The sequence below is a fragment of the Pleomorphomonas sp. NRK KF1 genome (assembly GCF_023721755.1).
GTDB lineage: Bacteria > Pseudomonadota > Alphaproteobacteria > Rhizobiales > Pleomorphomonadaceae > Pleomorphomonas.
The window spans coordinates 107713-163474 of sequence record NZ_JAMDLH010000008.1; the positions used below are offsets into that span (position 1 = coordinate 107713).

At 64.7% G+C, this 55762-nt stretch carries 56 protein-coding genes (2 of these 56 running past the window's edge); 31 read left to right on the forward strand and 25 right to left on the reverse strand.

Features of this window, described 5'->3' with window-relative positions:
- Positions 1-435, reverse strand: partial view of an SDR family oxidoreductase gene (locus tag M4J39_RS18980; protein ID WP_251730055.1) — the 5' portion only. Its footprint begins 318 nt before the window's first position; 435 of the gene's 753 nt are visible here — the first part of the coding sequence; its start codon is at positions 433-435; the stop codon falls past the left edge of the window.
- 194 nt (positions 436-629) lie between these two features.
- Here M4J39_RS18980 and M4J39_RS18985 point away from each other — a divergent pair, with 194 nt between their 5' ends.
- The 4 genes from M4J39_RS18985 to M4J39_RS19000 all read left to right on the forward strand — a co-directional run bounded on the left by M4J39_RS18985 (position 630) and on the right by M4J39_RS19000 (position 4548).
- Complete coding sequence (locus M4J39_RS18985) at positions 630-1523, forward strand: LysR family transcriptional regulator (RefSeq protein WP_251730056.1); 894 nt, start codon at positions 630-632, stop codon at positions 1521-1523.
- A gap of 184 nt (positions 1524-1707) precedes the next feature.
- Entirely contained in the window at positions 1708-2436 is a 729-nt protein-coding gene (locus tag M4J39_RS18990) for an autoinducer binding domain-containing protein (RefSeq protein ID WP_251730057.1), read from the forward strand.
- Between the two features lie 382 nt (positions 2437-2818).
- Complete coding sequence (locus M4J39_RS18995; protein ID WP_251730058.1) at positions 2819-3241, forward strand: hypothetical protein; 423 nt, start codon at positions 2819-2821, stop codon at positions 3239-3241.
- Positions 3232-4548: a hypothetical protein gene (locus tag M4J39_RS19000; protein ID WP_251730059.1), complete on the forward strand. Its 1317-nt coding sequence runs from the start codon at positions 3232-3234 to the stop codon at positions 4546-4548. The genes M4J39_RS18995 and M4J39_RS19000 overlap by 10 nt, the downstream gene beginning before the upstream one ends.
- 63 nt (positions 4549-4611) lie before the next feature.
- Here the strand turns inward: M4J39_RS19000 and M4J39_RS19005 are convergent, their stop codons facing one another.
- Positions 4612-5502: a LysR family transcriptional regulator ArgP gene (locus M4J39_RS19005; RefSeq protein WP_251730060.1), complete on the reverse strand. Its 891-nt coding sequence runs from the start codon at positions 5500-5502 to the stop codon at positions 4612-4614.
- Between the two features lie 78 nt (positions 5503-5580).
- Complete coding sequence (locus M4J39_RS19010) at positions 5581-6207, reverse strand: TetR family transcriptional regulator (protein WP_251730061.1); 627 nt, start codon at positions 6205-6207, stop codon at positions 5581-5583.
- 66 nt (positions 6208-6273) lie between these two features.
- On the opposite strand from M4J39_RS19010, the gene M4J39_RS19015 reads away from it, so the two are divergent.
- Together M4J39_RS19015 and M4J39_RS19020 are read left to right on the forward strand one after the other, a co-directional pair.
- A complete protein-coding gene (locus M4J39_RS19015; RefSeq protein WP_251730062.1) occupies positions 6274-7449 on the forward strand; it encodes a serine hydrolase in 1176 nt (391 codons plus the stop codon).
- A gap of 119 nt (positions 7450-7568) precedes the next feature.
- Entirely contained in the window at positions 7569-8147 is a 579-nt protein-coding gene (locus M4J39_RS19020; protein WP_251730158.1) for a LysE/ArgO family amino acid transporter, read from the forward strand.
- Between the two features lie 6 nt (positions 8148-8153).
- Here M4J39_RS19020 and M4J39_RS19025 read toward each other — a convergent pair whose 3' ends face one another.
- Positions 8154-8984 (reverse strand): helix-turn-helix domain-containing protein, encoded by an 831-nt coding sequence (locus tag M4J39_RS19025; RefSeq protein ID WP_251730063.1) that lies wholly within the window; start codon positions 8982-8984, stop codon positions 8154-8156.
- A 452-nt stretch (positions 8985-9436) separates the two neighbouring features.
- Here M4J39_RS19025 and M4J39_RS19030 point away from each other — a divergent pair, with 452 nt between their 5' ends.
- The 6 genes from M4J39_RS19030 to M4J39_RS19055 all read left to right on the forward strand — a co-directional run bounded on the left by M4J39_RS19030 (position 9437) and on the right by M4J39_RS19055 (position 15742).
- On the forward strand, positions 9437-12244 hold the full coding sequence (locus M4J39_RS19030; RefSeq protein ID WP_251730064.1) for an autotransporter domain-containing protein: 2808 nt from the start codon (positions 9437-9439) through the stop codon (positions 12242-12244).
- Between the two features lie 2 nt (positions 12245-12246).
- Positions 12247-12846, forward strand: a complete 600-nt coding sequence (locus M4J39_RS19035; protein WP_251730065.1) for an invasion associated locus B family protein — start codon at positions 12247-12249, stop codon at positions 12844-12846.
- A gap of 160 nt (positions 12847-13006) precedes the next feature.
- Positions 13007-13459, forward strand: coding sequence for a hypothetical protein (locus M4J39_RS19040; RefSeq protein WP_251730066.1), 453 nt, complete (start codon positions 13007-13009; stop codon positions 13457-13459).
- A 120-nt stretch (positions 13460-13579) separates the two neighbouring features.
- On the forward strand, positions 13580-13810 hold the full coding sequence (locus tag M4J39_RS19045) for a tautomerase family protein (RefSeq protein ID WP_251730067.1): 231 nt from the start codon (positions 13580-13582) through the stop codon (positions 13808-13810).
- Between the two features lie 44 nt (positions 13811-13854).
- A complete protein-coding gene (locus M4J39_RS19050; RefSeq protein WP_256469821.1) occupies positions 13855-14670 on the forward strand; it encodes an APH(3')-I family aminoglycoside O-phosphotransferase in 816 nt (271 codons plus the stop codon).
- 406 nt (positions 14671-15076) lie between these two features.
- On the forward strand, positions 15077-15742 hold the full coding sequence (locus tag M4J39_RS19055) for a spermidine synthase (protein ID WP_251730068.1): 666 nt from the start codon (positions 15077-15079) through the stop codon (positions 15740-15742).
- Positions 15743-15748: 6 nt separating this feature from the next.
- Here the strand turns inward: M4J39_RS19055 and M4J39_RS19060 are convergent, their stop codons facing one another.
- Positions 15749-15976, reverse strand: coding sequence for a hypothetical protein (locus M4J39_RS19060; protein ID WP_251730069.1), 228 nt, complete (start codon positions 15974-15976; stop codon positions 15749-15751).
- A gap of 130 nt (positions 15977-16106) precedes the next feature.
- Between M4J39_RS19060 and M4J39_RS19065 the strand changes: the two genes are divergently transcribed.
- From M4J39_RS19065 to M4J39_RS19095, 7 genes are all read left to right on the forward strand, one after another.
- Positions 16107-16322, forward strand: a complete 216-nt coding sequence (locus M4J39_RS19065; RefSeq protein WP_251730070.1) for a hypothetical protein — start codon at positions 16107-16109, stop codon at positions 16320-16322.
- 11 nt (positions 16323-16333) lie between these two features.
- Positions 16334-16498, forward strand: a complete 165-nt coding sequence (locus M4J39_RS19070) for a hypothetical protein (protein WP_251730071.1) — start codon at positions 16334-16336, stop codon at positions 16496-16498.
- 150 nt (positions 16499-16648) lie between these two features.
- Positions 16649-16981, forward strand: coding sequence for a hypothetical protein (locus M4J39_RS19075; RefSeq protein WP_251730072.1), 333 nt, complete (start codon positions 16649-16651; stop codon positions 16979-16981).
- Positions 16982-17095: 114 nt separating this feature from the next.
- Positions 17096-17665 (forward strand): effector binding domain-containing protein, encoded by a 570-nt coding sequence (locus M4J39_RS19080; RefSeq protein WP_251730073.1) that lies wholly within the window; start codon positions 17096-17098, stop codon positions 17663-17665.
- Positions 17666-17768: 103 nt separating this feature from the next.
- Positions 17769-18782: an ATP-binding cassette domain-containing protein gene (locus M4J39_RS19085; RefSeq protein ID WP_251730074.1), complete on the forward strand. Its 1014-nt coding sequence runs from the start codon at positions 17769-17771 to the stop codon at positions 18780-18782.
- 2 nt (positions 18783-18784) lie between these two features.
- On the forward strand, positions 18785-19573 hold the full coding sequence (locus M4J39_RS19090; protein ID WP_251730075.1) for an ABC-2 family transporter protein: 789 nt from the start codon (positions 18785-18787) through the stop codon (positions 19571-19573).
- Between the two features lie 3 nt (positions 19574-19576).
- On the forward strand, positions 19577-20374 hold the full coding sequence (locus tag M4J39_RS19095) for an ABC transporter permease (RefSeq protein ID WP_251730076.1): 798 nt from the start codon (positions 19577-19579) through the stop codon (positions 20372-20374).
- A gap of 15 nt (positions 20375-20389) precedes the next feature.
- Here the strand turns inward: M4J39_RS19095 and M4J39_RS19100 are convergent, their stop codons facing one another.
- The 4 genes from M4J39_RS19100 to M4J39_RS19115 form a co-directional block, all read right to left on the reverse strand.
- A complete protein-coding gene (locus M4J39_RS19100; protein WP_251730077.1) occupies positions 20390-21223 on the reverse strand; it encodes an aminoglycoside phosphotransferase family protein in 834 nt (277 codons plus the stop codon).
- A 7-nt stretch (positions 21224-21230) separates the two neighbouring features.
- Complete coding sequence (locus tag M4J39_RS19105) at positions 21231-22454, reverse strand: type II toxin-antitoxin system HipA family toxin (RefSeq protein WP_251730078.1); 1224 nt, start codon at positions 22452-22454, stop codon at positions 21231-21233.
- Complete coding sequence (locus M4J39_RS19110; protein WP_251730079.1) at positions 22447-22749, reverse strand: helix-turn-helix domain-containing protein; 303 nt, start codon at positions 22747-22749, stop codon at positions 22447-22449. Before M4J39_RS19110 ends, M4J39_RS19105 begins: the two co-directional genes overlap by 8 nt.
- A 72-nt stretch (positions 22750-22821) precedes the next feature.
- The gene (locus M4J39_RS19115; RefSeq protein WP_251730080.1) at positions 22822-23739 is read right to left on the reverse strand and encodes a LysR family transcriptional regulator; all 918 of its coding nucleotides are present in this window, start codon (positions 23737-23739) and stop codon (positions 22822-22824) included.
- Between the two features lie 131 nt (positions 23740-23870).
- Between M4J39_RS19115 and M4J39_RS19120 the strand changes: the two genes are divergently transcribed.
- Both M4J39_RS19120 and M4J39_RS19125 read left to right on the forward strand, forming a co-directional pair.
- Positions 23871-24500, forward strand: coding sequence for an NADPH-dependent F420 reductase (locus M4J39_RS19120; RefSeq protein WP_251730081.1), 630 nt, complete (start codon positions 23871-23873; stop codon positions 24498-24500).
- Between the two features lie 41 nt (positions 24501-24541).
- A complete protein-coding gene (locus tag M4J39_RS19125; RefSeq protein WP_251730082.1) occupies positions 24542-25108 on the forward strand; it encodes an ester cyclase in 567 nt (188 codons plus the stop codon).
- A 550-nt stretch (positions 25109-25658) separates the two neighbouring features.
- Here the strand turns inward: M4J39_RS19125 and M4J39_RS19130 are convergent.
- The 5 genes from M4J39_RS19130 to M4J39_RS19150 form a co-directional block, all read right to left on the reverse strand.
- Positions 25659-26186, reverse strand: coding sequence for a GNAT family N-acetyltransferase (locus M4J39_RS19130; RefSeq protein WP_251730083.1), 528 nt, complete (start codon positions 26184-26186; stop codon positions 25659-25661).
- An 86-nt stretch (positions 26187-26272) separates the two neighbouring features.
- The gene (locus tag M4J39_RS19135) at positions 26273-27943 is read right to left on the reverse strand and encodes a methyl-accepting chemotaxis protein (protein ID WP_251730084.1); all 1671 of its coding nucleotides are present in this window, start codon (positions 27941-27943) and stop codon (positions 26273-26275) included.
- Between the two features lie 542 nt (positions 27944-28485).
- Entirely contained in the window at positions 28486-28650 is a 165-nt protein-coding gene (locus tag M4J39_RS19140) for a hypothetical protein (RefSeq protein WP_251730085.1), read from the reverse strand.
- A gap of 9 nt (positions 28651-28659) precedes the next feature.
- Positions 28660-29400 carry an SDR family oxidoreductase gene (locus tag M4J39_RS19145; RefSeq protein ID WP_251730086.1) on the reverse strand — a complete coding sequence of 247 codons (741 nt, stop codon included), beginning with the start codon at positions 29398-29400 and terminating at the stop codon, positions 28660-28662.
- A 30-nt stretch (positions 29401-29430) separates the two neighbouring features.
- Positions 29431-29646 carry a 4-oxalocrotonate tautomerase family protein gene (locus M4J39_RS19150; protein ID WP_251730087.1) on the reverse strand — a complete coding sequence of 72 codons (216 nt, stop codon included), beginning with the start codon at positions 29644-29646 and terminating at the stop codon, positions 29431-29433.
- Positions 29647-29773: 127 nt separating this feature from the next.
- Between M4J39_RS19150 and M4J39_RS19155 the strand changes: the two genes are divergently transcribed.
- The gene (locus M4J39_RS19155) at positions 29774-30706 is read left to right on the forward strand and encodes a LysR family transcriptional regulator (RefSeq protein WP_251730088.1); all 933 of its coding nucleotides are present in this window, start codon (positions 29774-29776) and stop codon (positions 30704-30706) included.
- 690 nt (positions 30707-31396) lie between these two features.
- On the opposite strand, the gene M4J39_RS19160 is transcribed toward M4J39_RS19155, so the two are convergent.
- Positions 31397-32422 (reverse strand): LacI family DNA-binding transcriptional regulator, encoded by a 1026-nt coding sequence (locus tag M4J39_RS19160; protein ID WP_251730089.1) that lies wholly within the window; start codon positions 32420-32422, stop codon positions 31397-31399.
- Positions 32423-33073: 651 nt separating this feature from the next.
- Positions 33074-34486 (reverse strand): L-fucose/L-arabinose isomerase family protein, encoded by a 1413-nt coding sequence (locus M4J39_RS19165; protein WP_251730090.1) that lies wholly within the window; start codon positions 34484-34486, stop codon positions 33074-33076.
- A 271-nt stretch (positions 34487-34757) separates the two neighbouring features.
- Here M4J39_RS19165 and M4J39_RS19170 point away from each other — a divergent pair, with 271 nt between their 5' ends.
- Both M4J39_RS19170 and M4J39_RS19175 read left to right on the forward strand, forming a co-directional pair.
- Positions 34758-35948 (forward strand): XRE family transcriptional regulator, encoded by a 1191-nt coding sequence (locus M4J39_RS19170; RefSeq protein WP_251730091.1) that lies wholly within the window; start codon positions 34758-34760, stop codon positions 35946-35948.
- 3 nt (positions 35949-35951) lie between these two features.
- Entirely contained in the window at positions 35952-36434 is a 483-nt protein-coding gene (locus M4J39_RS19175) for a DUF4411 family protein (protein ID WP_251730092.1), read from the forward strand.
- 316 nt (positions 36435-36750) lie between these two features.
- Here the strand turns inward: M4J39_RS19175 and M4J39_RS19180 are convergent, their stop codons facing one another.
- A complete protein-coding gene (locus M4J39_RS19180; protein ID WP_371875484.1) occupies positions 36751-36999 on the reverse strand; it encodes a type II toxin-antitoxin system RelE/ParE family toxin in 249 nt (82 codons plus the stop codon).
- Positions 37000-37060: 61 nt separating this feature from the next.
- Positions 37061-37372, reverse strand: a complete 312-nt coding sequence (locus M4J39_RS19185; RefSeq protein ID WP_371875483.1) for a type II toxin-antitoxin system ParD family antitoxin — start codon at positions 37370-37372, stop codon at positions 37061-37063.
- Between the two features lie 233 nt (positions 37373-37605).
- Between M4J39_RS19185 and poxB the strand changes: the two genes are divergently transcribed.
- From poxB to M4J39_RS19200, 3 genes are all read left to right on the forward strand, one after another.
- Entirely contained in the window at positions 37606-39327 is a 1722-nt protein-coding gene (gene poxB, locus M4J39_RS19190) for a ubiquinone-dependent pyruvate dehydrogenase (protein ID WP_251730094.1), read from the forward strand.
- 208 nt (positions 39328-39535) lie between these two features.
- Positions 39536-40705, forward strand: a complete 1170-nt coding sequence (locus M4J39_RS19195) for a type II toxin-antitoxin system HipA family toxin (protein WP_251730095.1) — start codon at positions 39536-39538, stop codon at positions 40703-40705.
- Entirely contained in the window at positions 40684-41691 is a 1008-nt protein-coding gene (locus tag M4J39_RS19200) for a helix-turn-helix domain-containing protein (RefSeq protein ID WP_251730096.1), read from the forward strand. The genes M4J39_RS19195 and M4J39_RS19200 overlap by 22 nt, the downstream gene beginning before the upstream one ends.
- Positions 41692-42188: 497 nt before the next feature.
- Here the strand turns inward: M4J39_RS19200 and M4J39_RS19205 are convergent, their stop codons facing one another.
- Positions 42189-42938, reverse strand: coding sequence for an SDR family oxidoreductase (locus M4J39_RS19205; RefSeq protein WP_251730097.1), 750 nt, complete (start codon positions 42936-42938; stop codon positions 42189-42191).
- Positions 42939-43190: 252 nt separating this feature from the next.
- Here M4J39_RS19205 and M4J39_RS19210 point away from each other — a divergent pair, with 252 nt between their 5' ends.
- Complete coding sequence (locus tag M4J39_RS19210; protein ID WP_251730098.1) at positions 43191-44786, forward strand: xylulokinase; 1596 nt, start codon at positions 43191-43193, stop codon at positions 44784-44786.
- Between the two features lie 316 nt (positions 44787-45102).
- Here the strand turns inward: M4J39_RS19210 and M4J39_RS19215 are convergent, their stop codons facing one another.
- The 4 genes from M4J39_RS19215 to M4J39_RS19230 form a co-directional block, all read right to left on the reverse strand.
- Positions 45103-45543, reverse strand: a complete 441-nt coding sequence (locus tag M4J39_RS19215) for a GNAT family N-acetyltransferase (protein WP_251730099.1) — start codon at positions 45541-45543, stop codon at positions 45103-45105.
- Positions 45544-45887: 344 nt separating this feature from the next.
- Positions 45888-47144 (reverse strand): sodium:proton antiporter, encoded by a 1257-nt coding sequence (locus tag M4J39_RS19220; RefSeq protein WP_251730100.1) that lies wholly within the window; start codon positions 47142-47144, stop codon positions 45888-45890.
- 68 nt (positions 47145-47212) lie between these two features.
- Entirely contained in the window at positions 47213-47899 is a 687-nt protein-coding gene (locus M4J39_RS19225; RefSeq protein ID WP_251730101.1) for a YbhB/YbcL family Raf kinase inhibitor-like protein, read from the reverse strand.
- 615 nt (positions 47900-48514) lie between these two features.
- The gene (locus M4J39_RS19230; RefSeq protein WP_251730102.1) at positions 48515-49531 is read right to left on the reverse strand and encodes an aldo/keto reductase; all 1017 of its coding nucleotides are present in this window, start codon (positions 49529-49531) and stop codon (positions 48515-48517) included.
- 217 nt (positions 49532-49748) lie between these two features.
- Here M4J39_RS19230 and M4J39_RS19235 point away from each other — a divergent pair, with 217 nt between their 5' ends.
- Entirely contained in the window at positions 49749-53099 is a 3351-nt protein-coding gene (locus tag M4J39_RS19235) for an NACHT domain-containing NTPase (RefSeq protein ID WP_251730103.1), read from the forward strand.
- A 261-nt stretch (positions 53100-53360) separates the two neighbouring features.
- Positions 53361-54092, forward strand: a complete 732-nt coding sequence (locus M4J39_RS19240) for a hypothetical protein (protein WP_251730104.1) — start codon at positions 53361-53363, stop codon at positions 54090-54092.
- A gap of 10 nt (positions 54093-54102) precedes the next feature.
- Here the strand turns inward: M4J39_RS19240 and M4J39_RS19245 are convergent, their stop codons facing one another.
- Entirely contained in the window at positions 54103-54834 is a 732-nt protein-coding gene (locus M4J39_RS19245) for an EAL domain-containing protein (RefSeq protein WP_251730105.1), read from the reverse strand.
- Positions 54835-55090: 256 nt separating this feature from the next.
- Here M4J39_RS19245 and M4J39_RS19250 point away from each other — a divergent pair, with 256 nt between their 5' ends.
- Positions 55091-55474, forward strand: coding sequence for a DUF2147 domain-containing protein (locus M4J39_RS19250; RefSeq protein WP_251730106.1), 384 nt, complete (start codon positions 55091-55093; stop codon positions 55472-55474).
- A gap of 42 nt (positions 55475-55516) precedes the next feature.
- Here M4J39_RS19250 and M4J39_RS19255 read toward each other — a convergent pair whose 3' ends face one another.
- Positions 55517-55762 carry the end of an ABC transporter ATP-binding protein gene (locus tag M4J39_RS19255; RefSeq protein ID WP_251730107.1) on the reverse strand. It continues 861 nt past the right edge of the window, so only the last 246 of its 1107 coding nucleotides appear in the window; its start codon lies beyond the right edge, outside the window; the stop codon is at positions 55517-55519.

A 55762-nucleotide genomic window follows, 5' to 3' on the forward strand; every position in this document is an offset into this window, starting at 1 on the left:
GGCGACCGACGACACCGCCAGGATGTGGCCGGACTTCTGCGCCGTGAAGGTCGGCAGCACGGCGGCGACGCCGTTGAGCACGCCCTTGATGTTGACGTCGACCATCTGGTGCCATTCCTCGGTCTTCATGGCCGACAGCGGCGACACCGGCATGATGCCGGCGTTCAACAGGATGGCGTCGACCTTGCCGAAGCGATCCTTGGCCAGCTTGACGATGGCGTCGTTGTCGGCCTGGCTGATGACGTCCAACACCCGGTAGGCCGCCTCGCCGCCGGCCTTGGCGATGTCCCCGGCGATGGCCTTCAGCCTGTCCTCGCGGCGGGCGCCGAGCACCACCTTGGCGCCCTTTTCGGCTAGAAGCTTGGCGGTCGCCTCGCCGATGCCCGACGACGCGCCGGTGATGATGACGACCTTGTCCTTGATGTTGCCGTTCATGGTCTTCTCCTGATGGGGCTTCGGCCGCTATCCGGCATCGGGACCGGGCGGCTTGTCGGTCAGGAATCTAGGGGTGGCCCCATGGTGCGACAATCGGCCGGCAGGCCATTGCAAGTATGAATGATATTCATTCATCGGGCGTGACGCCTGCGGCGTTTCGGGCTAATCTCGCGTGGTTGAACGGAGGTCCATGAATGAAGCGCGAGGAACTGAGCGATCTGGCCGTGTTCCAGGTGGTGGCGGAAGATCGCAACTTCACCCGCGCGGCGGCGCGGCTGGGCATTTCGCAATCGGCGGTCAGCCACACCATCCGCCGGCTGGAGGCGTCCATCGGCCTGAAGCTTCTCAACCGCACCTCTCGCCACGTGACGACCACCGATGCCGGCGAGAAGCTCTTGGCGGCGGTGCGGCCGGGCTTCGGACAGATCGATGCGCGGATCGAGGAACTACGGCAGCTGGGCGATACGCCGCGCGGGCTGGTGCGGCTGACGGCGAGCCGCACGGCGGCGCGTGGCCTTCTCTGGCCGGTGCTGTCGCAGATCGTGTGCGACTATCCGGAAGTGCGGATCGAGCTCAGCGTCGAGAGCCGCCTGACCGACCTCGCCGAGGACCGCTTCGACGCCGGCGTGCGCCTTGGCGAATATGTCGGGCCCGACATGGTGTCGGTGCGGATCGGGCCGCCGGTGCGCATGGCGGCGGTGGCCGCGCCGGCCTATTTCCGGGGGCGACCCTTGCCCGGCCATCCGTGCGATCTCGACGATCACGACTGCCTGGCGCTTCGCTTCAGCCCGCACGCGCCGCCCTATGAATGGGAGTTCGAGAAGGACGGCGAGGCGATCGTCCGCAAGGTGGCGGGGCCGTTCATCTTCAACGACAGCGACCTCTGCCTCGACGCCGCGCGGGCCGGGCACGGCATCGCCTTCGTGCTGGAAACCGAGGTGACCGCCGACATCGCCGCGGGTACGTTGCGCCGTGTGCTCGACGACTGGTGCCCGCCCTTCGACGGCTTCCACCTGTTCTACTCCGGCCGGCGGCAGGTCAGCTCGGCGCTGCGCCTGGTGATCGACCGCCTGCGCTGGAGGGCTTGACGTCGCTCGGTGGGGTCATTCCCCTTCGCAACTATAAACGTGTGAATAGGTGCATTTACGGCTGTATTTTTAGCAATGGACTGTACCCTGGGCTTCAGTCAGCCGATGCCCTTGCCATGATCGCCGCGTCCTTTTGCAAGATGGTTGTTTTCGCCCCCTTCCGGTCGCTGGAGCGGTAGCCGGCATGCTCGTCCAGTCCCGCTACCAGACGCTGCAGGCGTTCATCGAGACGTCCAACAGGTGCCGGAACCAGGGGGAGCTGAGCGCCGTGTTCGGCGATCACCTCGCACGCCTCGGCATCGACATGTTCGCCTTCAGCTACGTTCATCACCAGAACGACATCGCCGGCCATGGCATGCTGTCGACCTACCCCCAGGACTGGCTCGACCACTACACCAGCAACAACTACATGGCCTTCGACCCCGTCTATCGGGTCGGCTGGGAGAAGAGCGGCGTGTTCGACTGGGCGTCGATGGGCAAGTCGCAGCCGCTGTCCAGGGACGAGGCGCGGCTGATGAACGAGGCCGCCGACGCCGGCCTGAAATCGGGCGCCGCCGCCTCCATCCATCTCGGCTACGGCAATCTCATCGGCTTCGGTTTCGCCAGCTCCTGCCGGCATGCCTTCGGCCGCGACCATCTCAGCCAGCTCTACGCCATGGCCGGGCAGTTCCAGTTGGTCTACACCGCGCTCGTTCACAAACCGGAGCGCCCCGAGGTGAAGCTGTCGGCCCGGCAGAAGGAGGTTCTGCGCTGGACGGCGACGGGCAAGACGCGCGCCGACATCGCCGAGATCATGGGCATCAGCGAGGACACCGTCGACGACCATCTCAGGCAGATCTTCCGCAAGCTGCGCTGCAACGACAAGGTGGTCGCCGTGCTGAGGGCGGTGCAGATCGGCGCTATTTCGATTTAAATCGTCGGCAATCCGGATGCGTCCCTTTGCGCGCAATTCTCGCCAAATAACTGATTTCATGCGATTTGCGAGAACTCGCATCAAAGTTGCACCACGGATTCCCGTGGTATCCACGAGCGATTCCGCCGCTATTGTCGACACCGCAGGGCGAGGGGAGAGAACGCGTTCCCGCGTTATTTTAGTACTAGGGCGTCAGCCGAAGGTCATAGTTTCGCTAACAATACTCAAGGCGGCCGCTTCCGGACCACGGAGGCGGCTGTTCTTGTTCGGGCCTCACCTGATCAACCTGATGCCGGAACCTTCGCGCAGTAATGGAAGTCGCATTTCTGTCAATGACTTTTTGCCCTGCCCATGCGATTGTCGGGTATGGACAGGTGGGCGCATGGCACGACAAGGAAACAATCCGAAACGGCGGGTTGAGGAGCCGGAAAGGGTTTCTGACGAGCAGGTCGAGTCCCTGATCGCCCAGGCCCGTTATGTGGGTAGCGGACATCATAAGCGCTATCCGCTCGACTACGGCTTCGAGCGGACCAACCCGGTTCCGACCAAGTCCTTGTGTGATGTGTTGCGGCCGGTCCGCCTCAGTGAGGCGCAGGAACTGCTTGAACAGGGGATTCGTGCCAGGATGGTCAGCCGAGTTGAGAACGGCTTTCCCAAGTACGTATGGACAGTGGCGGCCGACGGCGTGGTGTACGAAGCCAAGTGTGATCCCGATGCGCCCGGTCGGTACCATGGCTACCCCTTGGAGCACGAACAGGCTGTCCGAGACTACATAGCCACCGAGTGGAAGCGGCGATGCCGGTAAGTTGGCGTATCGAGATCGATTGGGAGGCCTTGCAGGGCGCGCCGGCGGAGGAGCGGGCGTGCTTCGGCGCCATCGGCCTCCGGATCAACGAGCGCTGGATGACCGAAGGGCAGGACTATCTCGCCAATCGTTTGAGAACCAAGCCTTATCTGTCCGGTTACCACCTTGCCGAATGGTTGGCCTGGAACTGGTGGCGGCTCCGCTGGGAACCGCGCTCGTCGTCGCGGGAGTGGGCGCAAAGCCACTGCATGGCCACCATCGGCCAAGGCTACATCTGGCCTAATATCTCCTTTTTCTCCGATGGTGAGCGCACCGCGCTCGTTTCCCGCCCAACCTCCGAGCGTCCCGATACGCCGCTGCGATACATTTCGGATTACGCCGCCGTGCTGCCTGCCGGACAGTTCGAGGCCGGCCTTGACGAGTTTTTCGCCCAGGTCATCGATCGGCTCGACGCTCAGCGCACCCTTTGCACCAACTTCCACGCCATATTCGAGAGCTTGAGCGAGGAGAGACGGACACCCGATCTTGCCGCCAGACGAAAGCTGGAGGCTTTGCTGGGCGAGGATCCGGATGAAGCCGATCCGGCCATCGTCGAGCGGCTGCTTTCCGATGGTCGCGAGGCGGGGATCGATGCGATCCAGGAGATTGCTGCCGCTCGTGCCCAAACCGGAGACGCTCCGGCACTCGCCGAACTCAGACGCCTTGCGAGGGACAGCGGGTTCGAGGCGTCGCCTCGAGACGCCGTGCGCCTTCGTGTGCGCGATGGACTTGCGCCATCGGAGGACCGGCCGGCCTGGCTTGTGGGGGCGCTGGCGGCGCGAGCCCTACGCGAGCAGGAAAGATTGGACGGACAACCGATTTCCAATAGGCGCTTGGCGGATATGGCTGGCGTGCCGGCTGCCGCGCTGGAGTCTCGGCAAGATCGGCAGGCCAACCTGTCCTTCATCATCAACGATGAAAGAGATGCCGGCCATTTGATCCTGCGGTCCAAATGGCATGAAGGTCGACGCTTTGAACTTGCCCGCTTGCTCGGCGATCGTCTGCTTGCGTCCCCTGCGAACCGACTGTTTCCCGCAACGCGCGCCAGTACTTACCGGCAGAAAATGCAGCGAGCCTTCGCAGCCGAGTTCCTGAGCCCGTTCGATGAGGTCGAGGCCGTTCTGGGGGGCGATTACTCGTCCGAGGGGCAGCGCGACGCTGCGGAGCATTTCGACGTATCCCCGCTCACGATCCGAACTCTGCTGGTCAATCACCATCGCCTCCCGCTTGAGGAGTTGGGTGAGGATTTTGACGTCAACGCGGCCTGACTGGCCTCGGGCGGCTGTCTTGTCGCCCTCCACACGGCTATCGAGTGGCGGTCGCGGCTCTCCTCATTCCAGCGCGTTCTTCGCCGCCTCCAGCACGGATTGCGTCAGCTCGGGGAACTGGCCGGAGACGAGGCGGCTCACTTGCCAGTAGAGGGTGACGTCGAGGCTGGCACCGGGCACCAGCTCGACGAGGCGGCCGGCGGCGAGGTGGCCCTCGACCAGCGCCGTGGGGTTGAGGCCCCAGCCCATGCCGAGCAGGGCGGCGTCGACGAAGCCCTGCGTCGAGGGCAGCCAGTGGGTGGGGCCGGGGTCGGCGGCGCCCAGCGTCTGGCGCGCCCAGTCCTGCTGCAGCCCGTCCTTCTGGTTGAAGGTGAGGGCCGGGGCGCGGGCCAGCGCTTCGGCGGTGACACCGTCCGGGAAGTGGAGGGCCATGAAGGCGGGGCTGGCGGTGGCGTGGTAGCGCAGGCGGCCGAGCGGGCTGGTCTTGCAGCCGGCCACCGGCTTTGACAGCGAGGTGACGGCGGCCACTACCCGGCCGCGCCTCAGCCAGTCGGCCGTGTGGTCCTGATCGTCGACGGCGATCCTGAGCAGCGTGTTGGACCGCTCGGCAAAGGCGGCGGCGGCCGGCATGAACCAGGTGCCCAGGCTGTCGGCATTGACGGCGATATCGAGCGTGACGGGGCCGGACAGGGGATCGCCGAGGCCCGGCAGGCGCTCCATCAGGTCGCTTTCCAGCATGCCCACCAGCTCGACGTGGCGGCAGAGCCAGGCGCCCTTCTCGGTGGCGGTGCAGGGCGTGCCGCGCTCGACCAGCACGGCGCCAAGCCGCTCCTCCAGCTGCCGCACACGCTGCGAGATAGCCGACGGCGTGACCGACAGCTGCCGCGCCGCCTTCTCGAAACTACCGGTGCGGACGATGGCGGCGACGGCGAGGGCGGCGGAATAGTCGATCATCGGATTAGCCCTGCTGAACCGAGCGAAAGCGGATCAGTTCATCTAATCCCTGCCGGTCGCCGGACGCAACGGATGTGGTCAGGCGCGGTGGCGCCCGATCTCGGCGACGGCGTGGCCGACGATGGCGCTGAGGGCGGCCTCCGACGCGCCGTCCTGCGCCTGCACCGACATGCCCTGGATCATGGCGCCGATGAAGCGGGCAAGCGCCTGGGAATCGGTGGTCGGCTTCAGCTGGCCCTCAGCGATGCCGCGCTCGATGCGCGCCCTGAGCCTGTCGATGGAGGCACCGCGCAGACCCTGGACGTGGCGGGCGATCGGCTCGTTCTCCAGGGCGCAGGTCAGCACCGAGGTGGAGACCATGCAGCCGCGCGGCCGGCCGGGGCGGGTGAAGGCATGCGCCGAGCCGGCGAGCAGGGCGGCCATCTCAGCCACTACGTCGCCCGCCTCGCCGAGGTCGGCGCCGAGGCTGCCGACGTGGGCCTGATACCAGGCGAGCGCCTCGCGGTAGAGGTCGGCCTTCGAGCTGAAAGCGGCATAGAGGCTCTGCGCCGTGATGCCCATGGCCTCGGTGAGGTCGGCGATGGACGTGCCCTCGTAGCCGTGCCGCCAGAAGGTTTCCACGGCCTTTTCCAGCGCCGCGTCGCGATCGAAGGCGCGCGGTCGGCCGCGCCGCGTGGCTTGCCCTTCATTTTTCACAATGGTCACTCTAGAAATACCGTCGCGCCTGGGTTATTCGGGAATGGTCATTGTGATTATAGGAGATTGCCCGCCATGAGTCTCTCCCCAATTTCCCCCGTCCGCATCGATGCGGCCATCGACAGGGCGCTGGCCGAGAAGCGCATCGTCGGCGCCGTCGTGCTCGTCGCAAAGGGCGGCGAGATCGTCCACCGCCGCGCCGCCGGCCATCTCGACCGCGAGGCGGGGGTGCCGATGCGCGAGGACGCCATCTTTCGCATCGCCTCGATCACCAAGCCTCTGGTAACGGCGGCGGCCATGCGGCTCGTCGAGGACGGGCGGCTCGACCTCGGCGCGCCGGTGACACGCTGGCTGCCGGACTTTCGCCCCGCCTTGCCGGACGGAACGGTGCCGGTGATCACCATCCACCAGCTCCTGACGCACACCGCCGGCCTCAGCTATGGGTTCCTGGAGCCGGCGGACAGCGCCTATCATCGGCTGAACATCTCGGACGGCCTCGACCAGCCCGGCCTGTCGCTCCGGGACAACCTCGCGCGCCTCGCGGCGGCGCCGCTCTCTTTTACGCCCGGTGCGGGCTGGCGCTACTCGCTCGGCCTCGACGTGCTCGGGGGCGTGCTGGAAGTGCTGGAGGGGCGGGGCCTTGCGGAGATCGTCCGCGACCGGGTGACGGCGCCGCTCGGGCTCGCCGACACCGACTTTGGCGTCCGGGACGTCGGGCGTCTCGCCAAGGCCTACGCCGACGGCACGCCCGAGCCTGTGACGATGACCGAGGGCATGCGGGTGCCGGTCTACGACACGCTTGCCAGCTTCGCGCCGTCGCGCATTCTCGACGCCGCGTCCTACCCGTCGGGCGGCGCCGGCATGGCGGGCACGGCCGGCGACGTGCTCACGTTTCTTGAGGCGATCCGCACGGGCGGCGCGCCCATTCTCAGCGCCGAAACGGTGGAACGGATGGCGAGCGATCAGGTCGGCGCGGAGGCCGAGACGCAGGGGCCGGGCTGGGGCTTCGGCTATGGCTGGGCCGTGCTGGTCGACCCGGCGCCGACCGGCACGCCGCAGGCGGCGGGCACGCTGCAATGGGGCGGCGCCTATGGTCACAGCTGGTTCGTCGACCGCGCCAACGCGCTGACCGTGGTGGCGCTGACCAACACCGCCTTCGAGGGCATGGCCGGCGCGGGCGCCTTTCCGGTCGAGATCCGCGACGCCGTCTACGGGCGGGGCCGGCAGGTCGAGGCGGATCAGTCTGGCTAACTCAAGCTAAGCATCTTTAATTTGTCTAATCCGTTTGGTGCGGATAGTGGAAACGCACCGAACGGGGGCGACACGTGGATTTCTCGGCTTATCTTTCACCCTATCTTGCCGGGCTCGGCATGGGCCTCAGCCTGATCGTTGCCATCGGCGCGCAGAATGCCTTCGTGCTCCGGCAGGGGCTGAAGGGCGGGCACGTCTTCGCCGTGTGCCTCACCTGCGCGCTGTCCGACGTGGCGCTGATCGTGCTGGGCGTCAGCAGCTTCTCGCGCATTGCCGCCGGGCTGCCCTGGCTCGACCCGGTGATGCGCTTCGGCGGCGCCGCCTTCCTGGGCTTCTATGGTCTCAGAAACCTGATGTCGGCGCTGAAATCGCACGGCGCGCTGGATGTCGCCGGCGACAACGGGGCGACGCCTCTGATGCCGACGCTCATCGCCTGCCTCGCCATCACCTGGCTCAACCCGCATGTCTATCTCGACACGGTGGTGCTGCTCGGCACCATCTCCACCCAGTATCCCGGCGGCGAGGCGGCGTTCGCGCTCGGCGCCATGACTTCGTCCTTCGCCTTTTTCTTCTCGCTCGGCTACGGCGCGGCCAGGCTCCGCCCGATCTTCGCCCAGCCAACCGCCTGGCGGCTCCTCGAAGGCGCCATCGCCGCGATCATGTGGGCGATCGCGGGGAGTCTGGTATTGGGCGGTTGACCCTCTTCAGCGCTGGACGCGGATGAGGCGGGGAGGGTGGCCGAAATAGTGGCGGAAGCGGGTCGAGAAGCTCGACGCGTGCTCGTAGCCCAGTTCGAGGGCGATCGCCGACACCGACATGTCGGTATCCCGCAGCAGGACGCGCGCACGCTCCATCCGTTGTTTCTCGGCGAACTGCATGACCGACATGCCGTAGAGGTCGCGGAAGCCGTATTGCAGCTTGGTGCGGTTGATGCCCACCCGCCGGCTGAGCGCCTGGATGTTCGGCGGGGCGGCGAGGTTGCTGAGAAGGATGTCGCGCGCCTGCTCTATGGCAACGATGTCACCCGGCGACAGCCGCGCCGGCCGCTGCCGGTGGTCGTCGGCTAGACATTCAAGCGAGAGAAGCAGCGCCTTCTGCGCCAGCGTGACGATGCGGGCGCCACCCAATCCGCTCACCGGCTGGGCGGCGATCGTATTGATCACCTTCCGGATCGGTTGGGTGAAGGCCAGCTCCTGGTACAGGAACGGGGCGTCGCCCCGATCCTGGCGTTCGACATGGTCTTCCAGGCGGAAGTTGAAGAAGTCCGACAGCCAACGCGGGTCGCAGGCGATGGTGACGAAGCTCTGCCGCCGCTCCCTGGGGATGTGATCGGCCATCATCCGGTCTGGCTGCATCATCAGGATGCCAGCACTATGGTTGACGATCTCCGCCACCGTCGTGTCGTCGGCGCGGCTGTCGATCGAGACGTCGAAGTTGAAGTGGAAGCGAACGAGGCCGTCGTCGCTCACTTCGTAGTGCCGATCCTGGTGGAAGGCGCAGTCGGCTATCAGGATGGCGCAATCGGGCGTTCGCACGAAGCTTAGTGTGCCCTCGCCCTCACTCTCCGATAACGTTTTGGAAGCAAACTCGTATCGGCCGCTATGCTTTCGGATGATCTGGGACTCGTTGACAATACTTGCGCTTATAAGTTGAATAAAATTGTCCCATTGGAAAATATTGTCCACGAAAACAGTCCCTTATTTCCCTTTTATCATACTCAAGTTTTGGTCGCCAAAGCGACAGGACCATCGCTTTTCCCGAGCCTTTCTGCGATTGGCAAAGGTTTTTGTGCGTTTGGCGAAAGACTGCCGGCTCGGCAGCATGCCCTAATCAACGATAAGCGGATTCGTCTCCCCAACATTCGGCGCCTTTGCGTTTGGGTGGGCGCCGCCATGGGCTGTTTTCGGGGGTTATGATGGGTCGCGGCGTTATCGACGGTCGTAGGACGGGTTCTTCTGTTGGCAGGTTTGGTCTTTCCCGCGCACTGATGGCGTCGACGGCGCTGGTGCTGGTGACGACGCCGGCCGCCTTGGCCGAGACCAACTGGACGGGCAACCTCAACAATGAGTTCAACGTCTACGAGAACTGGGACAGCAACTTCAACGGTGGCGACCTCGTGATCGACGGGGCACATAACGTGACGACGTCGTCGGCGACGATCGCCACCGATATCAACTCGGTCAACGCCCCTGGCTACGGACCGCGCTCGCTGGTGATCTCGGGCGGCGCCACGCTGACCAGCACGATCACGGGATACGCGGCCATCGCCGTCGGCTGGACATCGGGCGTCACCTCCACCATGACCGTGACCGGGGCGGGCTCCAAGCTGGTGGTCGAAGGTACCGACGGCAGCTGGACCAACGTCGGCTTCAAGGATGGCGCGACCGGCATCCTCACCGTCTCCAACGGCGGCACCTTCGAGACCAACTACCACGTCGCCGTGGGGCAGGGCGCCGGCTCGACCGGCACGATTGAGGTCGACAACGGCACCCTCAACGTCCTGAACTCCGGCCAGCTCATCATCGGAAACGGCGACAACAGCACCGGCACCGTCAACATCGCCAATGGGTCGACCGCGAACCTCACCGGCCACGTCTTCGTCGGTAACGCCGATGGCGTCACGGCCAACCTCAACATCACCTCCGGCTCGAATGTGACGGTGGGCGGGCAGATCGTCGCGGGCGCCTACGCTGCCACCGGCGATATCACCGTCTCCGGTGGCTCGTCCCTCACCGTCGAGGATGCCGTGGTGCTTGCCTATGCCGGAGGTTCCTCCAGCACCCTCACCGTGACCGGCAGCGGCACCACGGCGACGCTCAAGAACGGCCTCTATGTCGGTTACGGCAACCTTGGAAAGACCGTGGTCTCGGAGGGGGCGAGCGTCACCGTCTCGGGCGAACTGGTGGTGGCCTATGATACCGGCTCGGCCGGCGAGCTGATCGTCACCGGCGCGGGCTCGACGCTCAAGGCCAACGGCACGGTCTACGTCGGCAACATGGGACCCGGCAGCCTCACGGTGTCCAACGGTGGCGCCTTGAACGCCGGAACGGTCGAGGTCGCCGCCGTCTCGGGGGCGACCGGCACGGTCGTCGTCGGTGCCGCCGAGGGCCAGACGGCGACGTCGGCCGGCAAGCTGAACATTGACACACTGGCGTTCGGGGCGGGAACCGGCAAGCTGGTGTTCAACCACACCGACAGCGCCTACACCTTCAGTTCCGCCGTTACCGGTGCAGGCACGATCAAGTCGCTGTCGGGCGTCACCAGCCTGACGGGCGACTACAGCGCCTACACCGGCGCGGTGACGGTCGACGGCGGCCTGTTGTCGGTCGATACGTCGAGCTTCACGCAGAACGCCTTTACCGTCAACGACGGCGGCGCGCTGCGAGTGACGGGCGCGGTGTCGAACGCAACCGATACGGTGACGCTGAACGGCGGCTCGCTGATCAACACCGGCTCCATCGACGGCAACCGGTTTGGCATCGAGCTTTCCAGCGGGTACACGAGCGCGATCACGACCTCAGGCTCGATCGACGGCGACCTGGCGGCGATCCACTACTCCGCCGGCGGCAACCGCCTGACCATTCTGTCCGGCGCCAGCTTCGGCAATGTGGTCGACTACAGCCTCACCACCGGCAACACGACCAGCTTCGGCGACGGCAGCTTCTCCATCCCGGTGGCCTACTACCTCGAGGGCGGCAACACGGTCACGCTTAGCAACACACGCCAGACGGTGCTCTATTCCAACGCCGCCGGCAGTTCGGGCAAGATCAACGTGGTCGATACGGGCACCACGGCCTCGCAGTTCACCAGCGTGCAGACGATCACCTCGTCCGTCGCCACGGTGACGGCCGACGTGCTGTCGGTTGACGTCGATCGCAGCATCTCGTCGCGCATCGCCCTGGCCTATGACGACGTCGAGCAAAAGAGCGAGAGCCAGAAGGCCATTTCGACCATGGTCGGCGACGGTCTGGCGGTCGATCCGCGCGGCAACCTGTTCTGGATGCGCGCCTTCGGCGGCGTCAGCCACGACGATTATTCCGACACGTCGGCGCACAACTTCGGCGTGGCCTTCGGCGTCGACCACATGTTCGACAAGACTCGCGTCGGCGTAATGGGCGGCCTCGGCAAGCTCACGAACCACAGTGGCGACAACACGGCGACGACCAGTGGCGATACGGTTTTCGCCGGTGTCTATCTGCGCCAGCCGCTGTCGAGCTTCACGCTCGACGCCTCGGTGATCGCCGGTGGCATGTTCGCCGACACGACGCGCGAGGTCAACTCGGGCACGGAAACGGCCCGCGGCAGTTACGACGGCTGGTTCGTTTCGCCGGAGATCGCCCTGTCGCGTGCCTATGCCCTGTCGGGCGGCTGGACGCTGACGCCGCGCGGCTCGGTGCGCTACACCTATGGCTCGTTCCAGGGCTACACCGAAACCGGCTCGACGATGAACCTTTCCTATGACGACCGTTCGACCCAGGCCGTCGAGGGCGCCTTCGAACTGAAGATCAGCAAGGCGCACCGGCTGGAGAGCGGCAAGGTGGCCACGCTGTCGGTCACCGCCGCAGCGCTCGACACCTACAATCTCGGCGACGCCGACCTCAACGCGTCGCTGTCGGGCACCGATCTCACGGTTTCCACCATGGGCGACCGCAATCAGTTCGGCGGTCGAGTGGGTCTCGGTGCCGAGCTGAAGCTGGATGCGAACGCCACGCTGTTCGGTGGCGTGTCGGCCACCGGCTACACCGACGACAGCTGGTCCGTGACGGGCAATGCCGGGCTGAAGGTCCAGTTCTGATCATGGGGAGCGGGAGGCGCACTTCGGGGCGGCTGACGCTGGCCCTGGCGGTGGCGGTCGGGCTGGCGCCCGGCGACCTGCGGGCGGAGACGCAGCCGCAGGAGAGCACGGCGACCTATGGCGACTGGGTGCTGCATTGCACCCGCTCTGGCCTGGCGGCCTCCGCCGACGCTGACGCCAAGGCCGACGCCGCGCCGACGACGAGCTGTGAGATCGTCCAGACCATCGTCGCCGATGGGGGGGCGGCGCCGGTGGCCAGACTGGCTTTCGGCTATCAAACGCTGGCGGCGGACCAGATGATGGTCACCGCCGTGCTGCCGGTGAACGTGTCGCTGCCCGGCCGCGTCGGCGTTTTCGGCACCGCCAAGACCGGCGCCGATGCTGGGCCGGGGCTGGCGTTGTCGTTCAGGCGCTGCGTGCCCGGCGGCTGTTTCGCCCAGGCCGATGCCGAGGCATCCCTGGTCGCGGCGGCCAAGAAGGAAAAGACCGGCGCCTTGCGCTTCATCGACGCGCAGGGACGGACGGTGGCCATCACCCTGTCATGGACGGGCTTCGCGGCAGCGCTTGCCGCGCTCGAAGGCCAGAAGGCGGACAAGCCTTAGTCGTCGCTCGGATTTTCCTTTGATATCAATATCATGCGAGGCCTGTGGAACGCGCGGGGCGCCACCGGTCTTGTCGTATCCTGTGGCATGAGGCGTCCAAACGGGGCAGTATGCCGGCGCATGCGCGCCGTGTCCGCACCCCCACAGCGATGGAGCCCCGATGTCCGACAGCATTCTGCGTTACGTTCCGAAGGATCCTTTCTGGCAGCCGTCTTCCGAGAATGCCGAGAAGGCGGTTGCGCTGTTGCGCGCCATGGCGCCGAAGGCAGAGAGCGTCGAAGCCAACTTCGAGGACGAGGTGCGCTTTTACGATCCCGGCGAGAGCTGGTCGGGCGTGGCGTGCAACGCCTGCGGAGCCGACGCTTGGCCCTGGTGGAATGGGGCCATGGAGGCGTCGTTTGCCAGCGGGTTCACCGAGCTCGACCTTGTGGCGCCCTGCTGCGGCGCCCATGTTTCGCTCAACGAGCTGCGCTATGGATGGCCCGCCGCCTTCGGTCGCTTCGCCCTTGAAGCCCTCAATCCCCTTCTCATGGAAGATACGACGGAGGACCAGGACAGGCGGATCGGCGATTGCCTCGGAAAGCCGGTGCGAAAGATCTGGGTGAGGCTTTAAGATCTGTCGGTCAGCCTGAGTCGCCGGAAAACCTCTGTGATCGCGGGAGGAGGGCCGGCCAGCGCTTCGATTTTCGCTTCGCCTCGCCGCTTTCGGGGGAGGTTTGCCAAGGAGACAGTCATGCCGCATGTCGTCATCAAGATGATCGAGGGACGGGGCGAAGAGCAGAAGCAGCGGCTGACCGAGCTGGTGACCAAGGCCATCATGGATGGCGCCGGCTGCAAGGAAAGCTCCGTTTCCGTCGCCATCGAGGACGTGCCGGCCGCTGACTGGACCGCCGCCGTCTATCGCACCGAGATCGAGCCGCAGATGGACCGGCTCTACAAGAGACCGGGCTACAAGCCGGACTGAGGGGCGCCCAGCCCGCCGGCCTCCGGACCTCAACTGGAATCGAGATGATCGACAGCGATCGGGAAGAACCTTGCGCGGCGGTGGCCGTTCCCGCCGGCATGGCGCCTGACGTGGCGGGCCATGCCTGGGCGCGCGACAGCATCGGTGAGGCCGGCGCCGCCGTCTATCGCCTTTCGGGCAAGCCCGGCGCGCCCGACCTCTACCTCAAGCATGGCCGCGACGCGGTGGCCGACGCCATCGCCGAGGAGATGGCGCGGCTGCGCTGGCTCGCCGGCCGCCTGCCGGTGCCGCGTCTCGTCCGGTTCGATTGCACGGCCGACGAGGCCTGGCTCTTGACGACGGCCATTCCCGGCCGCACGGCCTATCAGGTGCTGGCCTCCGACCCCGCCGGCCGTCCGGCCGTGGTCGACGCGCTCGCCGCCTTCCTTCGCCGCCTGCACGCCATCCCGGTGGAGGACTGCCCCTTCACCGGCGACCACGCCCACCGCCTCGCCATCGCCCGCGCCCGCATCGACGCCGGCCGCGTCGACGCCGACGACTTCGACGAGGAACGGACCGGCTGGACGGCCGAGGCGGTGTGGGAGGGGCTGCAAGGCCTTCTGCCGTTCGCCCCCGATCCGGTGGTGGCGCACGGCGATTGCTCGCTCGACAACCTGATCGTCGACGGGCACGCCGTGGTCGGCTGCATCGACGTCGGCCGGGCCGGCATCGCCGACCGCTACCAGGACCTCGCCATCCTCTGGAACTGCCTCGACGAATTCGGCCCCGCCATGCAGCGGCGGTTGTTTCGCGCCTACGGCATCGCCGAGCCGAACCGGCGCAAGCTGCAGTTCCACCTGATGCTGGACGAGCTGTTCTAGGGTCGCTTTGGGCGGTCGGCGAGCGGCTGATGGGAGACCGATATCGGCGGCTCGCTCCATCCTGCCTGAGGTCCACCTTGCATTCGCGCGCGAATGCAAGCGGCCTTCGCCAGGATGACAACTTGATAGAAAGGGCAAATAGCTGGAGTGCGCGCCATACAGCTTGATGCCGCATGAGCGGCAAGCGTTGCGGATGACAGCGCGATGAGAGGAGAACTCCATCTAACCGATTGTTATATCTATATATAATGCTGTCATCCTGGCGAAGGCCAGGACCTCAGGCAGGATGGGGCGCACCATCCATATAGGGCGCCGCTTTCCATCGGCATCACCCGGATTTCCAGCCCTGTCCGTCCGCCGCTCCCTCGTGTAGGGTGCCGGCTTCTTTCAACAGCGGGTGTTTCTCATGCTTCCCTGGGTAAAGCTTGGCTCCGTTGCCACCGAAGACGGGGTCGAGTTGCGGCTGATGCGGCGCGGCAGCGAGTTTTCCATCATGCTCGGCACCAACGAGCTGATGAACTCGCGGCTCTCCGGTTCGGAGGAGGCGCTGGCGACGCTGGCGACGGCCGAACTCGGCGGCCGGCCGGAGCCGCGCGTCCTCATCGGCGGCCTCGGCATGGGCTTCACCTTGCGCGCGGCGCTCCGCACGCTCGGCCCTGACGCCCGCGTTACGGTGGCCGAGCTGATGCCGGAGGTGGTCGACTGGGCCAGGGGACCGATGGCCGAGGTGTTCGAGGGCAGCCTTGACGACCCGCGCGTCATCGTCCGGCAGGAGGATGTGGGCGTGGTGATCCGCGCCGCCGCCCGCACCTGGGACGCCATCCTGCTCGACGTCGACAACGGGCCGGAGGGACTGACGCGGCAGGGCAACGACGCGCTCTATTCCACCGCCGGCCTTACCGCGACCTTGCAGGCGCTGAAGCCCGGCGGCGTCTTCACCATGTGGTCGTCGGCGCCCGACCCCGCCTTCACCCGCCGCCTCAAGAAGGTGGGCTTCACGGTGACCGAGGTACCGACGCGCGCCGGCAAGAAGCGCGGCGCGCGGCACATGATCTGGGTGGCGATCAAGTAGGGAAGGTCAGTCCTCCGGCGGCAGGCGGTTGGCGGCGTGGTCCTGCTCCTGCTGGGTCTTGATGGCGTTGCCGTCCTGGCCGCGCGCCTTGGTGTGCCGCTGCTTGTCGCGGTTGGAGAGGATGTCGTTCTCGCCCACCAGATCCTTGTCGAGCTCGGTCATGGCGCCCGAACCGTCGCCCTTGCCCTGCGTTCCCTTGCCGAAATGCTTGTTGTCGCCCTTGCCGCTGACCATTGCGCGTCTCCTTGGGTTCGAAGGGTTGGGAAGGTTGGAAAACGTCAACCCCGGCCGGCGGCATTTGTTCCGGAACATTGGCGGACGCGGCGGGTTCTCAAGGTGAAGACACCAAAGAGAGGAGGCGAAAATGGCCGACCAGCACTTCAAGACCAAGCGCCCCACCGACAAGGACCTCAAGGAGAACCCCGGCATCGGCAGCTCGAAGGGCACCACCGATGGCGGCGAACTCCTGGAGGACAACGGCGGCCTCGACGGCGACAACACCTTCGAGGGCGATGTCGAAAACGACGTTACCCCGCAGGGCGGCGTCAATCCGAACCAGACCGGACGCACCAACAAGTGAGGGAGACCGACATGGCCGGCCCAAAGACCCACAAGCAGCAGATCCGCATCATCGAGGAACGCGTCAACACCAGGAACGCCGGAGACGACTTCCAAACCGAAGCCGACCTGAAGCGCGCCGAGCTGGACGAGGAGAAGCGGGAGAGGCTGGAGGAGAAAGGCGAGGACGAGAGGTAGGGCGGCGAGATCGACCGAGATATGGTCGCTGACAGCCCGAGCGCGGCGCGGCCTGCCTTTGCGCGGCCGCCGCCGCCTTCATCTTGATGAGATCCGTTCGGACAAGCTAAGGTCTTTCAGACAATCCTCCAGGCGCGGATATAGTCCAAGGTGAAACGTGTAGCCCTGCTTGTTCTCGGGATGATGATCGTTCTGACGCTGACGACCAAGCTTCCGCAGAACGCATGGGGCCTGCTTGAAGGACACGGGAGCTATTTCATCCCGGAAGAAAGCAGCATCTGGACCTTCCAGGTCGACGTTGACAACGCAGGCTCGGGGAGTTTCTGGCTCCGAGGGAGCGATCGTACCCGCTACTACGCGCTTTCCGAAACGACGTGGGAATATTTCCATATTGAGAAGGAGAACGCGTGCGAGCGCTTTGATCCGGTCGATATCGCCACCTGGTGCGAACTGCGAGCAACGCCAATTCCGCTTCCACACTGAACTGCATGGCACTCCATTGGTCCCGCATCTCACTGCTGACATAACCGTGGGTAGCGCGTGGTAATGGCAATTCACGCAGGCGCTAATCCGGTGCTGACGTCAGGGGAGGCTTGGATGGGGGAGTTGAAAGCAGCGAGCGAGAGCTTCGGCAGGCTCGAGGACCGGGATGTGCGGATCGTCTGGCTGCCGCCGATGACGGTGGCCGCCGCCTATGCGTCGGGCGAGGGCTGCGAGGGCAGGGCGCTCGATGCGATCACGCGCTTCGTCACCGACAGCCGGCTGCTGGAGATCAAGCCCGACGCGCGGAGCTTCGGCTTCGACTGTTCCAAGGGCGAGGCGAAGGTGGGCGAGCCGTCGCGCGTCTACGAGGTCTGGGTGTCGATTCCCGAGGGCATGGCGGTGCCGGCGCCGCTGATCCGGCGGACCTTTCATGGCGGGCTCTATGCCGCGCATGTGCTGCGCTCGTGGGACTTCCAGGACTGGAGCCTGATCAAGGACTGGGTCGACGCCAGCGACAGATATGCCAATGACTGGGACGCGCCGCGCTGGGTGTCGCCGGAAACGGCGGCCGGGCAGGGCTTCGAGGAGACGCTGAACTTCTACACCTTCGTCCGCAAGGGCGGCCGGATGGAAGACTTGCAGCTCGATCTGCTGTTTCCGATCAGGGAGAAGTTGGCGAGCTAACGGTCGCCGCTGGACCCGAAGCGGAGATCATTTGTCGGCTGTCGTAAAAGCGGCATACTGATACGTGTATGTGCTGAGATCCCGATTTTCCGGATTCGTCGACATGCCCCCCATCATCGAGACCGAGGGCGCGACCAAGTGGTTTGCGCAGAAGGTGCCGCAGTCCGGCTTCACGGGCCGGCTTCGCAACTTCCTCAAGCCCGTCACCCGCGACGTGAAGGCGGTGGACGGCATCTCCTTTGCCATCGAGGCGGGCGAGGCCGTCGGCTATCTCGGGCCGAACGGCGCCGGCAAGTCGACGATGATCAAGATGCTGACCGGCGTGCTGGTGCCGACGGCCGGCTCCGTCCGTGTGCTCGGCCGCGTGCCGCACGAGGAGCGCATCGTCAACGCGCGCGACATCGGCGTGGTGTTCGGCCAGCGCAGCCAGCTGTGGTGGGACCTGCCGCTGTTCGAGAGCTTCGAGCTGCACCGGCGCATCTACCGGATCGAGAAGGGGCGGTTCGACCGGGCGCGGGCGGAGCTCGTGGACATGCTGCAGATCGCGCCGTTTCTTGAACGGCCGGTGCGCCAGCTCAGCCTCGGCCAGCGGATGCGCGGCGAAATCGCCATGACGCTGCTGCATGACCCGAAGATCCTGTTTCTCGACGAGCCGACCATCGGCCTTGATGTCGTCGCCAAGGACGTGGTGCGCAAGCTCATTTCGAGGGTCAACCGCGAGCGCGGCACCACCATCATGCTCACCACCCACGACCTCAGGGACATCGAGGAGATCTGTCCACGGCTGATCATGGTCGACGACGGCAAACTGCTGTTCGACGGCCCGCTCACCAACCTCAATGCCTCCTTCGGTGCGCGCAGGAAGCTGACGCTGGAGTTCGCCAGCGAACCTGCGACGGTGATGCTGGCCGGCGCCGAACCCGCCGGCGGCGAGGGCGTGATCCGCACGTTCCTGATGAGCGACGACAGGCGCTCGCTGGTCGACATCATCGCGGCGCTGAAGTCCGACGCCGAACTGGTCGACGTGCACCTGCACGAGCCGGATATCGAGGAGGTGATCCGCACCTATTACCAGTCGCGCCAGCGGCAGGCAGCGCCCTCGAAACGGACGGGGTAGCCATGTATCTCGCGCTCGCCGTCGCCGGTTTCCGCACCGAAGCCAGCTTTCGCGCCCAGTTCTGGTTCCTGCTGCTCAGCGGCGTGCTGAACGTCGTCGCCCGCGTCTCGATCTGGCAGTCGGTGTTCCAGCACGGCACGGGGTCGGCCGACATCAGCCTGCCGCAGATGGTGACCTATGCGATCCTCGGCGCCACGGTGTTCTCCACCTGGGAAGCGAGCCAGCTGGTGCGCGAGATGGGGGCGGATATCCGCAGCGGCAACGTCGTCAGCCACCTGATGCGGCCGGCGAGCTATCCGGTTTCGCTGATGGCCCGGCTGATCGGTGGACGCGCCCATGAAACGCTGCTGATCGGACTGCCGGTCGCCGTCGTCATGGGCGCCGTCTACGGCTTTCAGCCGCCGGCCAGCCTCGGCCATGCGCTGCTGTTCGCCCTGTCGGTGGCGCTGTCGCTGTTCCTTCTCTTCACCCTCGCCACCGCCGTGGCGACGATCGGTTTCTGGGTGATGGACACGCTGGCGCTGGACTGGTTCCTGCGCGGCACGCTGGCGCTGTTCTCGGGCGGGCTGGTTCCCCTGTGGTTCTACCCGGACGGGGTGGCGAACGCCGTTCATCATCTTCCCTTCGCCTGGATCGCCTTCTACCCGCTGGCGATCTATCTCGGCCAGCTCGATCTCATGGAGAGCGTCGTCACGCTTCTCTACGGGCTCGGCTGGGCGGTGGCCTCGGCCGGGCTATTGGCGCTGCTCTGGCGCGCCGCCTGTCGGCGCATGGTCGTGCAGGGAGGCTGAGCGATGCAGACCCTGTCGCTCTACCTCTATCTCGTCCGCCTGCAGCTGAGGACGCGTCTTCAGTATCGCGCCAATCTTCTCATCGGCTGGGTGGCGCAGGCCTTCGGCTACGCCAGCGTCTACGGCACCATCTGGATCATCGCCAGCCGGTTCGAGCGGCTGGGTGGCTGGGTGTGGCCGGAGATCGCGCTGATGCTCGGCTTCCACGTTCTGGGCTACGCGCTCGGCGCGCTTTTCACCTTCGTGCAGCTGCGCGGCATGGAGGAGCTGGTGCGGCTCGGCACCTATGACACGCTCATGGTGCGGCCGGTCAGCCCGTGGGCCTTCCTGGCCTTTTCGGGCATCAACATCGAGTACGGCGGCCACATCGCGCTCGGCGTGGGCATGATCGCCTGGGCGCTGCCGCAGCTCGGCATCGACTGGTCGGTGCTGACGGTGGCGCAGCTTGTGGCCAGCCTGATCAGCGCCGCGCTGCTGACCGGCGCCACGCTGACCATCATCGCCGCCATGGCGCTGGTGCTCACCCGCTCGCGCTACCTGTTCGGCATCTATTTCGACTTCTGGGAGCTGTCGCGCTACCCGCTCACCATCTTCGCCCTGCCGCTGCAACTTACGCTTCTGTCCATCGTGCCGCTCGGCTACATGGCCTACGTGCCGGTGGCCGCCCTCCTCGGCAAGCCGGTGCCGCTGATCGGCGCCGCCGCGCCCTTCGCCGCCATTCTCGCCGGCCCGGTCATGGTGGTCGTCGCCATGCTGGTCTGGCAGGCATGCCAACGGCGCTATCAGGGCGCGGGTGGGTGAAGGTGACCGCCTGTCTCACCCCGCTTCGTACTCCGCCAGCAACAGCGCCAGCATGGTCGCCTGATGGGTGAAGGGCGCGCCATCCTCGATGTTCCAGGCGCCGCTCAGGGCGGTGTGGGCGACGGCCCAGGCGAGGAGGTGGCGGCGGGGGAGGGCGGTGCGTTCGGAGAGCGCCGTGGCATGGCGGGCGACGCGGGCCGCGTCGAGCACCAGCGCTTCGGCCCGCTCGGGGTTCTGGAAGCTGTTGGCATAGTCGTAGGCCGGATCGCCGATCAGGCCCTTGGGGTCGATCGCCAGCCAGCGGTCGCCCGAGCGCAGGATGTTGTCGTGGTGGATGTCGCCGTGCAGCGGGGTGGCCGGCGCGTCGGCGTCGAGAAGGTCGGCGGCGATGGCGGTGGCCCGCGCGACCAGCGGGCGGGCGTCGTCCGGCCAGCGCTGGGGATCGGTGCGGAACAGCGAAGCGAAGCGGCGACGGAGCGGCGTCAGCTCCGGCGGCGGCGCGTCGCGTCGGGCATGCAGCCGCTCGACCACATCGGCGAGGATGAGGGTGGCCCTGTCGTCGCGGCCGGCGCGGGCAACGTCGCCCATCGTTTCCCCGTCGAGCCATTCCATCAGCACCGCGTCCGGCGCAAGGTCGAACACCCGCGCCGCACCGTGCCCGCCGAACCACGCCAGCATCGCGCCGCCCTTCGCCTCGTCGTCTCCGGCGCCGGGTTTCAGGAGCTTCAGCGCGGCCGGGCCGTGGGCGGCGTGCCCGACACGGTAGATGACGCTGGTGGCGGTTTCCGTGACGAAGGCCGGGGAGGTCAGCGCCCAGCGGGCGATGGCGTCGGCGAGGGCAGGCGTCATGGTGGGCTCAACTCCGTGCGATCGGCAAGGTGGACAGAAGGTCGTCGATGGCGTCGCGGACGTTGGCGAACATCGGCAGGTGGTGCTTCTCCCGGCTCCAGACGCCCAGGAAGTCGGCGGCCGTCTCGCGGGCGGTGTCGATCACGGTCTTTGCGGGCAGGCTGGCCTTGACCGAGAGGTGGGACAGTTCGTCCTCGTCGAAAGCCGCGAAATCCTTCGACCGGCTGTAGTTGAGGGCGAAGCGGTCGCCGGGGATATAGGCGACGGTGGAGACGAAATCGTAGGCGGGGGCGAGCGAGGCGGTACGACCATCGCGATAGATGAGCGACCAGTTCTTGAGATGCATGTCGCCGTTGCCGATCAGCGTGTTGAAGGTCAGGCGGCGGACGAACTCCCGAATGTCGGCATCCGTGCCCTCGGCGGCGATGACGCGGGCGACCGAACGCATGCCGGCCTTCCGGTACTTGTCGTCGGGGTAGACGCCGAAGACCTGAGCGAAGTCCTCGATATGGGCGCGCCCGCCGCCCGGCAGGCGGTCGAAGCGCTCGATGACGAAGGCCTTGCCGCCGAAGCGCCCCGCGCCATCGGGCAGGCCGTCGATGGCGTCGATGTCCACGAGGTCGACCCTTGGAACGTCCATGCCGATGAGGTCGGCGAGGCGCATCATGGAGTATTCGTTTTCGGGAACGCCTGCGAAATCGGACGAGGGCAGCTTGACGATGGCGTCGCCGCCGACACCGGAAGCCGGCACCGTCAGCCCGCCGCGCGCGCCCGCCACGGCGGAGAACTTGAGCTGAACGCCGGCCAGCGAGAAGCGGAGCATGTTGCTCTGGGGCGGATGCCTTTCGCCGTGCGGCGCCATCGCCTCGGGTGGCCACGCCTCGCCGTCGGCGGGGGTGACGGTGACGGCGCCGGGCAGGTCGCGCCCCAGCGCCCAGAGCAGGAAGAACTCGCGCTCGGAATGAACGCCCGCCGCGTCGGCGAGGTAGCGGCGCAGCGGCCCTTCCGGCAGCAGGTTGGAGAAGAAGGGCGGCAGCTTGGTCTGGACGGGCGGGAAGTCGGTGCGCAAGGCTCCGGCCTGGTCCTTGAAGAACAGCCCCAGCGTCGGGCGTTCGGGATCGGCGATATAAGCCTCGTTGAAGGCGAAGAGAACGCGGTCGCCGGCTACCCGCGTCAGCGTGCCGATGGTCCGGCCGTGGAGATCGACGTTGAGAATGGAGACATCAGGCATCGTCATCCTCGTCGTCGAGGCTGTAGGCGGGGCGGCTGGCTTCGGGCGCCGTCAGGCCACGGGCGATGGAGCGCGCGGCGGGCACGGCCTTGAGCGGGATAAGCATCAGTTCGAGGCCGAGGGCGTGGGCGAGGGTGACGAGGCTGGACGCCCTGAGGTCGACGGCATTCGCCTCGATCTTCGATATGTGTGACTGCGGCACGCCGGACAGCCGCGCCAGCTCGCGCTGGCTGAGCCCCTTGGCTTCGCGAGCCTGCTTCAGTTCGGCGGCTATGCGTTCGGTCTCGTAGGTCACGGCGTGATCTGTCTTTACATATCATGATGCAATGATTGATCTATAAATACATATCATGAAAGCCTGCCTGCCTCAAGTTTGGTCGGCGTCGGACGGGCGGCGCTCCCGTCCCAGCGCTTCCACGAGATAGTCGATGAACACCCTGGCTTTGGCCGACAGGTGCCGGCGGCTGAGGTAGACGGCGTAGAGGGCGAAGGTGCCGAGCGACCACTCCGGCAGAACCTGGACGAGGCGGCCGGCGACGAGGTCGTCCTCGACGATGAAGCCTGGCTGGACGATGACGCCGCCGCCCTCGACGGCGAGGCGGCGCAACAGGTCGCCATTGGTGGCGTGGACGCTGGGGCGGACGCGCACGGCGGCGGTGTCGCCGGCCGCGGTACGGAAGGTCCAGGTGTCGCCACTTGAGAGGTAGGAGTAGCTCAGCGTTTCGTGGGCGGCGAGGTCGGCCGGGTGGGCGGGGTGGCCGCGCGCCGCCAGATAGGCCGGCGCGGCGCAGGTGACGATGGGAATGGAGGCGATGCGCCGGGCGATCAGGTTGGGGCTCGGCGCCTGGGCGATGCGGATCGCCACGTCGATGCCGTCATGGGCGAGGTCGACGACGCGGTCGCTGAGGTCGATGTCGAGCCGGAGGTCGGGGAAGCGGCGGCGGAACTCGGGCAGCAGCGCGGCGAGCACCGAGATGCCGAAGGAGAGCGGGGCGCTGACGCGCAGCAGGCCTGCCGGCGTCACCGCCTCGCGGCCGACGGCCGCCTCCGCCTCGGCGAGATCGGCGAGGATCTGCTCGGCCCGTTCCAGGAATTGCGCGCCGGCCTCGGTGAGCGACAGGCGCCGCGTCGTCCGGTGGACCAGACGCGCGCCGAGATGCGCCTCCAGCGCCGCGATCTGCCGCGACACCGCCGCCGTCGAGGTGCCCAGCTTGTCGGCCACCGCCACGAAGCTGCCGGCGCCGGCCAGCGCGGTGAAGGCCTCCATGCCCCTGATGATGTCCATGATCGACCCATTATTGCGATAGTCGCAACAATCTCTTTCATTCAGGGCGATTTTTCAAGGGGACCGGATGCCGTAGGTATCAATCAACGCCGTTACGGCGACGCGGACATCAAACCCAACAGGAGTTCATCATGAAAGTATCCGTCATCGGCACCGGCAACATGGGTCGCGGCTTCGCCGCCCGTCTGGTCAAGGCCGGCCACAGCGTCGGCGTCCATGGGCGCGACGCCGCCAAGGCCGCCGACGTGGCGCAGGCGATCGGCGCCAAGGCGGTGAGCGCCGCCGAGGCCGGCAAGGCCGACATCATCGTGCTGGCCGTGCCCTTCGATGCCGCCGTCGACGCGCTGAAGGCGCTGGGCGATATCGCGGGCCGCGTGGTGATCGACATCACCAACCCGCTGACGGCCGACTACATGGGCCTGACCATCGGCCACACCACCTCGGCCGCCGAGGAAATCGCCAGGGCGGTGCCGGGCGTTGCGCTGGTGAAGGGCTTCAACACCGTGTTCGCCCAGGTGCTGGCCGGCGACGGCAAGGTGGCCGGCGGCCACGACGTGCCGGCCTACCTCGCCTCCGACAGCGCCGAGGCCAAGGCCGTCGCCGCCGAGCTGGCCCGGTCGATCGGCTTCGGCGTGGTCGATGCTGGCGGCCTGAAGAACGCCCGCTATCTCGAGGCGCTGGCCGGCCTCAACATCTACCTTGGCTACGGCGCCGGGCTCGGGACCGCCGTCACCCCGATCTGGCTGCCGGTCGCCGGCTGAAACTCTCTCTCCTCTCACGCACTCTTTCAGGACGCACCATCATGACCAAGCTGATCGCCATCGCCGTTTCCGCCCTCGCCATCGCCGCCGGCGCCTCGGCCGCCGTCGCCGCCGAAGTTGCCAAGCCGGTGCCGGCGCTCCTTGAGGAGCTGTCGAAGTACCAGCAGGACGAGGCCACCGTCGCCAAGAACCTCGACACCTTCGACACGCTGGATTTCGACGTCTACACCCACCAGAAGTGGGACCGCCTCGGCGAGAGCCACGCCACGGATATCCTGGTGCACTACCCGGACGGCACGACCACCAAGGGCCTGCACGACCACATCGAGGCGCTGAAGCCGATGTTCGTCTTCGCCCCCGACACGCGGATCGAGCAGCACCCGGTGAAGTTCGGCAAGGGCGAGTGGACCGGCGTCATCGGCCAGCTGGAAGGCACGTTCACCGAGCCGATGCCCATCGGTGGCGGCAAGACCATTCCGCCCACCGGCAAGCCGTTCAAGCTGTCCATGGCGACGATCGGCCACTGGACCAAGGCCGGCGTGATGGACGAGGAATACCTGTTCTGGGACAATCAGGACTTCATGAAGCAGATCGGCCTCGGACAGTGATCGAGGCGCGGCGCTGAAGCAGAGCGGGGCGAGCGATCGCCCCGCTTTTGCCGTGGGGGGGCGGAGCGCGTCGGCGACACCATCTATGCGGGGGAGGGCATCCTACGCGGTACGGGACGATCTGCTCGTCACCGGCCAGAACCCGCAATCGTCGGCGGAAACCGCGCGCCTGTTGATGGAGACGCTGAAGTAGGGGCGCGTATCGCCGCCGGGGGAGGTTCTCGACTTTGTCGCGTCTTCCCGACGCTGCCGGATGAATCTCCCATTCCCATCAGGCCGTCATCCTGGCGAAGGCCAGGACCTCGGGCAGGATGAAACGAGCGGGTGCTATCGGGCTCCTGATGGTTCATGGAAATTGATAGGGGCCGGGGAGATTTCTCGTCCTGAGGTCCTGGCCTGCGCCAGGATGACGGGTGATTGATATGTGACGATAAATATCGGCTCGCGTTCTGGATTGGCCTGCGTGCGTAACGCTGCTGGGTGAGGTTCCCGCTCCTATCGCGCCTTCCCGACGCTGCCAGATGAATCTCCCGCTCCTATCCCCCTCCCGTCACCCCTCCGGCGTCTCCCTGTCATCCAGCGTCAGTTGCAGGAAGGCGAGGTCGAGCCAGTGGCCGAACTTCATGCCGACTTGCGGCAGAAGGCCGACCTCGACGAAGCCGAGCTTCTTGTGCAGGGAGAGCGAGGCGGGGTTGCCGGCGTCGATGGCGGCGATCATCACGTGCTTGCCGAGCGCCCTGGCGCGGGCGATCAGCGCCTCCATCAGGGCCTTGCCGATGCCGCGACCGCGCGCGTCGTGGTGGATGTAGATCGAGTGTTCCACCGTGTGGCTGTAGCCGTCGAAGGGGCGCCAGTCGCCGAAGGCGGCGTAGCCGAGCACGGCGCCGGCCGCGTCGACGGCGACCAGAACCGGGTAGCCCTGGCGCTGGCGATCGGCCAGCCAGGCGGCGCGGTTGGCGACGTCGACCGTGGCCTCGATCCAGATGGCGGTGGTGTGGAGGACGGCGTGATTGTAGATGGCGGCGATGCCCTCGGCGTCGGCCGCCCGCGCGTCGCGGATGTCGAATGAAGCGGTCATGCGGCGAGATTAGGCCGCGCCGCGCGGCGGAGGCAAGCCGGATGCGGGGCCTCCCCCGGAGCGGTGCCCCGGGGGAGTGAGGCGCTTCACGCCGCCGCGAACTTGGTGACGAAGGTTTCCACCACTGTTTGCAGGCCTTTGGCCTTCGAGGACAGGCCGGTGGAGAGGTTCATCAGCTGGGTGGAGGCGGCGCCGGTCATTTCCGCCGCCTGGCCGACGCCGGTGATGTTTTCGGTGACTTCGGCGGTGCCCGCGGCGGCTTGCTGGCAGTTGCTGGCGATCTCGGTGGTTGCCGCGCCCTGTTCCTCCACCGCGCCGGCGATGGCCGAGGCGACCTCCTTGATGTTGGTGATCGTCTTGACGATGGAGGTGATGGAGTGGACGGTGTTGCCGGTCGAATCCTGGATTTCCGCCACCTTGGTCTCGATGTCGCCGGTGGCCTTGGACGTCTGGTCGGCCAGCTGCTTTACCTCCGCCGCGACGACGGCGAAGCCCTTGCCCGCTTCACCGGCGCGCGCCGCCTCGATGGTGGCGTTGAGCGCCAGGAGGTTGGTCTGCTCGGCGATGCCGCGGATGATGTTGACCACGTCGCCGATGGCGGCGGCCGAGGCGGCGAGGGTGGAGATGCGGGCGTTGGAGGCCTGGGCCTCGCCATAGGCCAGCTCGGCCACTTCGGCCGAATGGTCGACCTGCGAGCTGATCTCGTGGACGGAGGCGGCCATTTCCTCGGACGAGGCGGCGACGGTCTGCACGTTGCTGGCCGCCTGTTCGGCCGCCGCGGCCACGGCTTGGGCCTGACGGGCGGTTTCCTCGGCGGTGGCGGACAGGCTGCGGGCGCTGTCGGCGATCTCCTCGGACGACTCGGCGAAGTTGGCGGCGAGGTCGCGCATTTCGGCGACGAACTGGTCGGCCAGGCTCTGGCGGCGGTTCAGCTGCTCGCGTTCGGCGCGCTCGCGGGCTTCGCGCTCGACGCGGGCCTCATCGTCGGCGATCATGCTCTGCCGGCACTGCTCCAGCACGCCGCCGAGAACGCCGAAATCGTCGCGCCGGCCGAGGATGGTCACCACCACGTCCTTTTCGCCGCGCCCCAGCGCCAGCACGTAGTTGATGGCGACGCCGAGCGGCCGCGTCACCGACAGGGCGCTGATGGCAGCGATGATCACGGCCAGCAGCGCGGCGACGGCGCTGATGGCGATCTCGATGGCGATGCCGCGCTGGACGGCGGCGGCGCTGTCCTGGCCGATCTGGACGCCGCGCTTGCCGTAGGCGTCGGACAGCTCGGTGCCGAGCTTGTCGATGACGGGATAGGTGGCGGCCAACTTCGAGCGCAGGTCGGAGTTGACGGCGGCCTTGTCGCCGCTCTGGATCTGGCCGGCCAGCGCCATGACGCCGGCGTGGTAGTCCTTCAGCGTCTGTTCCAGCTCGGCGGTCTTGGCCTTGCGGCCGGGATCGCGGGTGGACTTGCTGACCTCCTCGAGCTTGGCGACGGCGGACGCGAAGGCCTGGTCCATCTGGGCGAACAGCTCGGCTTGCCGGGCCGGCTGGTTTGCCGCCTCGTAGAAGCCGGCGCGGCCCTTGGCGATGAACTTGAGTGCGGTTTCGATGTTGCCGGTCTGGGACAGCACGCGGACCGACTCCCGCGTGTAGTTGGCGGCGTCGGTCAGGTAGACGTAGCCCACCACGCTGACGGCGATCAGCATCAGCGTGATGAGCGCAAAGCCGGCGTAGAGCCGGTGGGCGATCTTCAGGCGGTCCATGGTACACCCTTCTGGTGGTCCGAGACGCTCGCCAAAACGAAACCGGGGCGGGCAGCTAGCTTGACCTCCAAGCCCATGGCTCGGGAGCACATCGCTATCTGCCGCACCCCAGGTATGACGGTCGCGGTGGTCCGATATCCAGTAGACCATGACGTTAGAGTGGTTAACGATGTTTATAGTTTCGTCGAGTTTCTATAAAAGTTGACGCCCATGCGGAATAGAACGTAGGTGGCGCCGATTTGCAGATAGATTTATCGAGAATCGACGCTCGTTAGAATATTATCGACTTTAAAACGCTTCATTTTGTCGTGCCTGGAGCGGGTCATACGTTGTACGGAACTATTTTATCTGAATTTTATTCTTTGTCATCTTGGTTACCGGTCCGGACACCTGACAGGAAAGCCGGCGATTTCCTAATGAGTGCGGCTTTGACCTGACTCAACTTGGAGTCACTTCTCCGGTCGGAGCGCAATCGAATGGGCGCGGGCCTTTTCCGGCGGCCCGGCGCGGCTCATCCATTGGTAGGGGATGGCTCGATCGCCTCAGCCCGCCTGATGATCCCTCGGCTTCAGGAGGTCGGCGAAACCGATGCGGTGCAGGAACTCCGCGCGCACCCGGTCGATGACGGCGTAGGACATCGCCAGGGCGTTGGCCATCAGGCGGCCGAAGCCGCTCGATGCGCCGGTGACGAGAATGACCTCATTCATCGTAGCCCCTCAGACCACGCCGCCGTTGGCGCGGACGATCTGGCCGTTGATCCAGCCGGCGTTCGGGCCGACCAGCAGCGAGACGACGCTGGCGATGTCGCCCACGTCGCCGAGGCGGCCGAGCGGGTTCATCTGCCGGATACGGTCGAGCGTCGCCTCATCCTTGCCCTCGAAGAACAGCTCGGTGGCGACGGGGCCGGGGGCGACGGCGTTGACGGTGACGCCGCGCGCGCCCAGTTCCTTGGCGAGGATGTGGGTCAGCGCCTCGACGGCGGCCTTGCTGGCCGCGTAGACGCCATAGCCCGGCTGATAGAGCCCGATGACGCTGGTCGAGAGGTTGACGATGCGCCCGCCGTCGCGCAGGCGGTTCGCCGCCTCGCGGAGGCCGTTGAACGTGCCCTTGAGGTTGATGGCGATCGTCTGGTCGAAGGCCGCGTCGTCGACTTGCGCCAGCGGCGCCAGCTTCATGATGCCGGCGTTGTTCACCAGCACGTCGACGCCGCCATAGGCTGCCTCGGCGGCATCGAACAGGCGCGTCACGGCCTCGGGGTCACTGACGTCGGCCTGGAAGGTCATGGCCCGGCCGCCGGCCTTTTCGATGTCGGCCACCAGGTCGGCCGCGGCCCCGGCGCTGCCGGCGTAGTTGACGACGACCGAGAGGCCGTCGCTCGCCAGCCGGCGGGCGATGGCGGCGCCGATGCCGCGCGAGGCGCCGGTGACGATGGCAACCTTGTTTGTCGAAGGGGTCATTGTGGCTGTTCCTTTGTCGTTTGTCGTGGCTCAGGCGTCGGGGGCGCGGTAGGCGTCGGGGATGGTGAAAACCTCGTCGGCGCGGGCATAGCCGCCGTCCTTGACCTCCTCGATCAGCACCATGGTGTGCGGGCGGGCGGCCTCGGTGAAGTATTCGACGAGCATCGCCGTGGTGCGATGCACGATCTCTTCCTTCTGGGCGCGGCTAAGGGCGGCTTCGGGAACCTTGAAGTTGGCGAAGGGCATGTCTTCACTCCTGTTGGGCGATCCAGCGACCGGCTGACGAGGAGGAAGGTAGTTGTTTTGAAATCTTGCACTAGAAAGCGTATTTCAACATCACTATTCCGGATATCATAACAATCGGAGTGGGGTGATGGATCGCATCGACGTCATGCGGCTGTTCGTCAGGATCGTCGAGCGCGGCAGTTTCGCGCAGGCGGCGCGCGATCTCCAGGTTCCCCGCCCCAGCGCCACGCACGCCATCCAGCGCCTGGAGGCGGACCTCGGGGTGCGCCTCCTCGAGCGGACGACGCGCAACGTGCGGGCGACGCTCGACGGCGCGCTCTATCACGAGCGCTGCGTTCGCCTGCTCGCCGACCTCGACGAGGTGGAAAGCGTGTTCCACGCCGCCGAGCCCAAGGGCCCGCTGCGCGTCGACATGCAGGGCACCATCGCGCGGCATTTCGTGCTGCCGGCCTTGCCCGGCTTCATCGCCCGCTATCCGGGGGTCGCGCTCAACCTCAGCGAGGGCGACCGGATGGTCGACCTGATCACCGAGGGCGTCGACTGCGTTCTGCGGGCCGGCGACCTCACGGACTCCACGCTGATTGGCCGCCGCATCACCACGTTCGAGCAACTGACGCTGGCAAGCCCCGCCTATCTGGCGCGCCACGGGGTTCCAATGACGCCGGACGACCTCGCCGGGCACCGGATGGTCGCCTATGCCGCCTCGGCGACGGGCCAGCCCTATCCGCTGGAGTTCCAGACCGACGACGGCGTGCAGGAGCGGGCGCTGGCCTACGATGTCGTCGTGCGGGGCGCGGAAATCTACACGGCTTCAGGTGTGGCGGGGCTGGGGTTGATCCAGGTGCCCCGCTATCGCGTGGCCCAGCAGATCGCCGAGGGGGTGCTGGTTCCCGTCCTCGAAGCCTTTCCGCCGCCCCCGGTGCCCGTGTCGGTGCTCTATCCGCACAGCCGGCATCTGTCGTCACGGCTCCGGGTGTTCATCGATTGGCTGGCCGAAGTGTTCCGCAGTGCCGAAACGGGGGACGCCTCTATCAGTCTGTCCTCCTCTCTCGAAGGCTGAGGATCTCGAGACGAGAGGGTGACGAGGGTGCTATCGGGCTCCCGCCGTTCTGGAGATTGATAGGGGCGAAGGAGACTTCTCGTCCTGAGGTCCACCTTGCATTCGCATGCGAATGCAAGTGGCCTGCGCCAGGATGACGGGAAAGTGATATAAAACAAGGAGATGCGTCGTGGTTCCGACGTGTGTTCGGTGACCGGACGGGGCTCCCGTTTCTATCAGGCCGTCATCCTGGCGCAGGCCAGGACCTCAGGCCGGACGGGGCGAGGGGGTGATATCGGGCTCCCGCCGTTCTGGAGATTGATAGGGGCGAAGGAGACTTCTCGTCCTGAGGTCCACCTTGCATTCGCATGCGAATGCAAGTGGCCTTCGCCAGGATGACGGGAAAGTGATATAAAACAAGGAGATGCGTCGTGGTTCCGACGTGTGTTCGGTGACCGGACGGGGCTTCCGTTTCTATCAGGCCGTCATCCTGCGCGAAGGCGCAGGACCTCGGGACGAGAAGGTGGTGAGGGATCTATCAGGCGGCCTAACGGTTTTGGAGCGCGATATCGGCCGGGAGCTCTATTCTGCCTGAGGTCCTGCGCCTGCGCGCAGGATGACGGTTCATTGATATAAAACAGGTGGTTAGCGTTGGCGGGAAGCTTATGCCGGCGGCGGAAAGGGGGCGCGTGGCGCCATGCCCTTGCCCCCTTACGGCAAATTGTCCCTGAGGTAGATTTCGATGCGGATGGTTTCCTGGCTGGCGCTGAGCGGCGTGCCGTCGATCAGCGAGCGCAGCACGCGGATGGCGCTGCGGATCTCGTGGCCGGCGTCCTGGTTGATGACGGCGTGGAAGAGGCCGTTTTGCAGGGCGGCGCGCGTCACGTCGTAGAGCTCGTGCGCCACGACGACGGGGCGGGCCTCGGGCGGCAGGTCGGCCAGCACGTCGAGAATGCCCTGGTGGCCGCCGCCGATGTTGTAGAGGCCGACGATGTCGCCCTCGCGCTTCAGGCAGTCGCGCAGCGCCTCGCGCGTCGCCTCGCGCTCGTCGCGGCCTTCCAGCATGACCGGCGACTGGAGGTGCGGGAACTCGGCGCTGATCACCTGGTCGAAGCCCATGCGGCGCTCGACGTGGTCGCGCACCAGCATGGAGCCGGCGACGACGACGATCTTGCCCTCGCGGCCGCCGAGAAACTGGCCGAGAAGGCTGGCGGCGGTGCGGCCGGCGGCGACGTTGTCGATGCCGACATAGCGGTGGCGAGGGAAGCGCGGCGCGTCGGACACCAGGGTGACCACCGGCACGCCGGCGGCGTTGAGGCGGCAGAGCTCGGCCCGGACGGCGGCGGATTCGGTGGCGACCAGCGCCACGCCGGCCACCGCTTCGGTGTCGATGGCGCGCAGGGCGTCGGTCAGCGCGTCGCTGTCGAAGGCGGGCACGGTGCGGACCTCGATGTCGACACGCCTGCCGGCCAGCCGCTTGCGCGCCTCGCGCGCCTCGGCCTCCAGGTGGCGCATGAAATCGCTGGGGCCGTCGGGGATGATGAACACCAGCCGGTCGACCCGCTTGCGCGCCAGCGCCGCCGCCGAGGCGTCGCGCACGAAGCCCAGCTTGTCGACGGCTGCCTTCACCCGCTCGGCCGTGGCGGCGCGCACGCCGGGCCGGTCGTTCAGCACGCGGTCCACGGTGGCGAGACCGACGCCGGCGGCTTTGGCAACGTCGTGGACGGTGGGACGCATGCGTGCTCCTGGAAACGTAAACTCACCTCAGGCGGCCGATTGGCCGTTCCGAACGAATCCCATAGTTTTCAAAGGCTTCTAAACTAGAATGTAATCATCCACATTGTATCCGCCCGCTGTCAACATCGGGCAAGATCATACTGATCATGTCGAGAAACGGGTTCCGGCAGCGATGCCGCCGGAACGCAAATTCAACTACGGAATGCACACATTTGCGGCGATCCGGCTTGGCTTTCGGAGCACGATATCGGCCGCTCGCCCCGTTCTGCCCGAGGTCCTCGCTTTCGCAAGGATGACAGTTTGATAGAAAGGGGAAACAGCTGGAGAGCTGCCATACAGCTTGATGCCGCATGGGCGGCAAGGGTTGCGAATGGCAGTGCGATGAAAGGGGCTCCACCTAACCGATTGTCATTCCTATATATAATGCTGTCATCCTTGCGAAAGCGAGGACCTCGGGCAGAACTGAGCGAGCCGCCGATATCGTGCTCCCCAAACCGAGACGGCCAGTCGCCCCACTTCGTTCCATTGTCCTGAGGGGGCTTCATCGCAGATGTATGCATACCGCAGCCCATTCAAGGCGAGGCACTGAGCCTGATCTGAACCTCGCTGGGGCAGGTAGACATCCCCGCCCCAGTAGAGTTTCGGGCAGGCTCACTCGTGGACGTACATGTCCCAGCCGAGATACTTGGTCGCCGCTTCGGTGACCGCCGCGGCCGAGCTCGAGAAGTTCGTCGCCACGTGGTGCTCGAAGGCGTTCTCGCAGATGTAGCGCAGCAGCTTCTGCAGGTTGGGGATGTCCACCACGCCGGCGCCGCCGAAGGTGTTCAGCGGGTCGTCGGTGAACGAGCCCTGGCCGGTGTAGCCCTTGATCTTGCCGGTGAAGTCGTCGGTGGAGAGGCGCAGGAAGGTCATGGCGCCGGCCTTCACCTTGCCGTCCAGCGTGCCATAGGTGTTCTCGGCGCCCACGGTGCCAGCGATGATCTGCTGGTAGTCCATCTTCACGCCTTCATTGAAGAAGTGCTTGGGCAGGTTCGAGCAGTGGAAGCAGACGGCCTTGTTGGGGTCGCCGCCGTAGTTGTTGTTCCAGTCGAGGAGAGCCGACGGCGTCTCGCTGGCAAGGCCGAGCGCGTACATGGAGAGCGAACCCAGCGTGTCGACCTCGCAGGCCGACGGCAGCAGCTTCTGGCTCATCATGCTCATGACGGTGCAGGGCACGATGCCGAAGAACTCTTCCAGGCTCGTCCAGCACTGCACGGAGGTGATGGTCAGGCGGTTGGTCTCCACCCAGTTGTCCAGCACGGCGCCGAGCTTGGCCATCTTGATGAGGGCTTCCCTGGGCGTGTGGCCGGTGGGCACGTAGGCCTTGATCTCCTCGATCTTCTGCTCGACGGCGGCGTCGGTGGCCTTGAGCTTGCCGATGCGGCCGAGCACTTCGGAGAGGTCGAGCGTGTCGACGGTGATGCCCGAACGCTCGAGCAGCTTCTCCGAGTAGCGCACGGTGTTGAAGGCGGCCGGGCGGGCGCCGACGGCGCCGACGCGCAGGTTCTTGAAGCCGCGCACGATGCGGCAGACGGCGGCGAACCACTTGAGGTCGGCCTCGAACTCGGGCGAGTCGGGCGCCTCGGTGTGCAGCGTCGTCAGCGAATACTTGATGCCATACTGCTGAAGGTTGTTGCAGATCGACATCTTGCCGCAGAAGCTGTCGCGGCGGTGGGTGATGGCCATCTTGCCGGTGTCGTCGGGCGTCGCCTGGATCAGCACGGGCACGTCGAGCCCGGCAAGGCGCAGCGCGTCGGCGAGGCCCCGCTCCTCGCCGAAGTTCGGCAGGGTGATGATGATGCCGTCGATATCCTGCGCGTGCTTCTTGAACAGGGCGGCGCAGATCTCCGCTTCCTTGTAGGTCTCCACCGCGCCGTGGGCCGTCTCTTCCGGCGTTACGACGATCGCCTTATAGCCCTGCTTCTCCAGAGCGGCGATCATCTCCAGCCGGCCGCTGGCGGCCAGATGGCTGGGGAAGAATCCACGGTTTCCGACGATCACGCCGAATGTCATTTGCTTGGCCATCAGGTCTCTCCTCCGCAGTCGCTTGAAATGTTTGAGGTACGCTACCGAAAGAAAAAAGGGGAGTTTTTCGGTAGAGAATTGAGGTGTAATGAGGGGATTCAAGCGAGTCCTGAGGAGCGTACATCAAGGACGGGGGAGAGGCAAGGGTGGGGGAGGGGGTGTTTGGAATCGCTTACTTCTCATGGAGCTATCTGGCTATTGGGGCATTCACTTCTTATTTACAAACCGATCTGAAAGTGATCTCTGGCCTTAATGGGCAACATGGACCGAGATGAGCAAGGGACCGAGAGCAACGATCAAGCCTGCGCTTTTGGTGTGGGCTCGAGAAACCGCAGGATATGATCTTCTGACGGCGGCTCAAAAGCTCGGCGTCGAAGAAGTAAAGATTGTTGCTTGGGAGTCTGGGGAGGATCAGCCGTCGATTCCGCAACTGCGCAAGCTGGCTGAACTCTATAAACGTCCCCTCGCAGTTTTCTATCTTTCGGCGCCCCCGCTCACATTTCAACCAATGCATGACTTTCGACGTTTGCCTGATTTTGGGGGACGCCATTTCTCGCCAGAGCTGACTCTTGAAATCCGCTCTGCCCAGCAGCGCCGAGAGCTCGCGCTTGAGCTGATTGACGACGCTGATGGTGCGCCTCAGCGCTTCGAGCTTTCCACAAGTATTAAGGAGGATCCTGAGAAGGTCGGGGCTTTTGTGCGCGGCGCTCTAGGCATTGATTATCAGCTTCAGGCTCGCTGGCGCGACCCTCGAGTTGCGTTTCATGCATGGCGATCGAGAGTTGAGGACAAAGGTGTCCTTGTCTTTCAGGCGTCGCGAGTTGAAAGCAGTGAAGCGTCGGGATTTGCTGTATGGGCAGATGTGTTGCCTGTTATCGTTGTAAACCGTAAAGACGTCTATCCGCGTAGGGTTTTCTCCCTCCTGCACGAACTTACACATCTGATGTTGCATCAAAGTGGCGTTTCGGATTTGGACGCAAACGGCGCTCGCCCGATAGATGATGAGCGGCTTGAGATGTTTTGCAATCATGTCGCTGGCGCGGCGTTAGTGCCCGAAGATCTACTTCTGGGCGAAACAATTGTACTTGAAAGAGGTTTCGGTCGCCATGAGTGGAGCGATCCAGAAATCAAGTCGCTCGCATTAACATACAGCGTTTCTCGGGAGACCATTGTTCGCAGGCTTTTGACCCTTCGCCGTGCGACTGAGGATTTTTATGGCCGGAAGCGTCAGCAGTACGCCCTAGAGTACCAACAACAACGAGAACGAGAAAAAGAGAAAAATGCGGGCAAGGAGATCCCTCGCAATATGCCGCTCGAGACCGTTGCAAATGTAGGCAAGCCGTTCGCTCGTTGGGTTATAGAGAATTATCGCCAGGATCGGATAAGTCTCTCGGAGGTGTCAGGTTATTTAGGGGTAAAGGTCCGCCACGTTCCCGGCATCGAGCGACAGTTGGACTTCTAAGCTATGATGGATCGGCATGCGACCTACTGCATCGATACCAGTTCTTTGTTGCATGCTTGGTTTCGTGCTTATCCACCAAAGCGTTTCGGAAGTCTCTGGGGTGCGCTCGATAGGTTAATAGACGAGGGGCGGTTGCTCGCTACGATTGAGGTTCTCTACGAGCTGAAAAAGAAGGACGATGGTCTTTTCGAGTGGGCTAAATTTCGAAGAGAACTATTGTTTCGCGAGATTGATGACGGCGTGCAGAGCGAAGTTGTTCGCATCATGGAAGCTTATCCTAAGCTCGTCGATACTGGGAAGGGGAAATCGGGGGGTGACCCCTTTGTCATAGCGCAGGCTCTTGCTGCAAGACCTCGGCTGGTAGTTGTTACTCAGGAGTTGGGTGGATCCCTCGATAAGCCTAAAATTCCGTTTGTTTGTGATCAGGAGGGGATTCGCCATATAGATTTTTTAGAGCTAATCGAAGAGGAAGATTGGGTTTTTTAGTATACTAACCATATGCATGAGTGAATATTTTCTTTTTGTTGACTCATTACTTTCGAGATTGCCGTTTTGGATGTTGGAAAGACAACGATGTTTGGGAGTGGGTCCAACAGTGGTGCGGCATGGAAACGGCCGACAGGTCGATAGGTGGTGATGATGCCCCTAGGTTCCATTCAGGTCTGAGTTTGTTTCCGGCATTAGTTTTGCCCTTACGGGCGGTGATGTCGGGCGTAGGCGCGGAGCCCTTTAGCTGGCGGCGCGCCAGAGCTCGACGGCTGGGAAGGTTGCCGGTAGTTTTGCCAATACGCTGAACGCGCCTTCAAAGTCCGGCTCCCCCGAGAGACACATGCCTCACGTCCTGCGCGCCATCCACCACACGGGCAATCTGAACGCTGTCTGGCTTGACCCTATACAGGGCGAGCCAGCGCTCGCAGGTGAGGTGTCGTGCGCCTTCGGCGATGTCGGGGCGGGCAGGGCCTAGCATCGGGTTGTCGGCGAGCATGGCGATGCGGCGCTCGATGCGGTCGGTGATCGTGTCGGCGGCGTCCGGACCTGACTTGCCGGCGATTCAGACCCAGAGGTCGACCATGTCGGTGCGCGCCATGGCGGAGTAGGTGACGGTTGACATCCTACTCTTTGGCCATCAGGCGCTTGCGGCCCTCGGCGTTGACGGCTTCGGCGTCGAGCGGCCGAAAGTCGCCGCTTTCGATGCCGTCCTGCCAAGCCTGCTGAAGAAAGCGCAGCCTCTCGCCCTCGGCGTGGTCGAGCTTTTCCATGAGCCGCAGGGCCTCCCGCACCACCTCGCTGGACGAGGCGTAGCGGCCGGACTCCACCTTGGTCTTGACGTAGCTCACCAGTTCGTCGGTCAGCGACACATTGAGGTTGCCCATGTCGAAGATCTCCTTCCCTTCGATGATGGCGGCGATAACAGAGAATGGCAATGTTTGTTATTCTCGCGGTGATCCGCGTCCGTTGGGGGAACGATTGCCCGGGCGGGCGCGTTCTCCTGTTGCCCGTCGGCATGGCTGCCGCCCTTTCAGCGCATTGGCCCGCCGATTGAATCTCGCGCTTTCGCGTCCCACGTTCATTGCTTGACGTGTTCAGCATTTCGCGGCGCGGCCGGGCGGCACACACGGCCCCCGCCAGCCGCCGATCCATTTCTCAGGAGACATTCATGGCCGAATCCATTGCCCACTACATCGCCCGCTTTCTTGGCGAGGCCGGGGTCAAGCGCATCTGGGGGGTGACGGGCGACAGCCTGAATGGCCTCAGCGACAGTTTGCATCGGCTGGGCGAGATCCGCTGGATGGGGACGCGGCATGAGGAGGCGGCGGCGTTTGCGGCCGGGGCCGAGGCGCACATTACCGGGGAGCTGGCGGTGTGCGCCGGCTCGTGCGGGCCGGGCAACCTGCACCTCATCAACGGGTTGTTCGACTGCCAGCGCAGCCATGTGCCGGTGCTGGCGATCGCCGCGCACATTCCCTCGTCGGAGATCGGCTCGGGCTATTTCCAGGAGACGCACCCGCAGGAGCTGTTCCGCGAGTGCTCGGTCTATTGCGAGCTGGTGACCAACCCCGAGCAGATGCCGCGCGTGCTGGAGGTTGCCGTGCGCACCGCCATCGCCAGGAAGGGCGTCGCCGTCATCGTGCTGCCGGGCGATGTGGCGCTGAAGCCGATGCCTGACGATGTCGACATCCGCTGGCGCGAGCCGGAGCTTGGCCGCCTGGTGCCGTCGGCGGCGCAGGTGGATGCGCTCATCGACATGCTCACCGCCAGTTCGAAGGTGACGCTGCTCTGCGGCGCCGGCTGCGCCGAGGCGCATGACGAGGTGGTGGCGCTGGCCGCCCGGCTGAAGGCGCCCATCGTCCACGCCCTGCGCGGCAAGGAGTTCGTGGAATACGACAACCCCTATGACGTCGGCATGACCGGGCTGATCGGCTTTTCCTCCGGCTATCACGCCATGGACGCGGCCGACACGCTGTTGATCCTCGGCTCGTCCTTCCCCTACCGCGCCTTCTATCCGGCCGGCGCGAAGATCGCCCAGGTGGACAGCCGGCCGGAAAGCCTCGGCGCCCACACTCAGATCGATTTGGGGCTGGTCGGCGACGTCAAGGCGACGGTGGCGGCGCTGCTCGACAAGCTGCCCGAGAAGCGTGACGACGCCTTCCTCAAGACGGCGCTCGACCACTATGCCAAGGCGCGCAAGGGGCTGGACGACCTCGCCACCGACGATGGCGCCAAGGGCCAGATCCACCCGCAATATCTCGCCCGCCTCGTCAGCGAGAAGGCGGCCGACGACGCCATCTTCACCTGCGACGTCGGCACGCCCACGGTGTGGGCGGCGCGCTACGTGACGATGAACGGCAAGCGGCGGCTGATCGGCTCGTTCAACCACGGCTCGATGGCCAACGCCCTGTCGCAGGCCATCGGCGCCCAGGGCGTCGACCGCAACAGGCAGGTGGTGGCGCTCTGCGGTGACGGCGGCTTCGCCATGCTGATGGGCGACATCCTCAGCGTGCGCCAGCTGGACCTGCCGCTGAAGATCGTCATCTTCCACAACCGCTCGCTCGGCTTCGTCGCCATGGAGATGAAGGCCGGCGGCTACATCTCCGACGACACCGACCTCAACAGCCCCGACTTCGTCAAGGTGGCCGAGGCGATCGGCATCAAGGGCATCCGCGTCGACGACGCCAAGGCGCTGCCGGCGGCCCTCGACGAAGCCTTCGCCACGCCCGGCCCTGTTTTGGTGGACGTGATGACCGCCAAGCAGGAGCTGGCCATGCCGCCGCAGATCACCCTGGAACAGGCCAAGGGCTTCTCGCTCTACATGATGCGGGCGATCCTGAGCGGCCGGGGCGATGAACTGATCGAGCTGGCCAAGACCAACTGGCGGTGAGGGGGTAATGGTTCAGTCGTGGCTTCATGTGGGCGCCACTCTGTCAGCGCAGGCATCAAATGTGAAATCACGGCTGCATTCTGCGCGTTGGATGGGTTGATATCGATGTATGAGTTGATTTGTTGGTTATTCAGCTTTCTAGATAAGCTATAGCTTCATAATGGTGTCATGTGCTATGCTCTGCCGTGAAAGGTGAAGGTGCAGCTGCATGGACCCTAGAAGCGCCGACATTCTGTTCAAGGGGGAGCCGGCCGGCACGCTGGTCGAGACGGCCGGTGGCGGCACGCGCTTTACCTATCGGGCCGACTGGCGCGGCGGCGATATCGGCTGCTGCCTGCCGTCGCTCCGGCGCGAGCATGAATGGCCGGTCGGGCTGCATCCGTTTTTCCAGCATATCGGTTCGGAAGGCTGGCTTCGGGAGCAAAAGGCCCGGGCGGCGCACGTGGTTGGCGACGATGATCTCGGCCTGCTGCTGCGCTATGGCGCCGACTGCATCGGGGCAGTGAGCGTTCTCCCGCCCGATGATGCCGAGCCGCTGCCGGCGATCACCGAGGCCACGGTCAACCCTGGCCGTACCGTGTCGGGCGTTCAGAGAAAGCTGCTGGTCGCAAGGGACGCTGACGGGCGTTTCCTGCCGGCCGCGGCGACGGGGCCGGCGCCCTATATCGCCAAGTTCAACTCCGAGCGGATCGGCAGCCTCGTTCGCAACGAGGCGCTCAGCCTCAGGTGGACGGCGGCCGTGCTGGGCAAGGCGGAGGTGACCGAGTTCACCACGGCGATGGTCGCCGGTCTCGGCGAGATCGCGCTGGTCGTCAGCCGTTTTGACCGGACGACGGAGGGCGGCAAGCTGCGGCTCGAGGATTGCGCGCAGATCCTGCAAAAGCCGAGAGGGCAGGACTATGCCGGCAAGTACGATGCCGCCTATGAGGACGTGGCGGCCGTCATCGGCCAATACTCGTCGCGGCCGCAGATCGACCTTGCGCGCCTCTTCAGGCGGCTGATCGCCTTCGTCCTGATCGGCAATTGCGACGCCCACCTCAAGAACTTCTCGCTTCTGGAAACGCCCGATGGCCTGCGCCTGTCGCCCGCCTATGACGTGGTGAACACCGCGCTCTATGACGGCTTCGATCAGGTGTTGGCGCTGTCGATCGGCGGCCGGCGCGTGCAACTGGAGGCGGCCGATCAGGCGCTGTTCCGGGCGTTCGGCAAGGAGATCGGCCTGCCGGACCGGGCGGTCGAGCTGGCCTTCAGGGATGTGAAGCGCGGCGTCGAGCGGGCGGCATCCGTCATTCGGCCGCCGGAGGCCGAGCCCGAGGATGGCTTCACCCATCGCTTCAGGGAGATCGTGGACCGCTCATGTCTCAGACTTCTTCCATAGCGCCGCTGTCCTGGCCGCGCCTCGTCGAGGAGGCGTTGCGCCGCCGCAAGGCGGAGGGGCTGACGCAGAAGGACCATGCGGCGCTGGCCGGCGTCAGCCATCCGACGATGGCGGCCTTCGAGCGCGGCGAGACGACGCTGACTCTGGCGAAAGCGATGGACATCCTGCGCGTGGTCGGCCTCGTCGACGAGCCGTCGCCGGAAGACGCTCAGTCGCGCTTCGTGCGCGAAGCCTTCGAGCGCTGGCAGGCGCTGGTGGCGCCGCTGGCGCAGGACGCGCCGGCCCGTTTCCCGAATGGCTGGTACCGGATCGACTATTGGCTGGAAGGCGACCTCAGGACGCCCGACCTTGCAGCGTTCGAGCGGCTTCTTGAAAAGTTGGTCGTAAAAAAAGGTGGTTGGCCGGTATTCTGGGCTCCGGCCGGCGTGGACACTTTTATGCGCGAGGGGGAAGGGGTGATCGAGTGCTGGTGGTCGCCGCCCAGCGAGGATGCCCACAATATATTCGACACTCCCGATTTTTATACATTCTGGAGTGCCAGGACCACGGGGCGGATGGTTCTGATGCGCGGCTATGAGGAAGACGGGGCGGGCACCTTTCCGGCAGGGGCCATCCTCGATACGACGTTGCCGATCTGGCGGATGGGCGAGGTGCTGCTGCACGCCGAACGGCTGGCCTCCCTTCTCAAGAAGACTGCGGACAGCGCGGTAACCGTGCATTTCCGCGCGCTCTACACCGGGCTGAGCGGCCGCGTTCTCCGCTCCTGGGCCAACCCGCTGAGCGACCTCGTCATCCAGGGCCACGCCGCCCGCAGCGACGAGGCCGAGTTGCAAGCGGAAATCCCGGCCGCCGACATCGAAGGGCGGCTCGCCGAACATCTGTTGCCGCTCACCGCCTCGCTCTACGAGCGCTTCGGCGTCGCCGGCCTGTCGCTCGACCGGGTGAAGGCGGAGGTGGAGCGCCTCAAGGCAAGTTCGGTGCGCTGAGCGGGGGGCGCCGGCCTTGGCCGCGCGCATCGGTTGACAAGCGTCAGCTCCCGGTTGCGGTTCTCCTGGCCGGGCACCATAGTCTCCTGACGGGCTCAGATGACGCCATGGGCTGGTCGTGGGGCGACGGAACGAGGGGTGTATCAGGTTGGCTCGGTATTGGGAGACCGATATCAACCTCCCGCCTCTTCCGGCCTGAGGTCCTGGCCTGCGCAAGGATGACAGCATTATATATAGGGATGACAATCGGTTAGGTGGGGCTCTTTCATCGCGCCGCCACTCGCAACGCTTGCCGCTCCGCTCATGCGATATCAAGCTCGATGGCGGTACTCCAGCGGTTTTCCCTTTCTATCAATCTGTCATCCTTGCGAAGGCCAGGACCTCAGGCAGAAAGAAACAATCGGCCGATATCGCGCTCCAAAAGCCGAGCCGACCGATCAGCCCCCTTCGTCAAGTAGGTAGGCGCCGGCCGTGGCCGACGCCCCTCTTGTCTTCGCTCACTTCACCGCCGCATTCCCTCCATCGGCGTAGAGCGCCGAGCCCGTGACGAAGCTCGATTGTGGGCCGGCGAGGAAGAGGGCGGCCTGGGCGATCTCTTCCGGTTGGGCGATGCGCTTCATGGCGTGGAGGCCGGCGGCCCAGTCCTTCTGGGCCTGATCGCCGGCCATGCCGGTGTCGGTGCCGCCGGGCAGGAGGGCGTTGGCGCGGATGCCTTTGGCGCCGTAGTCGGCGGCGATGCCCTTGACGAGGCCCATCAGGCCGGCCTTGGCGGCGGCGTAGGCGCCCATGCCCGGCAGGCCGACGCTGGTGCCGACGAAGCTCGACGTGAAGACGATGGAGCCGCCGCCGCGCCTGAGCATGGCGGGGATCTGGGCGCGGCTGGCCAGGAAGGCCGAGGTGAGGTTGGTGGTCAGCGTCGCCTGCCATTCGTCGGGCGTGAGATCGGCCAGCGGCTTGAGGGCGCCGACGGTGCCGGCGTTGTTGAAGGCGATGTCGAGGCCACCGAAGGCGCTCACGGCCTCGGCCACCAGCGCGTCGTGGCAGGCGGGTTCGCCGACGTTGCCGGCGACCAGGCTGACCTTGCCGCCCCGGCCCTTGATCTCCAGAACCACCGCCTCCAGCGCTTCGGCCCCACGCGCGTTGAGCACGACGGCGGCGCCCTCGGCGGCAAACAGCAGCGCCGCCGCCCGCCCGATGCCCGACGACGCGCCGGTGATGATCGCCACCTTGTTGTCCAGGATTCCCATCTGTCTCTCCTTTGTGTGGGGGAGACCGACATAGGAAACGGGGTGGGGCGCCAGACACCCGTTTCTCGTCGTGGGCGACTGTGACAGCCGAAAACAGCCAGTCACGCGCCGCCAGCGTGAAATTGCAAGATCCTCCATATCCTCTCGATACCTGTCACTACTCATCGACAGGCGTCCTGGGGTATGGTGAGGATAACGATCATAGGTCGCCGCCTGGAGGGCGGACGCCAGAGAAAAGGGAGTTGAAAGCCGATGACGCAGCAGGCCATGGCCGCGGCGATCGCCGAGGGACGCACATCGCTGGGCATTGAGCTCGGGTCCACCAACATCAAGGCCTGCCTGATCGGGCCGGATCACGAGGTGCTGGCCACCGGCACGCACGGCTGGGAGAACCAGTTCGTCGACCGCCTGTGGACCTATTCGGAAGAGGCGATCTGGGCCGGCCTGCAGGCCTCCTTCGCCGCGCTCTCCGCCGACGTGAAGACGCGCTACAACGTCGATCTGACAAAGGTGGGCGCTCTCGGCTTCTCGGCGATGATGCACGGCTATCTCGCCTTCGACGCCGCCGGCAAGCTGCTCGTTCCGTTCCGCACCTGGCGCAACACCAACACCGAGCGCGCCGCCGCCGAACTGACCAAGACGCTGGGCTTCAACTTCCCGCTGCGCTGGTCGGCCAGTCACCTCTATCAGGCGGTGATCGACAACGAGCCGCATGTGGGCGATGTCGCCTACATCACCACGCTGGCCGGCTTCGTCCACTGGCGCCTCACCGGCCAGAAGGTGATCGGCGTCGGCGATGCCTCGGGCATGTTCCCGATCGACGCCGCCACCCACGACTACGACGCGCCGATGATGAAGCGCTTCGGCGAGATGGTGAAGGCGCACAAGCCGGGCCTCGACGCGCCCAAGCTGTTCCCGAAGGTGCTGGTCGCCGGCGAGGACGCCGGAACGCTGACCGCCGAGGGCGCCAAGCTGCTCGACCCCACCGGCAAGCTCGCTGTCGGTATCCCGGTCTGTCCGCCGGAAGGCGACGCCGGCACCGGCATGGTGGCGACCAACGCCGTGGCGCCGCGCACCGGCAACATCAGCGCGGGAACCTCGATCTTCGCCATGGTGGTGCTGGAAAAGCCGCTGACCACGGTGCATGAGGAACTCGACATCGTGACGACGCCGGGCGGCGATCTCGTCGCCATGGTCCACTGCAACAACGGCGCCAGCGAGCTCGGCACCTGGGCCGGCGTGTTCACCGAATTCGCCAAGGCGATCGGCGGCAAGTCGGACGCCAACGCCGTGTTCGGCGCGCTGTTCGAGGCGGCGCTGAAGGGCGAGGCGGATGGCGGCGGCCTCTTGGCCTACAACTATCTCGCCGGCGAGCCGATCACCGGCCTCACCGAGGGGCGCCCGCTGGTGGTGCGCACCCCCGGCAGCCGCCTCACCCTCGCCAACTTCATGCGCACCCAGCTCTACGCCGCCTTCGGCACGCTGAGCCTCGGCATGAACGTGCTGCATGGCGAGGGCGTGAAGCTCGACTCGATGTTCGCCCACGGCGGCATGTTCAAGACGGCCGGCGTCGCGCAGCGTCTGCTCGCCGCCGCCATCGGCGCGCCGGTGACGGTGGGCGACACGGCGAGCGAGGGCGGCGCCTGGGGCATCGCCGTGCTGGCCGAGTATCTCAGGAGCGGCAAGGGCAAGGTTCTCGGCGATTACCTCAATGAGCGAGTGTTCGCCGGCGCCAAGCTGGATGTGGCGAAGCCCGATGCGGAAGACGTCAAGGGCTACGGCGCCTGGCTGAAGCAGTACGAGGCGGGTCTGGCGATCCAGAAGGCCGCCACGGAAGCCATCAGCTGATCGTTCGGAAAACCATGACAAGAGCATCCCCGGTGGCCGCGCGTCGCTGGGGATGTTTTGTTTGGAACGCTATATCGGCGTTGAGCTTCGTCCTGCCCGAGGTCCTGCGCCTTCGCGCAGGACGATTTTATATATAGGGAACAACGGGATAAGCCGATCGCCAACTCATGTGGCGCAGCGCGCGCCTCAACGGAGATTGCAACCTCAGTCTCTCAAGTGCGTGACGCTATCTATCTGTTTTATATCAATTAATTGTCATCCTGCGCTTTAGGCGCAGGACCTCAGGCAGGAAAAGGCGCGCGGTTCATATCGGGCGTCATGCTTCCTTCGAGAACAGCTTCTTCAGGAAGAAGCGGCGGGGCGTGTCGGCGTTGCCCTCCAGCTCGCCGCACTGCTCGAAGCCGAGCTTGAGGTAGAACGGCCGCGCCTGAAAATCGAAGGTGTCGAGGAACAGGCCGAGGTAGCCGCGCTCGCGGGCGATCCGCTCGGCTTCGGTCATCAGCGCGCGGCCGAGGCCCTGGCCTCTCAGGGCGTCCGGCACGATGAGATACTTGATGAACAGCCAGTTGTACTCGTCGGAGGCGTAGAGGCCGCCGACGATTTCGGCCGTGTCGGGCCGTCTCAGCAGGATGCCGAGATTGGGCCGCTCCACGATGTGGCCGGTGTGCGGGGCGTTGAAGTCCAGCAACAGTTTCAGGAGCTGGTCTCGCTCGTCGGCGGTCGGCTCATCGGCGATAAGTTCGAGCGTGGGGCGCATTGCCAAGACATGGCGCAAGGCGGCGGCGCTGTCCAGCGATCCCTTTCGGGTATCGGGTTCAGGTCATTTGGGGCGCGATATCGGCGTTGAGCTCCGTTCTGCCTGAGGTCCTGGCCTTCGCCAGGATGACGGCTTTATATATAGGGAACAACGGGATAAGCCGATCGCCAACTCACGTGGCGCAGCGAGTGCCCCAATGGAGCGCGTAATCTCAGCCTCTCAAGTGCGCGACGCTATCCATTTGTTTTATATAAATTAATTGTCATCCTGCGCGAAGGCGCAGGACCTCAGGCAGGAAAAGGCGAGCGGTTCATATCGCGCTCCCGGCCGCCCGCCCCAACCCCTCAATCCACCTCGCGGCCGTGGCGGCGGTCGAGCCAGCGCATGGCGGGGGTCACCGTCAGTCCGTGCATGAGGATGGAGATGAAGGCGACCAGCGACAGGATGACCCACAGGCGTTCGCCCTCCTGGAAGTCGCCGTTGTTGAGGCCGAAGGCGAGGTAGTAGAAGGAGCCGACGCCGCGGATGCCGAAGAAGGCGATGGTGAGCTTTTCCGACAGGGTGGCGGGGGCGCCGATCAGCGCCACCAGGCCGGCGAGCGGGCGGATGACCAGGAGGATCAGCGCCACGGCCAGCATGTCGACCCAGCCGACGCCCGCGAACAGGCCGCCCATGATGGCGCCGCCGAAGGCGAGCAGCAGGGCCATCATGGTGATGCGCTCGATCTGCTCGGTGATGTCGTGCATGTCGCGCTGGAAGTGGTGGTCGCGGTGCGAGTTGCGCAGCGTCAGCGCCGTGACGAAGACGGCGAAGAAGCCGTAGCAGTGCAGCATTTCCGAGACGCCGTAGGAGACGAAGGTGGCGGCGATGGCGACGAGGCCGTCGCCAGTCTTCGCCAGCGTGTCGCCCGGCATCTTGAACGTCGCCCAGCCGAACAGGTGCCCCACCAGCCAGCCGACCGCGATGCCGGCGGCGATCTCCCAGACGACGTTGACGGCGAGCCAGTGGGCGAGCCACGGCTCGCCGGTGGTGGCGGAAAGGCTGAGCGCGATGGCGAGGTGGACGAAGGGGAAGGCGAAGCCGTCGTTCAGCCCGGCCTCGGAGGTCAGCGCGAAGCGGACGGTGTCCTCCTTGCCCTCCAGCGGGTCGCCCACCTGCACGTCGGCGGCGAGAACGGGATCGGTGGGGGCGAGGCTCGCCGCGAGCAGCAGGGCGGCGACGGCGCTGAGCCCCAGCACGGTGACGCCGGTGAACACGATGGCGAGGATGGACAAGGGCATGGTGACGGCGAGCAGCCGCCAGGTGGCGCCCCAGTCGCGGAAGGAAAAGCGGCGGTCGATCTTCAGCCCGGCGCCCATCAGCGCCACGATGACCACGAACTCGGTCAGCCGCTCGGTGAGGTAGGGGTGGGCGATGGGCGAGGGGTTGGGCGCCGGCAGCGGCCCGATGTAGACGAGGCCGCCGATGATCAGGCAGACGATGGGCAGCGACAGCGGCAGGCGGCGCAATGCCAGCGGCAGCCAGGCGACCAGCGCGATCAACAGGCCGGCGCCGGCCATGGCCGCCGGATAGGCGTCGATCTCCCAGCCGAACAACTCCAAGCCTGCCCCCCTTCGCAACCGTGCCCCGCGCGAAAAGGCAATGCGCGAGGGGGGCAAACGGTTCCCGTCTACCGCGCCGCCGGGTTGAGCGAATAGGTGCCCATCGCCTCGCCCTCGGCCAGCACGTGGCCGGCGAGCGCCGCCTCCAGCGCCGGGCCGTCGAAGGCGCCGGTGAGGCCGAGCGAGGGCGTGTCGAGAGCATAGACGCGGACGGTGTAGTGGTGCGGCCGGGCGTCGTTCATCGGCGGGCAGGGGCCGTCATAGCCGCCATAGGTGCCGGCCATGTCGGCGTTGCCGGTGAAGAAGCCGGTGAAGGCGTTGGCGCCGCGAAGGCCGTGCGGCGTCTCCCCCACCGGCTTGCCGTGCGGCACCACGCCGTCGCTCTCGGCGCCCTCGGGGATCGTGGTGACGGTGGCGGGGATGTCGGCCAGCACCCAGTGGTGGATGGTCATGCGCGGCTCGCTGTCGGCGATCACCGTGGCCGGCTTGTTGATCAGGCCGAGGTCCTTGGGCACGTCGGGGTCGGTCATGGTGAGCGCATAGGCGCGCGTGCCCTCGGGGCCGGGCGACCACGTCACTTCCGGACTGACGTTTTTCGGCCCGCCCTCGCCGGGGGCGCAGAAGGCGGCCTTGTCGGGCAGGCGGCCGGTGTCGTCGAGCCCGCCAATCGTCACCTTGAGCGGCTCGGCGGCGATGGCGGCACCGGCGAGCATGAGGGCGAGGGCGGCGGAGGAGAGGCGATAAAGGGCTTTCATGGGGGCTATCCTCTTGCTTTGCAACGGCTTGAGGATAGGCGGCGGCCCGGACGACCGCGCGCCGGAGCCGATCAAGTTCGGTGCCGAACCGATCAGCCCCGGCGAGGTGTCCATGGCCTTGCGCGGGCCGGCAGGGTGGCCGAAAGCGACGGGACGGAGCCCGATATCGGCGGCTCGCTCGACCGTCCCGAGATCCTCTGCCTTCGCAGAGGAGGACAGCTTGATGGGGAGGGGGAGATAGGTCGGCGGCGACGGGGCGTGTCACGTGGCCGGGCGGCCTCCGGCCAAGCTCCCGTTTCATATCCTTCTCCTGTCATTCTCTGCGAAGGCCGCTTGCATTCGCGAGCGAATGCAAGGTGAACCTCAGGCAGGAAGAGGCGCTGAGGCTGATATCGGGCTCCCGTTGGTGATTGGGGGCCCTATATTGCCCCCTCGCTCGACCGTCCTGAGATCCTCTGCCTTCGCAGAGGAGGACAGCTTGATGGAGGTGGGAAACAGGTCGGCGGCGGGCGGCTCTCAGGCCGTAATCCGCTTGAGCCAGATGAGTCCGGATCAAGCGGAACGCGTATGACGGGACGCGGTCGGTGCGGAGCCGGAGACCCCGCCGCGATCGGTCTACCTGCCCGCGACGATCTCCCTCATGCGGACCATCGCCTCGGCCGGGAGCCGGCCTTGCCACACCGCCTCGACGTTGTCGCGGATCTGCGCCGCCGAGGTGAAGCCGGGGATGGGGATGGTCCGCTCGGAGGCGCCGAGCACCCACGCCAGCGCGCCTTGCGGCATGCTCCTGCCATCGGCAGTCAGCAGCGGCGCGATCTTGTCGAGGATGGCGAGATAGTCCTCGCTGGCGGCGCCGGCCTTGAAATACTTCACCCAGGGCGCCGAGCCGGCGCGCACGTCGGTGCCGCCCAGCGTGGCCTTGCGGCCGTACTTGCCGCCGAGCAAGCCCATGGCGAGCGGCATGCGCGCCAGGGAGTAGAGGCCGTGCTGGTCCACCAGGTCCAGCATTTCCGGGGCGGTGTCGAACACGTTGAGGTCGTGCTCCACCACCTTGAAGCCGGGGTAGTCGACCACGGCGGAGACCAGCGGCACGAAGTCGCAGCTCCAGCCATAACATGTCATCAGCCCCTCGGTCCGCATCGCCTCCAGAGCATCGAACACCGGGCGCGCCAGGTCGACCGCCAGGTCGTTGTGATGCAGCAGCACGACGTCGACCGACGACCGCCCGAGCCGCTTCAGCGAGCCTTCCACGCCCCGGCGGATGCCGGCGGGGCTGAGGTCGTCGGGGTGCTCGATGACGCGGGTGACGGGGTCGCCGATGTAGCCGCACTTGGTGACGATGACGACGTCGTCCTTGTCCTTCAGCGCCTCGCCGACGATCAGCTCGGAGTTGCCGGCGCCATAGGCGGCGGCGGTGTCGAAGAGCCGCATACCCAGGTCGTAGGCGAGGCGGATGCCGGCAATGGCGTCGTCGCGCGAGATCGACCCGTAGCTACTCGGCCCGCTCGGCCAGATCATCATCCCCCCGGCCGCCCAGGTGCCAAGGCCCATGCGCGGCACCACGGCGCCGTTCCAGAGCGTGATGGTCTCCACGGGGGTGGATGGGGTGAGCGTGTGTTGCGTGGACCGCATGGCAAATCTCCCTGATTGCCCTGCCGACATAAACGCAGGAGTGAAGCGATTTAAGTGTGCAGAAATGAACGACGGGGTGCAGGGATGAAGGATGGGGGGAGGGAGAGATGGCGGGAGGTCGAATTACCCGTGCAACTTCGCCGCTTCATAGTGAACAAAACCTCTGTGGCAATGTTCTTACCTTGTTCTTGGTTGTGCAATTGGTAATAGTGGCTGCATGGCCAACTCACTCACACCGCTTGCCTCCGGCGCCTTCAGCGATTTCGTCGACCTAAGTCGGACCTTTCACGAGCTGTCCCGTTCGGGGCGCGAGAATGATGACATCGACATGGGGCGAGCTTTCCAGGTTGGGGATCGGATCACATGGGCCAAGCTAATTACGCGTTACCGTGTTGTGATCTTGTCCGAAGCCGGCTCTGGAAAAACCCGTGAGATACGGCACACAACACAGATGCTACGCAAACAGGGCAAGGCCGCGTTCTTCCTTCGCCTCGAACACGTCGCTCACAATTTCGAGGACGCTTTTGAAGAAGGCACTGGCACATATGAGGAATTCGAGAGGTGGCGTGCCTCTGGTCGAGAAGGATGGCTGCTGCTCGATTCCGTTGATGAGGCACGGCTACGTGACCCCGGTGATTTTGAGCTTGCTATTCGTAAACTGGGTCGACTGGCCAACACAGCAAAAGACCGGACACATGTGATCATTACCGGGCGGACAAGCGCTTGGCGCGCTAAGTCGGATCTCGAAACCTGCGTCAAGGCGTTTCCGCCCCCCTCAGAATTAACTCGAGAGAAGTTTACCTCTGAATTTAGTGGTGAGTCAGAAAGCCTTTCTAAAGTAACTACAGAGGAGGTTGACGAAGAAACAACGTTTCTCGTCGTCTCACTCGATGATCTAAATACGTTACAAGTCGGTATTTTCGCTAAAGAAAAAGGCGTTGTCGACACTCAAGCATTCATCAATGCAATTGAACGCGCCGATGCATTTTCGTTCACTGCGCGACCTGAAGACTTGTCCGAGTTAATACAGTTTTGGATCGACCGTGGCAGAGTTGGTGGCCGTCTTGAAATGCTGCAAAACAGCATCGAGAGGCGACTTGAAGAGCGTGACCAGTCTCGACGCGATTACAGGCCGCTGGCGGCAGCAAGGGCACGAGAAGGGATCCGACTGGTTGCGGCTGCTGTGACCCTAACGGGCGTGCAAACCATCTGCGTTCCCGATGGCTCGCAGAATGGCTTAGGTTTGAGTATTCACCAGATTCTGCCGGAGTGGGACGATAGGGACCAGCTCACACTGCTTTCGCGGCCGATCTTTGACGAAGCAATCTATGGTACCGTCCGTTTTCATCATCGTTCAGTTCGCGAGTATTTGACGGCCGAATGGTTTGCCCAATTGTTGGCGAGGCAGACTTCGCGTCGCGCAATTGAGGGCCTATTCTTCCGTGAGCAATATGGCATCGCGATCGTTGTCCCAGCTCTCCGACCGGTTCTTCCCTGGCTTGCCCTTCTAGATGAGAAGATTTGCGATCGGGTCCGTGAATCTGCACCTGAGGTTTTTTTTGAAGGTGGCGATCCGGTTCGTCTTCCCTTGGACGCTCGCCGCCAAGTGCTGGTTGATATTTGCGAGCAGATCGCGGCGGGTGGTTCCGAACGCAGTGTGCATAGCTATGCAGCTGTACAGCGCTTTGCGAACTTGGATGTTGAGAAAGACATTGAGTATCTACTTTGGCGGTATGCTGAGAATAACGACATTCAAGCGTTTTTGCTCAGAATGGTCTGGCTTGGTGAGCTATCTTCACTTCGTTCTGTAGTCTTCGCGAAAGCGATCGACTCGTCGAACGAGAGGTATGTTCGTGTTTCAGCCTTTCGCGCTTTAGCGTCAGTCGGAAGCGCATCTGATCTTGCTTTGGTAAGACAAAGCTTCCTTGCTGAAGGCTTGGAACTCGATCGGGATTTGTTTGCTGAGCTTCTCAGGCGCTCCCGGCCTTCCTACGAGGTTATGCGCTGGATGCTAGCCTGCCTGCAAAAGCTAGCACCGAAGAGGCGTTACTCCCTCGATCCTGCTCCAACTTATTTGGCCGCTTTCATTCTCGATGCCGACACGACCCTACTGCCAGAAATAGCTGATGGCCTTAGTCAGCTATTGCGATTGCCGCCTGTGATCGAGCGGCGTCATTGTGAGGTTTCGGAGAAGAATCAGTGGTTACTTCCCGTGGCCGGAAAAGTTGTCGCTCGATTGATCCAGCAGCGCCATTTTGCAGCCCTTACTCCTCCTTCTCTGAAGATACTTAGGAGCATCGGAGCGGGACTTGGATATGAAATTCAGGATCTCCAAGATGCCAAGGTAGAACTTCAAGCTGGAGTCGCAGCGTGGGCTGAACTACGGCGCGCCTTAATATGGTTCGAAATCGAGGCCTCTCGCCAGTCATTGGACGAGAGAAAGGGAGAACGTCTGACCGAACACTGGCAGTCCTCGCTGTGGTGTAGTTTTGGCACTTTCGGATCCGATGATTTTGAATATTTTCTTGAACAGATGACCCAGCAACAGGGCGACAACAGATTGGTCGCTCTTTCAATAGCGTTCTCTATTTATGTCAACTCTGGCCGAACTGCTCGCTGGAGAGAAAAGCTCAAGCGTCGAGCGGCCAAGGATCCCACTCTTGATGAGCGGTTAAGTCAGTATCTCCACCCGCCCGCGCAGAGTGCTGAGCGGAGGCGCTCCAAACAGAGTGAGGCGCGGTGGAAGCGCGCGTCCGAACGGCGCCAGAAGAGTGAGGCGGCCTATCATGAAAAATGGAAGTCCTTCCTTGCCGATAAGCTAGATGAGATAAAAAGTTCGCAAGAACGGTCTCCTGGGCTTTTATCTCAAGCCATGCTCTATCTCTTTCAGGAAACGCGAGATGAGAATAAAGTAAACAATCGTTGGACGGAGTATAACTGGAGATCACTAATTGATCGATTTGGTGAGCCGGTGGCCATATTCTATCGGGACACCGCGGTTCGACATTGGCGCAATTTCCGTCCTCAACTTCGATCGGAGGGGTATCCCGCCAGCACTACTGCAACGTCTACTATCATTGGCCTTACTGGTCTTGAGATAGAAGCAGTCGAATCGGAGGGGCGTTGGCTTAGTAATCTTAGCGAAGAGGAAGTCGTCCAAGCTTGTCGGTTTGCGTCGTTTGAGTTGAATGGGTTTCCACTCTGGTTCCCAAGTTTATTTAACGTGTTCCCCAATATTGTCTCTACTTTTTTGATGCAAGAAATAGAATATGAAATTTCCACTGAGGAGGCTGATACCGATTCACACTACATTCTGAGCGACGTGAGCTGGTCGGCTCAATGGGCCTGGGACGAGCTAGGTCCCGCTATATTGAGATTGCTGCAAGAGCGCGAGCCAATTAACGCGGAGAATCTGAATAGACTACTTAAGGTTCTGCTGGGATCGACTGTACCTGACAGTGCGATAGCGGAGTTGGCGATTACTAAGTGCCAAACCGTTCAGACACTCAACAATCTGGCTCTTTGGTTCGCGGTGTGGTGTGGTCTCCAGCCCGGCCCAGCCATTTAGGCGCTTAAAGGTAAGCTTGGCAGCATCGATATCGCAGAGATGCGACTAGAATTGGTTATGAGATTTTTAAGTGGCCTTTGGGGCGGGCGACACGATGAGTCCATTAACGCTCGCGGTGCGTACCGTGAACCTGAACATCTTAAGGCGCTATATCTTCTGGTTCATGAGTACGTTCGGATAGAGGACGACGTTGAACGGGCGGGAACCGGGGTCTATTCTCCAAACTTACGTGATCACGCTCAGGAGGCACGCAATGCTTTGTTGAGCGCCTTGACTGAGATACCAGGAAAGCGGGCTTTTCTCTCCCTTATGGAGATTTCCCAGCTTCATCCGACCGAGACGATGCGGCCCCGGATACTGCAATATGCCAAACGTAAGGCTGAGCAGGATGGTGATCTGGTGGCTTGGAGGGCCGAGCAAGTTTTTAGTTTTGCATACAAGATTGAGCGGACCCCAAGCAATCACCGCGACTTGGCAGAGCTTGTCCACCTGCGTTTTTTGGATCTTAAGGATGATCTCGAAGATGGAGATTCCAGTGTGGCGTCTCTCTTGATGAGAAAGGAAGAAACCGAGGTACGAAAATACTTGGGACATGAGATGCGTGAGAGAGCAAACGGGCGCTATTCTGTGCCGCAAGAAGAGCAGCTTGCCGACGATAAAAGACCGGACCTTCGCTTTATGGGTATGGGATTCGATGGTCCGGTGCCAGTCGAACTGAAACTTGCCGAGAAATGGACAGGTCCTCAACTGTTTGAGAGATTGGAAAATCAACTTTGTGGCGATTACCTGCGTGATAATCGGTCAAACCGCGGCCTTTTCGTCTTGGTTTATACTGACGGAGAAGGCTGGAGGGTTCCTAACAGGGAGACCATGGTTGATTTCACGGGTTTGGTTCAAGCGTTGGCTGAGCATTGGCGCGCAATTTCAAGCCGCTTCCCCAATGTGGAAGATGTTTATGTTGTGGGCATCGACCTAACGAGAAGAGCTCAATAAGTCTCCCACGTCAAAGCCCCACCCCCTCGAACACAGGCTTGCCAAAGTAATACCCCTGGAAGAGATACGCCCCCATTTCCCTCAGCGTGTCGAACTCGGCCTCCGTTTCCACGCCTTCGCAGAGGGCGGTGATGCCGAGGTCGGCGAGCATGGCGAGGGTGTGGGCGACGATGGCGCGGCGGGCGGGGTTGGTGTCGATGGCTCGGATGAGGTCCATGTCGAGCTTGACGATGTCGGGCTGGAACTTGGCGAGCAGGCTGAGGCCGGCGTAGCCGGCGCCGAAGTCGTCGATGGCGGTCTTGAAGCCGATCTCGCGGTAGGTGGTGAGGATGCGGAGGAGGTGGGCGGTGTCGAGCGGCTCGTTTTCGGTGAACTCGAAGATGATGGCCTCGGGCGGGAAGCCGACGCGTTCGGCGGTTTCCAGCGTCTGGCGGATGCAGGCGCGCGGCTCGTAGACGGCGTTGGGCAGGAAGTTGATCGACAGCTTGGCGTCGCCGCCGGCCGGGAACAGGCGCGAGGCTAGCTCGATGGCCTTGACGCGGCATTGCTGGTCGAACCAGTAGCGGTTGTCGGCGTCCACCTTGGAGAGGATGCTGCCGGCGCCTTCGCCGGCCGTGCCGCGCACCAGCGCCTCGTGGCCGAAGATCGTGCCGGAGCGGGTGTCGACGATGGGCTGGAAGGCCATGGAAAAGGCGAGCGGGAACCCGCTGTCGCGCCGGCAGCCCTGACATCCTGTCTGCATGGTGGCCCCCATGGGCGAGCCTTCGCCCAGCTCCGTCTCGTCCATCCTTAGCCGGGCGGGGTTACGGCGGCGTAAAGCCGACAAAAACTGGAGGAAACGGCGGCGGATTGAACCGTTCGGCCGGCTCGCGCGTATGTCTGTCCGATGGAGGGCCGGCAAGCTTCGGTTGGCCGAGGTGCTCTATTGATTGGTTCAGGCAGCGTCCGGCGACCGGTTCCCGCCGCCGGAGGCGCCAACGACAGGAGAGGAGTATGCCATGACCTCACGCATCCTGATCGCCATGCTTGCGTCTCTCACGGCGGCGCCTACGCTGGCCGCCTCCGACGCCACGCTGTTCGGCCTGTGGGCGCGCGGCGACGGCAAGGCCAAGGTGAAGGTGGAGCGCTGCGGCGACAACATCTGCGCCACCAACACCTGGGTGCGCCAGGGCACCAAGGGCGAGAAGGCCGGTGACATCCTGGTGATGTCGGTCAAGCCCGAGCAGCCCGGCCAGTGGTCCGGCACCGCCTTCGACCGCCAGCGCGACCTCACCTATCGCATGACGCTGAAGGTGGGCGAGACGCGGATGATCACCGAGGGTTGCGTTCTCGCCGGCATCGTCTGCAAGGAGATGGCCTGGACGCGGCTGGCGGGGGAGTGAGCGGGCGGGAGCTGCCGCTCCCACCGAGCTCCCGCTTGGTGGTCACGCCGCCAGATCGGCCGGCCGGTAGAGAAGGGACTGCCCGTCCGCGAAAATGTGGACCTTGGACGGGTCAGCCGACAGGCCGACCAACGCGCCGCGCAGCTCCTTGTGCGAGCCGCCCAGCTTGGCAATCACCGGCGCCTCGCCGTCCCGCGCCTCGAAGTAGAGCAGGGTCACTTCACCCAGCGCTTCCGTGATCTTCACCTTGCCCCGGAAGGCCGCTTCGCCATCGGTCACGCGGCAGTC

Excerpts from the sequence above, each read along its gene's own strand:
- M4J39_RS18985 (WP_251730056.1), top strand. The coding sequence starts at position 630 with ATGAAGCGCGAGGAACTGAGCGATCTGGCCGTGTTCCAGGTGGTGGCG.
- M4J39_RS19170 (WP_251730091.1), top strand. The coding sequence starts at position 34,758 with ATGAGCAAGGGACCGAGAGCAACGATCAAGCCTGCGCTTTTGGTGTGG.
- M4J39_RS19105 (WP_251730078.1), bottom strand. The coding sequence starts at position 22,454 with ATGCCTGATGTCTCCATTCTCAACGTCGATCTCCACGGCCGGACCATC.
- M4J39_RS19200 (WP_251730096.1), top strand. The coding sequence starts at position 40,684 with ATGTCTCAGACTTCTTCCATAGCGCCGCTGTCCTGGCCGCGCCTCGTC.
- M4J39_RS19160 (WP_251730089.1), bottom strand. The coding sequence starts at position 32,422 with ATGCGTCCCACCGTCCACGACGTTGCCAAAGCCGCCGGCGTCGGTCTC.
- M4J39_RS19015 (WP_251730062.1), top strand. The coding sequence starts at position 6,274 with ATGAGTCTCTCCCCAATTTCCCCCGTCCGCATCGATGCGGCCATCGAC.
- M4J39_RS19035 (WP_251730065.1), top strand. The coding sequence starts at position 12,247 with ATGGGGAGCGGGAGGCGCACTTCGGGGCGGCTGACGCTGGCCCTGGCG.
- M4J39_RS19040 (WP_251730066.1), top strand. The coding sequence starts at position 13,007 with ATGTCCGACAGCATTCTGCGTTACGTTCCGAAGGATCCTTTCTGGCAG.
- M4J39_RS19055 (WP_251730068.1), top strand. The coding sequence starts at position 15,077 with ATGCTTCCCTGGGTAAAGCTTGGCTCCGTTGCCACCGAAGACGGGGTC.
- M4J39_RS19205 (WP_251730097.1), bottom strand. The coding sequence starts at position 42,938 with ATGGGAATCCTGGACAACAAGGTGGCGATCATCACCGGCGCGTCGTCG.
- M4J39_RS19065 (WP_251730070.1), top strand. The coding sequence starts at position 16,107 with ATGGCCGACCAGCACTTCAAGACCAAGCGCCCCACCGACAAGGACCTC.
- M4J39_RS19150 (WP_251730087.1), bottom strand. The coding sequence starts at position 29,646 with ATGCCCTTCGCCAACTTCAAGGTTCCCGAAGCCGCCCTTAGCCGCGCC.
- M4J39_RS19060 (WP_251730069.1), bottom strand. The coding sequence starts at position 15,976 with ATGGTCAGCGGCAAGGGCGACAACAAGCATTTCGGCAAGGGAACGCAG.
- M4J39_RS19195 (WP_251730095.1), top strand. The coding sequence starts at position 39,536 with ATGGACCCTAGAAGCGCCGACATTCTGTTCAAGGGGGAGCCGGCCGGC.
- M4J39_RS19155 (WP_251730088.1), top strand. The coding sequence starts at position 29,774 with ATGGATCGCATCGACGTCATGCGGCTGTTCGTCAGGATCGTCGAGCGC.
- M4J39_RS19100 (WP_251730077.1), bottom strand. The coding sequence starts at position 21,223 with ATGACGCCTGCCCTCGCCGACGCCATCGCCCGCTGGGCGCTGACCTCC.
- M4J39_RS19020 (WP_251730158.1), top strand. The coding sequence starts at position 7,569 with ATGGGCCTCAGCCTGATCGTTGCCATCGGCGCGCAGAATGCCTTCGTG.
- M4J39_RS19130 (WP_251730083.1), bottom strand. The coding sequence starts at position 26,186 with ATGACCGCTTCATTCGACATCCGCGACGCGCGGGCGGCCGACGCCGAG.
- M4J39_RS19045 (WP_251730067.1), top strand. The coding sequence starts at position 13,580 with ATGCCGCATGTCGTCATCAAGATGATCGAGGGACGGGGCGAAGAGCAG.
- M4J39_RS19140 (WP_251730085.1), bottom strand. The coding sequence starts at position 28,650 with ATGAATGAGGTCATTCTCGTCACCGGCGCATCGAGCGGCTTCGGCCGC.
- M4J39_RS19225 (WP_251730101.1), bottom strand. The coding sequence starts at position 47,899 with ATGAAAGCCCTTTATCGCCTCTCCTCCGCCGCCCTCGCCCTCATGCTC.
- M4J39_RS18995 (WP_251730058.1), top strand. The coding sequence starts at position 2,819 with ATGGCACGACAAGGAAACAATCCGAAACGGCGGGTTGAGGAGCCGGAA.
- M4J39_RS19145 (WP_251730086.1), bottom strand. The coding sequence starts at position 29,400 with ATGACCCCTTCGACAAACAAGGTTGCCATCGTCACCGGCGCCTCGCGC.
- M4J39_RS19050 (WP_256469821.1), top strand. The coding sequence starts at position 13,855 with ATGATCGACAGCGATCGGGAAGAACCTTGCGCGGCGGTGGCCGTTCCC.
- M4J39_RS19245 (WP_251730105.1), bottom strand. The coding sequence starts at position 54,834 with ATGCAGACAGGATGTCAGGGCTGCCGGCGCGACAGCGGGTTCCCGCTC.
- M4J39_RS19210 (WP_251730098.1), top strand. The coding sequence starts at position 43,191 with ATGACGCAGCAGGCCATGGCCGCGGCGATCGCCGAGGGACGCACATCG.
- M4J39_RS19250 (WP_251730106.1), top strand. The coding sequence starts at position 55,091 with ATGACCTCACGCATCCTGATCGCCATGCTTGCGTCTCTCACGGCGGCG.
- M4J39_RS19090 (WP_251730075.1), top strand. The coding sequence starts at position 18,785 with ATGTATCTCGCGCTCGCCGTCGCCGGTTTCCGCACCGAAGCCAGCTTT.
- poxB (WP_251730094.1), top strand. The coding sequence starts at position 37,606 with ATGGCCGAATCCATTGCCCACTACATCGCCCGCTTTCTTGGCGAGGCC.
- M4J39_RS19135 (WP_251730084.1), bottom strand. The coding sequence starts at position 27,943 with ATGGACCGCCTGAAGATCGCCCACCGGCTCTACGCCGGCTTTGCGCTC.
- M4J39_RS19230 (WP_251730102.1), bottom strand. The coding sequence starts at position 49,531 with ATGCGGTCCACGCAACACACGCTCACCCCATCCACCCCCGTGGAGACC.
- M4J39_RS18990 (WP_251730057.1), top strand. The coding sequence starts at position 1,708 with ATGCTCGTCCAGTCCCGCTACCAGACGCTGCAGGCGTTCATCGAGACG.
- M4J39_RS19120 (WP_251730081.1), top strand. The coding sequence starts at position 23,871 with ATGAAAGTATCCGTCATCGGCACCGGCAACATGGGTCGCGGCTTCGCC.
- M4J39_RS19165 (WP_251730090.1), bottom strand. The coding sequence starts at position 34,486 with ATGGCCAAGCAAATGACATTCGGCGTGATCGTCGGAAACCGTGGATTC.
- M4J39_RS19070 (WP_251730071.1), top strand. The coding sequence starts at position 16,334 with ATGGCCGGCCCAAAGACCCACAAGCAGCAGATCCGCATCATCGAGGAA.
- M4J39_RS19175 (WP_251730092.1), top strand. The coding sequence starts at position 35,952 with ATGATGGATCGGCATGCGACCTACTGCATCGATACCAGTTCTTTGTTG.
- M4J39_RS19085 (WP_251730074.1), top strand. The coding sequence starts at position 17,769 with ATGCCCCCCATCATCGAGACCGAGGGCGCGACCAAGTGGTTTGCGCAG.
- M4J39_RS19125 (WP_251730082.1), top strand. The coding sequence starts at position 24,542 with ATGACCAAGCTGATCGCCATCGCCGTTTCCGCCCTCGCCATCGCCGCC.
- M4J39_RS19115 (WP_251730080.1), bottom strand. The coding sequence starts at position 23,739 with ATGGACATCATCAGGGGCATGGAGGCCTTCACCGCGCTGGCCGGCGCC.
- M4J39_RS19095 (WP_251730076.1), top strand. The coding sequence starts at position 19,577 with ATGCAGACCCTGTCGCTCTACCTCTATCTCGTCCGCCTGCAGCTGAGG.
- M4J39_RS19005 (WP_251730060.1), bottom strand. The coding sequence starts at position 5,502 with ATGATCGACTATTCCGCCGCCCTCGCCGTCGCCGCCATCGTCCGCACC.
- M4J39_RS19030 (WP_251730064.1), top strand. The coding sequence starts at position 9,437 with ATGGCGTCGACGGCGCTGGTGCTGGTGACGACGCCGGCCGCCTTGGCC.
- M4J39_RS19215 (WP_251730099.1), bottom strand. The coding sequence starts at position 45,543 with ATGCGCCCCACGCTCGAACTTATCGCCGATGAGCCGACCGCCGACGAG.
- M4J39_RS19000 (WP_251730059.1), top strand. The coding sequence starts at position 3,232 with ATGCCGGTAAGTTGGCGTATCGAGATCGATTGGGAGGCCTTGCAGGGC.
- M4J39_RS19235 (WP_251730103.1), top strand. The coding sequence starts at position 49,749 with ATGGCCAACTCACTCACACCGCTTGCCTCCGGCGCCTTCAGCGATTTC.
- M4J39_RS19080 (WP_251730073.1), top strand. The coding sequence starts at position 17,096 with ATGGGGGAGTTGAAAGCAGCGAGCGAGAGCTTCGGCAGGCTCGAGGAC.